Annotated in this window: 49 protein-coding genes, 1 tRNA gene and 2 pseudogenes (1 of these 52 running past the window's edge); 26 read left to right on the top strand and 26 right to left on the bottom strand. The window is 65.5% G+C overall.

Annotation, left to right across the window (positions count from 1 at the left end):
- Positions 1-195, top strand: partial view of a cation diffusion facilitator family transporter gene (locus BSIN_RS22500; protein WP_089342057.1) — the 3' end only. Its footprint begins 996 nt before the window's first position; 195 of the gene's 1,191 nt are visible here — the last part of the coding sequence; its start codon lies beyond the left edge, outside the window; the stop codon is at positions 193-195.
- Between the two features lie 61 nt (positions 196-256).
- Positions 257-538, top strand: coding sequence for a hypothetical protein (locus BSIN_RS22495; protein ID WP_089342056.1), 282 nt, complete (start codon positions 257-259; stop codon positions 536-538).
- 6 nt (positions 539-544) lie between these two features.
- Here the strand turns inward: BSIN_RS22495 and BSIN_RS22490 are convergent, their stop codons facing one another.
- From BSIN_RS22490 to BSIN_RS22480, 3 genes are all read right to left on the bottom strand, one after another.
- Positions 545-1,003 (bottom strand): Lrp/AsnC family transcriptional regulator, encoded by a 459-nt coding sequence (locus tag BSIN_RS22490; RefSeq protein ID WP_004195771.1) that lies wholly within the window; start codon positions 1,001-1,003, stop codon positions 545-547.
- Between the two features lie 91 nt (positions 1,004-1,094).
- Entirely contained in the window at positions 1,095-1,751 is a 657-nt protein-coding gene (locus BSIN_RS22485; RefSeq protein WP_089342055.1) for a 3'-5' exonuclease family protein, read from the bottom strand.
- On the bottom strand, positions 1,748-2,392 hold the full coding sequence (locus tag BSIN_RS22480; protein ID WP_089342054.1) for an MBL fold metallo-hydrolase: 645 nt from the start codon (positions 2,390-2,392) through the stop codon (positions 1,748-1,750). The genes BSIN_RS22485 and BSIN_RS22480 overlap by 4 nt, the downstream gene beginning before the upstream one ends.
- 624 nt (positions 2,393-3,016) lie before the next feature.
- Between BSIN_RS22480 and BSIN_RS22475 the strand changes: the two genes are divergently transcribed.
- Positions 3,017-3,658, top strand: coding sequence for a septal ring lytic transglycosylase RlpA family protein (locus BSIN_RS22475; RefSeq protein ID WP_059516220.1), 642 nt, complete (start codon positions 3,017-3,019; stop codon positions 3,656-3,658).
- A 103-nt stretch (positions 3,659-3,761) separates the two neighbouring features.
- Here BSIN_RS22475 and rsmI read toward each other — a convergent pair whose 3' ends face one another.
- Positions 3,762-4,649 carry a 16S rRNA (cytidine(1402)-2'-O)-methyltransferase gene (gene rsmI, locus BSIN_RS22470; protein ID WP_089342053.1) on the bottom strand — a complete coding sequence of 296 codons (888 nt, stop codon included), beginning with the start codon at positions 4,647-4,649 and terminating at the stop codon, positions 3,762-3,764.
- 46 nt (positions 4,650-4,695) lie between these two features.
- On the opposite strand from rsmI, the gene BSIN_RS22465 reads away from it, so the two are divergent.
- The 5 genes from BSIN_RS22465 to BSIN_RS22445 all read left to right on the top strand — a co-directional run bounded on the left by BSIN_RS22465 (position 4,696) and on the right by BSIN_RS22445 (position 7,274).
- Complete coding sequence (locus BSIN_RS22465) at positions 4,696-5,163, top strand: YraN family protein (RefSeq protein WP_369828242.1); 468 nt, start codon at positions 4,696-4,698, stop codon at positions 5,161-5,163.
- 187 nt (positions 5,164-5,350) lie between these two features.
- Entirely contained in the window at positions 5,351-5,929 is a 579-nt protein-coding gene (locus tag BSIN_RS22460; protein ID WP_059516224.1) for an SIS domain-containing protein, read from the top strand.
- A gap of 18 nt (positions 5,930-5,947) precedes the next feature.
- Positions 5,948-6,748 carry a BON domain-containing protein gene (locus BSIN_RS22455; protein WP_089342051.1) on the top strand — a complete coding sequence of 267 codons (801 nt, stop codon included), beginning with the start codon at positions 5,948-5,950 and terminating at the stop codon, positions 6,746-6,748.
- Positions 6,745-7,113: a c-type cytochrome gene (locus BSIN_RS22450; protein ID WP_369828238.1), complete on the top strand. Its 369-nt coding sequence runs from the start codon at positions 6,745-6,747 to the stop codon at positions 7,111-7,113. The genes BSIN_RS22455 and BSIN_RS22450 overlap by 4 nt, the downstream gene beginning before the upstream one ends.
- A gap of 85 nt (positions 7,114-7,198) precedes the next feature.
- A tRNA-Ala gene (locus BSIN_RS22445) sits at positions 7,199-7,274 on the top strand.
- An 877-nt stretch (positions 7,275-8,151) separates the two neighbouring features.
- Here the strand turns inward: BSIN_RS22445 and BSIN_RS22440 are convergent.
- From BSIN_RS22440 to BSIN_RS22425, 3 genes are all read right to left on the bottom strand, one after another.
- On the bottom strand, positions 8,152-8,940 hold the full coding sequence (locus tag BSIN_RS22440) for an ABC transporter ATP-binding protein (protein ID WP_089342050.1): 789 nt from the start codon (positions 8,938-8,940) through the stop codon (positions 8,152-8,154).
- Positions 8,933-9,991 carry a FecCD family ABC transporter permease gene (locus BSIN_RS22435; protein ID WP_089342049.1) on the bottom strand — a complete coding sequence of 353 codons (1,059 nt, stop codon included), beginning with the start codon at positions 9,989-9,991 and terminating at the stop codon, positions 8,933-8,935. Before BSIN_RS22435 ends, BSIN_RS22440 begins: the two co-directional genes overlap by 8 nt.
- Before the next feature lie 213 nt (positions 9,992-10,204).
- Positions 10,205-11,224, bottom strand: coding sequence for an ABC transporter substrate-binding protein (locus BSIN_RS22425; RefSeq protein WP_256583945.1), 1,020 nt, complete (start codon positions 11,222-11,224; stop codon positions 10,205-10,207).
- Between the two features lie 271 nt (positions 11,225-11,495).
- On the opposite strand from BSIN_RS22425, the gene BSIN_RS22420 reads away from it, so the two are divergent.
- The 10 genes from BSIN_RS22420 (at position 11,496) to BSIN_RS22375 (ending at position 26,377) form a co-directional block, all read left to right on the top strand.
- Positions 11,496-12,521, top strand: a complete 1,026-nt coding sequence (locus BSIN_RS22420) for a helix-turn-helix transcriptional regulator (RefSeq protein WP_089342046.1) — start codon at positions 11,496-11,498, stop codon at positions 12,519-12,521.
- 144 nt (positions 12,522-12,665) lie between these two features.
- A complete protein-coding gene (locus tag BSIN_RS22415) occupies positions 12,666-14,783 on the top strand; it encodes a TonB-dependent receptor domain-containing protein (RefSeq protein ID WP_089342045.1) in 2,118 nt (705 codons plus the stop codon).
- 60 nt (positions 14,784-14,843) lie between these two features.
- Entirely contained in the window at positions 14,844-16,031 is a 1,188-nt protein-coding gene (locus BSIN_RS22410) for an isochorismate synthase (RefSeq protein WP_218192443.1), read from the top strand.
- Positions 16,028-17,662: a (2,3-dihydroxybenzoyl)adenylate synthase gene (locus tag BSIN_RS22405; RefSeq protein WP_089342044.1), complete on the top strand. Its 1,635-nt coding sequence runs from the start codon at positions 16,028-16,030 to the stop codon at positions 17,660-17,662. Before BSIN_RS22410 ends, BSIN_RS22405 begins: the two co-directional genes overlap by 4 nt.
- 53 nt (positions 17,663-17,715) lie before the next feature.
- Entirely contained in the window at positions 17,716-18,618 is a 903-nt protein-coding gene (locus BSIN_RS22400; RefSeq protein ID WP_089342043.1) for an isochorismatase, read from the top strand.
- 14 nt (positions 18,619-18,632) lie between these two features.
- Positions 18,633-18,953, top strand: a complete 321-nt coding sequence (locus BSIN_RS22395; protein ID WP_089342073.1) for a DUF2218 domain-containing protein — start codon at positions 18,633-18,635, stop codon at positions 18,951-18,953.
- Between the two features lie 56 nt (positions 18,954-19,009).
- Positions 19,010-23,065, top strand: a complete 4,056-nt coding sequence (locus BSIN_RS22390; RefSeq protein WP_089342042.1) for an AMP-binding protein — start codon at positions 19,010-19,012, stop codon at positions 23,063-23,065.
- Positions 23,066-23,150: 85 nt separating this feature from the next.
- Positions 23,151-23,942: a 2,3-dihydro-2,3-dihydroxybenzoate dehydrogenase gene (locus tag BSIN_RS22385; protein ID WP_059516249.1), complete on the top strand. Its 792-nt coding sequence runs from the start codon at positions 23,151-23,153 to the stop codon at positions 23,940-23,942.
- Between the two features lie 64 nt (positions 23,943-24,006).
- The gene (locus tag BSIN_RS22380) at positions 24,007-25,167 is read left to right on the top strand and encodes a 3-deoxy-7-phosphoheptulonate synthase (RefSeq protein ID WP_089342041.1); all 1,161 of its coding nucleotides are present in this window, start codon (positions 24,007-24,009) and stop codon (positions 25,165-25,167) included.
- The gene (locus BSIN_RS22375) at positions 25,148-26,377 is read left to right on the top strand and encodes an MFS transporter (RefSeq protein ID WP_089342040.1); all 1,230 of its coding nucleotides are present in this window, start codon (positions 25,148-25,150) and stop codon (positions 26,375-26,377) included. The genes BSIN_RS22380 and BSIN_RS22375 overlap by 20 nt, the downstream gene beginning before the upstream one ends.
- A 260-nt stretch (positions 26,378-26,637) precedes the next feature.
- On the opposite strand, the gene BSIN_RS22370 is transcribed toward BSIN_RS22375, so the two are convergent.
- The gene (locus tag BSIN_RS22370; RefSeq protein ID WP_173678737.1) at positions 26,638-27,009 is read right to left on the bottom strand and encodes a hypothetical protein; all 372 of its coding nucleotides are present in this window, start codon (positions 27,007-27,009) and stop codon (positions 26,638-26,640) included.
- Positions 27,010-27,428: 419 nt separating this feature from the next.
- On the opposite strand from BSIN_RS22370, the gene BSIN_RS26065 reads away from it, so the two are divergent.
- Positions 27,429-27,659, top strand: coding sequence for a hypothetical protein (locus BSIN_RS26065; protein ID WP_173678736.1), 231 nt, complete (start codon positions 27,429-27,431; stop codon positions 27,657-27,659).
- Positions 27,660-27,844: 185 nt separating this feature from the next.
- Here BSIN_RS26065 and BSIN_RS22360 read toward each other — a convergent pair whose 3' ends face one another.
- Positions 27,845-28,600, bottom strand: a complete 756-nt coding sequence (locus tag BSIN_RS22360) for a Mut7-C RNAse domain-containing protein (RefSeq protein WP_089342038.1) — start codon at positions 28,598-28,600, stop codon at positions 27,845-27,847.
- 128 nt (positions 28,601-28,728) lie between these two features.
- Here BSIN_RS22360 and BSIN_RS22355 point away from each other — a divergent pair.
- The 3 genes and pseudogenes from BSIN_RS22355 to BSIN_RS26625 form a co-directional block, all read left to right on the top strand.
- Positions 28,729-29,601 (top strand): annotated as a pseudogene (locus tag BSIN_RS22355) (NAD(P)-dependent oxidoreductase); the annotation flags it as partial.
- Positions 29,602-29,730: 129 nt separating this feature from the next.
- The gene (locus BSIN_RS22350) at positions 29,731-30,378 is read left to right on the top strand and encodes a LysE family translocator (protein ID WP_089342036.1); all 648 of its coding nucleotides are present in this window, start codon (positions 29,731-29,733) and stop codon (positions 30,376-30,378) included.
- 363 nt (positions 30,379-30,741) lie between these two features.
- Positions 30,742-31,213 (top strand): annotated as a pseudogene (locus BSIN_RS26625) (LysR substrate-binding domain-containing protein); the annotation flags it as partial.
- Between the two features lie 164 nt (positions 31,214-31,377).
- Here the strand turns inward: BSIN_RS26625 and BSIN_RS22340 are convergent.
- The 7 genes from BSIN_RS22340 to BSIN_RS22310 form a co-directional block, all read right to left on the bottom strand.
- Positions 31,378-32,208, bottom strand: a complete 831-nt coding sequence (locus tag BSIN_RS22340; RefSeq protein WP_059516264.1) for an OmpW/AlkL family protein — start codon at positions 32,206-32,208, stop codon at positions 31,378-31,380.
- 16 nt (positions 32,209-32,224) lie between these two features.
- The gene (locus BSIN_RS22335; protein WP_059516266.1) at positions 32,225-33,472 is read right to left on the bottom strand and encodes a DUF2957 domain-containing protein; all 1,248 of its coding nucleotides are present in this window, start codon (positions 33,470-33,472) and stop codon (positions 32,225-32,227) included.
- 131 nt (positions 33,473-33,603) lie between these two features.
- Entirely contained in the window at positions 33,604-34,956 is a 1,353-nt protein-coding gene (locus BSIN_RS22330; RefSeq protein ID WP_369828241.1) for a DUF2957 domain-containing protein, read from the bottom strand.
- Positions 34,957-35,449: 493 nt separating this feature from the next.
- Entirely contained in the window at positions 35,450-36,394 is a 945-nt protein-coding gene (gene argC, locus BSIN_RS22325) for an N-acetyl-gamma-glutamyl-phosphate reductase (protein WP_089342034.1), read from the bottom strand.
- Between the two features lie 523 nt (positions 36,395-36,917).
- Positions 36,918-37,487: a flavodoxin family protein gene (locus BSIN_RS22320; RefSeq protein WP_089342033.1), complete on the bottom strand. Its 570-nt coding sequence runs from the start codon at positions 37,485-37,487 to the stop codon at positions 36,918-36,920.
- A 432-nt stretch (positions 37,488-37,919) separates the two neighbouring features.
- Complete coding sequence (locus BSIN_RS22315) at positions 37,920-38,516, bottom strand: YbhB/YbcL family Raf kinase inhibitor-like protein (protein WP_089342032.1); 597 nt, start codon at positions 38,514-38,516, stop codon at positions 37,920-37,922.
- Positions 38,517-38,787: 271 nt separating this feature from the next.
- Positions 38,788-39,474: an orotate phosphoribosyltransferase gene (locus BSIN_RS22310; RefSeq protein ID WP_069233648.1), complete on the bottom strand. Its 687-nt coding sequence runs from the start codon at positions 39,472-39,474 to the stop codon at positions 38,788-38,790.
- 521 nt (positions 39,475-39,995) lie between these two features.
- On the opposite strand from BSIN_RS22310, the gene BSIN_RS22305 reads away from it, so the two are divergent.
- A complete protein-coding gene (locus BSIN_RS22305; RefSeq protein WP_069233650.1) occupies positions 39,996-42,266 on the top strand; it encodes an NADP-dependent malic enzyme in 2,271 nt (756 codons plus the stop codon).
- Between the two features lie 376 nt (positions 42,267-42,642).
- Here the strand turns inward: BSIN_RS22305 and BSIN_RS22300 are convergent, their stop codons facing one another.
- Complete coding sequence (locus tag BSIN_RS22300; protein WP_089342031.1) at positions 42,643-46,233, bottom strand: indolepyruvate ferredoxin oxidoreductase family protein; 3,591 nt, start codon at positions 46,231-46,233, stop codon at positions 42,643-42,645.
- 322 nt (positions 46,234-46,555) lie between these two features.
- Between BSIN_RS22300 and BSIN_RS22295 the strand changes: the two genes are divergently transcribed.
- A complete protein-coding gene (locus BSIN_RS22295) occupies positions 46,556-46,750 on the top strand; it encodes a hypothetical protein (protein WP_089342072.1) in 195 nt (64 codons plus the stop codon).
- Between the two features lie 134 nt (positions 46,751-46,884).
- Here BSIN_RS22295 and hppD read toward each other — a convergent pair whose 3' ends face one another.
- On the bottom strand, positions 46,885-47,982 hold the full coding sequence (hppD, locus tag BSIN_RS22290; protein ID WP_089342030.1) for a 4-hydroxyphenylpyruvate dioxygenase: 1,098 nt from the start codon (positions 47,980-47,982) through the stop codon (positions 46,885-46,887).
- Between the two features lie 183 nt (positions 47,983-48,165).
- Between hppD and BSIN_RS22285 the strand changes: the two genes are divergently transcribed.
- Positions 48,166-48,681, top strand: a complete 516-nt coding sequence (locus BSIN_RS22285; RefSeq protein WP_059516285.1) for an Lrp/AsnC family transcriptional regulator — start codon at positions 48,166-48,168, stop codon at positions 48,679-48,681.
- 87 nt (positions 48,682-48,768) lie between these two features.
- On the opposite strand, the gene BSIN_RS22280 is transcribed toward BSIN_RS22285, so the two are convergent.
- From BSIN_RS22280 to paaA, 8 genes are all read right to left on the bottom strand, one after another.
- Complete coding sequence (locus tag BSIN_RS22280; RefSeq protein WP_059516287.1) at positions 48,769-49,416, bottom strand: GNAT family N-acetyltransferase; 648 nt, start codon at positions 49,414-49,416, stop codon at positions 48,769-48,771.
- A gap of 240 nt (positions 49,417-49,656) precedes the next feature.
- A complete protein-coding gene (locus BSIN_RS22275) occupies positions 49,657-50,268 on the bottom strand; it encodes a TetR/AcrR family transcriptional regulator (RefSeq protein WP_069233652.1) in 612 nt (203 codons plus the stop codon).
- A gap of 33 nt (positions 50,269-50,301) precedes the next feature.
- Positions 50,302-51,132 (bottom strand): DUF1835 domain-containing protein, encoded by an 831-nt coding sequence (locus tag BSIN_RS22270; protein WP_089342071.1) that lies wholly within the window; start codon positions 51,130-51,132, stop codon positions 50,302-50,304.
- A gap of 135 nt (positions 51,133-51,267) precedes the next feature.
- Complete coding sequence (gene paaE, locus BSIN_RS22265) at positions 51,268-52,356, bottom strand: 1,2-phenylacetyl-CoA epoxidase subunit PaaE (RefSeq protein WP_089342029.1); 1,089 nt, start codon at positions 52,354-52,356, stop codon at positions 51,268-51,270.
- Positions 52,357-52,358: 2 nt separating this feature from the next.
- On the bottom strand, positions 52,359-53,012 hold the full coding sequence (gene paaD / locus BSIN_RS22260) for a 1,2-phenylacetyl-CoA epoxidase subunit PaaD (RefSeq protein WP_173678740.1): 654 nt from the start codon (positions 53,010-53,012) through the stop codon (positions 52,359-52,361).
- 229 nt (positions 53,013-53,241) lie between these two features.
- Entirely contained in the window at positions 53,242-54,045 is an 804-nt protein-coding gene (gene paaC / locus BSIN_RS22255; RefSeq protein WP_089342028.1) for a 1,2-phenylacetyl-CoA epoxidase subunit PaaC, read from the bottom strand.
- 14 nt (positions 54,046-54,059) lie between these two features.
- Complete coding sequence (gene paaB, locus BSIN_RS22250) at positions 54,060-54,344, bottom strand: 1,2-phenylacetyl-CoA epoxidase subunit PaaB (protein ID WP_059516297.1); 285 nt, start codon at positions 54,342-54,344, stop codon at positions 54,060-54,062.
- Positions 54,345-54,447: 103 nt separating this feature from the next.
- The gene (gene paaA / locus BSIN_RS22245) at positions 54,448-55,446 is read right to left on the bottom strand and encodes a 1,2-phenylacetyl-CoA epoxidase subunit PaaA (RefSeq protein ID WP_089342027.1); all 999 of its coding nucleotides are present in this window, start codon (positions 55,444-55,446) and stop codon (positions 54,448-54,450) included.
- A gap of 171 nt (positions 55,447-55,617) precedes the next feature.
- On the opposite strand from paaA, the gene BSIN_RS22240 reads away from it, so the two are divergent.
- Complete coding sequence (locus BSIN_RS22240) at positions 55,618-56,904, top strand: SGNH/GDSL hydrolase family protein (protein WP_089342026.1); 1,287 nt, start codon at positions 55,618-55,620, stop codon at positions 56,902-56,904.
- Positions 56,905-57,020 lie beyond the last annotated feature (116 nt).

The raw sequence follows: 57,020 nt of genomic DNA, 5'->3' as shown, positions 1-57,020 counted from the left end.
CTGCATTACTTGAGCACCGGGCTCGAGATCGACATTACGCTGGCCGCCGATGCGTGCGCAGAGCCGCGCAGCGACAATGCGGCGGCGCTTCGTCTGGATATCGAAGCGTTGCGGCGGCGTTTCGGCGCGCGGCGCATCGGCGTATCGCGCGCGCTTGCGGCACGCGACCCCGCCGTTTCGGACCGGCCGGCTTGATTATCCGAACGGCATCGGCCAATCGGCAGCTCGGACAGATTGACGAACGGGCTAAGTCAAGATGGGCGCCGATACGGTTTTCCGCAACGAGATCGCAATCGTGCGCGCCGCTGCGCGCCGGTTGCTTCGATTTCGGGAGCGGGCTGCTTCTCGTGCAAATGGGTTCGGCGGATTTTCCGGCGAAGTATTGCAGTGCAGCCATATGGCGATAAAGCCTTCGAGCAAGCGCAAAATCTGGCACAAAGCGGACACAGAAACGCGTGAATCAACCCAACGCGCCAAGCCAGCCGAATCGCTGTTGCGGTATGCCAATGCCGCAATCCATCCCAAAGGCGCCCAATAATCGAAATTAGAGCGGCAATTGCGTATCGAACTTGATCTCGCGCAGCACCACGCTCGTGCGCACTTGGGATACCGCCGGAATCTTGAAGATTCGCTCGTGCAGGAAGATATCGTAGGCCTTGATATCGGGTGCGACGATCTTGAGGATGTAATCGGCCTCACCGGTAGTGCTGTAGCACTCGGTCACTTCGGGGCAGGTGGCGATTTCCCGCTCGAACTGTTCTACACCGCCTTCGTTGTGGCGGGTCAAATGCACGTGTGCAAGCGCGCAAATATGAAGCCCCAGTTTCTCGCGGTCGAGGAGCGCGGTGTAACGCTGGATCACGCCGGACTGCTCCATGTCCTTGATGCGGCGCCAGCACGGCGTGCTGGAAAGTCCAACTTGATCGGAAATTTCCTGCACGGAGCGGCGCGCGTCGAGCTGCAGCAGCCGAAGGATTTTTTGCGAGAAGGTATCGAGTGTCACCTGCGCCTCCAGGGCGGCTGCAACTATTTGTCAATGGTAGAGGCGGGTGAAAGGAAAGGCAATCCGAAGCGGTAAAATTGAGCGATATTTGCTAATTTTTTGGGATGACGACGGAATTTTCCACTAAATCCCCCGATTGAGCGCTCGCTGCGGCAGGCGCTCGCGCGGTGCGCTGCAACACGCGCAGATCGGCAAGCATGTTGCAGAACAGCGCGCCTTGCTCGATTGCGTCGTCGAGCGCGATATGGGTGTGCGGATGCGCATCGAACCAGTGCTTCGGAAAGCGCGGCTTGATCGCTTTCCGGTACGGCAGCCCCGTCAACGCAAACGCGAGTGTCTTGATATCCAGCGCCGACCACGAAAACGGACAGCGCCCCGCGAAACGCATCATGTACCAGAACATGAACGTGAAATCGAAACCTGCGGGCATCGCGACGAATACCGGCTTGCCCGGCAACGCTTCGACCCATTCGACATAGGCTGTGAGCGCCACCTCGGGCGATTGCAGATCTCGCCGGCATGCGGCCCAGGCATCCGGCTGCGTCTTCCACCACGCATCCTGCACCGGATGCGGCGCCGCGCCCGGCAGCAACTCGAGATTCGCGGAGAACGTCGCGATCAGCGTCTTGTCTTCGGTGTACGCGGCCGACGCGAAACTCAGCATCGAATGCGGGCCGGGAATCGGCCCGTCCGCTTCGACATCGGTGCTGACGTAGATTTCCGGGCTGGCGGCCGTGTCGGCGGTCATTGCGCGACTCCGTCGGCGACGAACGGATTCGTGCGGCGCTCGTCGCCGAACGTCGAGACAGGGCCGTGGCCGGGCACGAAGGTCACGTCGTCGCCGAGCGGCCAGAGCTTGTCCCGAATCGAGCGGACCAGGTCGGCATGATTGCCGCGCGGAAAATCGGTGCGGCCGATCGAGCCGGCGAACAGCACGTCGCCGACGATCGCGAGCCGGTGCGCGCGGCTGAAAAATACGACGTGGCCTGGCGTATGGCCAGGGCAGTGGTAGACCTCGAGCGTTTCGTCACCGAACGAGACGGTTGCGCCGTCGTCGAGCCAGCGGTCCGGCTCGAACGACTGGGCAGCTGGAAAGCCGAGACGCTCGCTTTGCATCGGCAGCATGTCGATCCAGAAGCGTTCGTCTTCGTGCGGCCCCTCGATCGGCACGCCGTAATGCGTGGCGATCTGCTTCGCGCCCGCGCAATGGTCGACATGGCCGTGCGTGAGCAAAATCTTCTCGACCTGAACATTTTGCCGCGCGACTTCCTGCTCGATGCGCCCAAGGTCGCCGCCGGGATCGACGATGGCCGCGCGCCCCGTGTTTTCGCAGACGAGCAGCGAGCAGTTCTGCTGGAACGGCGTGACTGGAACGAGCGTGACTTTCATGGGCGGGCGCCGGCTAAAAGTCCCGATTGTACCGGCCGGAAAGCGCGGGTGCAGACGCGCGCCGACTCAATGTCGATTGTTACAGCCATAGCGAGAATCAATGGTCGAAGCGCGCCATTTGTGAGGCCGCAATTTTCATTTATGTATAATGCCGTCCAATACGCGTGGGAAACCACGCCGCCAATAGGCATGCTGGAACTCTATTTGTGGTGTTTTTGCAACGGGTTCCGGAGTGCCGTCCATGCAATTGCCCGCCGATGACCGGCGGTGCATCCAGTACCGATTCGTCGGTGCTCACGTCTTATCCGGCCAGGCGCGGCGCGCCTGCTGCGGCCACGCTGCCGCGACGTCGGGTGAGGCCTATGCCGCCGTTCCTGCGCGTTTGAGTCAACGACGCGCACGAACATGGCCTTAGCCATGTTCGGTTGGCGGCATGTGGGGTCTGGTCAGGCTGCCGGGGACAGGTTGTGCCAGACGTGAAAGCTAATCAGGACGGTTGCGGCAGTACGTGAGCCGCATCCATGCAGATCGTCGCCCGCGTCTTGACGCGGCGAGGATCGGTGTACCCGTCCGGGCCGCGAATATGAACGTAGCAGGCGGCCCGTCAGAACAGGCGACACGTCGATGAAATTTCGATTACCGAAGCAGGTCGGGATGCTGGCCGCATTACTCGCGCTGACAGGTTGCGCGATGCCGCCGAACGCACCGACCGCGGAGCAGACGCAGCCGATGTCCGCAAAGGACGCGCTGCGCACGGCGAGCGCCTCAGGTTCAGCGAAGGACAATACGGATGTGAACGGCATGCCGCTGAGCTTCGATACCGCGCTCGCTTCCCTGCCGCCCGTCGGCTCGCGAGACGCCAAGCGCCAGTCGCTTGCGGACGCGAAGCCGCTCGATGCGGCGGACGCGTCGGGCTTCAGCCAGGTCGGCAAGGCATCGTGGTACGGCAAGGGCGACGGCTTTCACGGCCGGCGCACCGCGAACGGCGAACGCTTCAATATGAACGAACTGACGGCCGCGCATCGCACGCTGCCGCTCGCGTCTTACGTGCGCGTCACCAATCAGGCGAACGGCAAGTCCGTCGTCGTGAAGATCAATGACCGCGGGCCGTTCTCGCGCGGCCGGATACTGGATCTGTCGTATGCGGCGGCGAAGGTGATCGGGCTGGTTCACTCGGGTATCGCGCGCGTGAAGGTTCAAGGGCTGTCGCCGGAAGAGGCCCGCGTGGCACGCGCCGACATGCTGGCGGCGAATTCCGTCAAATAACGGCGAAACGCGCGATTCGCGCGTCGCATCGATTGCCGCCAAGGGCCGCTTCGCGCGGCCCTTGCTCTTTTCCTTCCGAATTCGGCCGACGACGCGCCGCCGTTTACTCGTCCGTCGCTTTTTTCAGCACGAGCGCCCGCGTATAGAGCGCATTGCGCGATGCGCCCGTGAGCGCTGCCGCAAGCTTCGCGGCGCTCTTGAGCGGCAATTCTTCCAGCAGCATGCTGAGCAGCGCGTCGTGCGCGCTTTGATCGTCGTCGCTGTTGCGCTGCGGCGCACCTTCGACGACGAGCGCGAATTCTCCGCGCTGCCGGTTCGCATCGGCGCGCAGCCAGGTTGGCCCTTCGGCCAGCGTGCCTTCGAACAGTTCCTCGTGTAGCTTGGTAAGCTCGCGCGCGATCAGCAGGCGGCGTTCGCCGCCCAGCGCCGCCGCGAGCGCCTCGACCGTCTCGACGATTCGATGCGGCGCTTCGTAGAACACGAGCGCGTAAGGATGGGTTTTCAGTTGCGCCAGCGCCGCGTCGCGCTGCCGGGCTTTCGACGGCAAGAAGCCGGCGAACGTGAACATGCCTGCCCAATCGCCCGCGACGCTCACGGCCGCGGCCGCCGCGCTCGCGCCCGGCAACGGAATCACGCCGAAGCCGGCCGCGCGCGCCGCGTTGACGAGTTTCGCGCCGGGATCGGAGATGCCGGGCGTGCCGGCGTCCGACACGTAGGCGATCCGCTCACCCGCGCGCAGATAGTCGACGAGCTTCAGTGCGGCCGCGCGCTCGTTGTGTTCGTGGATCGCGACGAGCGGCTTCGAGATGCCATAGCGTGCGAGAAGCTGCCCCGTGTTGCGGGTGTCCTCCGCGGCGATCCGGTCGGCAAGCGTCAGCACGTGAAGCGCGCGCAGCGTGATGTCGGCGGCGTTGCCGATCGGCGTCGCGACGATGTACAGCGCGCCCGCCGGGTAATGCTGCGCATGCGCGAGTTCAAGGAGGGAAGTCATGACACGAAAGGCGCCCACGGATGGCGCAAACGGAAGAAGCTCCGCATTGTGCCATGCGCGGGCGCGCCGCCGGCCGGCCGCCGGCGCGGCGGCGAACGCGGAGGCAAAAACGGAAGCAAAAGCAGCGCCGGTGCACGGCCGTGCCCGGATGGCGGCAGTGGGCGCCACGCGTGCGATCGGCGCCGCGTTCGAGACGCGTGCGCAACGCTATCTCGAGCACGCGGGCCTCGTGCTCGTTGCCCGCAACGTGATCGTGCGCGGCGGCGAGATCGATCTCGTGATGCGCGAGCAGGACGGCACGCTCGTATTTGTCGAAGTGCGCGCGCGAACGAGCGGCCGCTACGGCGGTGCGGCAGCCAGCATCGGCGCGCGCAAACGGCAGCGGATCGCGCTTGCGGCGCACGTGTTCTGGGCGAAATCGGGTGGTGCCTGCGCGTGCCGTTTCGATGTCGTTGGCTTCGACGGCGGCCGTCTCGTCTGGCTGCGCGACGCATTCCGGATCGACGACGCGTGACGGTCCACGCGCCACGCCGCCCACGCGGCGAACCGGTCGAATCACCGCCTCAGCCTGTGTCGAGATGTAAGGAGATGCGGCAACCTCCGGGAGAAGGCGCCGGAGTGCGGTAAACTCGCCGCACTCATGATGTTGCGCGAGCGGATCGGATTTCACGCTCGCGCGCGCAATATTCCGACAGGAATCGATGTCAGTCGAACGTATTCAGCAACATATCCGTGATAGCGCCTCGCTCGTCCATGACGCGCTCGACGCGCTGTCGCTACCGATCGCCGCGGCCGTCGACGCGATGTTCATGGCGCTTGCGAACGGCAACAAAATCGTCGCATGTGGCGACGGCCCCTCTGCCGCCGCGGCCGAACGGCTTGCCGCCGCGCTCGTCTACGGCTTCGAGCGCGAGCGGCCCGGTCTTGCCGGCGTTGCGCTTCATACCGATGCAAGCCGCTCGGGCGTTGCCGGCGATGCCGACCAGATCTTCGCGCAACAAGTGCGCGCGCTCGGCCAAACGGGCGACGTGCTGCTCGTGCTCGACCCGCTCGGCGAATCGCCGCGCGTGCTCGCCGCGATCGGCGACGCGCACGAGCGCGAGATGATCGTCGTCGCGTTGACGGGCGGAGGCGGGGGGCGCACCGGCAAGGCGCTCACTGACACCGACATCCAGATCTGCGTGCCGTCCGATCGGGCGATGCGTATCCATGAAGTCCATCTGCTGACCATTCATTGCCTGTGCGACGGCATCGACGCGATGCTGCTGGGCGAAGATTGATTCGAAGGAGAGCCGTAGATGAGTTACAGCCGCGTCAGACAGACGCTAGTCAAAACCACGCTCGCAATCGGTCTCGCGGCTTGCGTCGCGACGACGCTGCAGGGCTGCCTTCTGGCGGTCGGCGCGGCGGCGGGCGGCGGCGCGCTCGTGGCGACCGATCGCCGCACGCTCGGCGCACAGACCGAGGATCGCGAGATTCAAGTGAAGGCGCTGACGCAACTGAACAACGGGCTGCCGGACGGTTCGCATGTGAACGTGACGGTGTTCAACCGCCGCGCACTGTTGACAGGCGAGGTGCCCAACGATACGGCGAAGCAGCGCGCCGAGGAAATCGTGCGCGGGATCAACAACGTGAATGCGATCGTCAACGAACTCGCGGTGGGGCCGGCGAGTTCGCTGTCGGATCGCGCGAACGACTCGTATCTCGAAGGGCGCGTGAAAACCGCGATGATCGCCGAGAAGGGTATTTCCGCGAACGATTACAAGGTGGTGTGCGAGCGCGGCAACATTTATCTGATGGGGCTGGTGACGAGCGACGAGGGTGATCGCGGCGCGGATGTCGCAAGCCGGGTGCCGGGCGTCGAGAAGGTCGTCAAGGTGTTCCAGTACATCAAGCCGGCCGAGGCGCAGGCATTGAAGGCGGCCGCACCGGCGAGCGGCGCATCGGCCGCGTCGGCAGGGGCGGCGGCAACGGACGGCGCGACCGTAGGCGCCGCCGTGCCGGATTCGACGGTGACCGCGACGCCATTGCAAGCGCCCGCGCCGATTTCCAATTCGAGCAGTGTGCATCCCGGGAATCCGAAGGCGGCGAAGCCATGATGGGGATGGCCATGAAACGGCAGACGGCGCGTGCCGCAACAGCGCTCGGACTGCTGGCGCTCGCTTGCATGGTCGCAGGCACACCCGCGCACGCGGATGCAGGCGACGGCGTGAGAGTTGCTCGCAGCAATGCATGCATGGGATGCCACGCAGTGGATCGCAAGCTCGTCGGGCCTTCGTTTATGCAGATTGCTGAGCGCTATAAAAACGATCAGCAGGCGGTGCCGAAACTCGTGAAAAAGGTGAAGGACGGCGGCTCGGGCGTTTGGGGCGCGATTCCGATGCCTGCGCACCCGCGGATGAACGATGCGGATGCGAAGTCGGTTGTTCAGTGGGTATTGGCAGGAGCGCCTGCTCCGAAGTAGACAATACCGGAGTAATGGGGGTGGAGTCACAAATTTATTGCTGTGATCCACACTAAATGATGTACAATCGTGGGCTGTTAGTGTGGGGGCGGTAGCTCAGCTGGGAGAGCGTCGCGTTCGCAATGCGAAGGTCGGGAGTTCGATCCTCCTCCGCTCCACCAAGAATTCCAAAGGGTTGCAGGTATATCGCCTGCAACCCTTTTTGTTTGCCGGCATTAAACCAGCTCCAGCCACAGCCTTCGCCAAGCGGTGCAAACCAAATTGTGCCCGAGCAACGTCAGCGCACATCGAATACTTGCCGCTACCCGGACGGTTAACGAATCGACACGGGTACCCGGTATGGCGACTATATTTCTGCGCTCGGTATCTGGGCAATAGACACCAATTGAGCGCCCTCGTCATCCGCCTCTAAGCCATACCCATTCCCGTTGGAATTTGTATTGCGCGCTTGTTACGCGAGAGCGCAGTCGTCCTATTCCTGCCAGAACAGTCGCGAAATACGCGTGAGGCTTTTCCGGTTCGCGAAGGCTCGCCGGATGGTAATCAATGGATGCAATGAATACGCTATGCCGGGCAGGCACGGCGTAATGGCATTGGCGGCGCAAGCCGCCATGGGCCGTCGCACAGGCGAATCCACGCTTTCCGCTCGCGAGTTATTCACAAAACGCTTTGGAAATCCCCTGGATAAATCATTGGCTTATCTGTGGAGCCAATCTTGATAACGCGCGTCCGTGCGCCATGCTCGTCAAAGTTATCCTCAACCCACAGCGAATATTCACGCGCATTCGTTAGGGTTATCGAATCGATTATTCACTGATCGGATTGAAGAAATCACAGTTTTCCACAGGGGCGGCGCGTACTTGTTAACCCTACTATGTATACATATACATCAGGTAAACCCTTTAAGAAGCGCGGGGGCCGCGTCGCTTTCGCCGTGTGCGCACCACGTGCGCTAGCTCAAAATTCCAACGTGTGAACAGCACAGTCGCCGCTCAGCATGGCGAGCAACGGACAGAGCAATCAACGAACTCCGCAGCGTCAATCGTCAGCCCGCACCACCGCCCGCTCAACCACCACCAGACATTCTCCCCTCGCGGTTCGCTCAAGCCGTGCGTCAACCGAATACGCGCGCCTCAACTGATCCGGTTCGAGTGCGTCGGACGGTGGCCCATCCGCAAGCACGCCCTGCGGGCCCAGCAGCAACACCCGGTCACAGAAACGCGACGCGAGATTGAGATCATGCATCGCGATCACAACGATGGCCGACTTTCGCTTTGCGGCATTCCGCATCGCTTCGAGTGCGAGCAATTGCCAACGTAAATCGAGCGCGCTCGTCGGCTCGTCGAGCAGCAGCAGCGGCGTTTGCCGCACTAGCACCTGAGCCAGCCCGACCATCTGACGTTGGCCGCCCGACAAACGATCGAGTGGCTTCATCGCCAACCCATCCAGATGCAATTGCGCAAACACGGCCTGTACGCGCGCGTCGTGTTCGACATTCGACAGCCGGCCGCAAGTCGCGCGCAGCGCGCCGCTCACGGCCTCGTAGACGAGCAGCGTCGATGCCTGCGGCAAGGTCTGCGGCAAGTAACCGACGTGCTTGACGTGATCGCCGTGGGAGCCATGTAGCAAGTCGATCCGGCCGAGCGACACGTTGCCGCGTGCGCTTACGAGCCGCGCAATCGCGCGCAGCAGCGTCGATTTGCCGACCCCGTTTGGCCCGAGCACCGCCAGCATGCAGCCGGGCCGCACCGGCCGCAGCGTGAGCTTGTCGAAAATCCGGCGGCGGCCGAGCGTGACGCTCAAAGCGTCGATGAGCAGTTCAGTCATGACGTTTGCGCCGGCTGATCAACGTCATGAAAAGCGGCACGCCGACGAGTGCGGTGATGATGCCGATCGGCAGCACGATGCCGCTGACGAGCGTCTTGCTGAGGATCGACGCGCCCGCCATCATCAACGCGCCGGCGAGCATGCCGCCGGGCAGGTAATAGCGGTGATCGTCGCCGACGAGCAGGCGTGCGATGTGCGGGCCGACGAGACCGACGAAGCCGATCGTGCCGACGAACGACAGCGCAGTTGCCGACAGGAAGCTGATTCGCACGAGCGTCGTGAGGCGCAGCCGTTCGACTGCGATGCCCATGCTGCGCGCCTGTTCCTCGCCTGCGCGCAGTGCGGTCATCGACCAGACATGGCCGCTTGCCCAGAGCGCGCAGCCGGCGAGTACGACCGCCAGGATCGCGATCTTGCTCCAGCTCGTGTGCGCGAGGCTGCCCATGCTCCAGAACACGATCTGTTCGAGTGCGTTGCTGTCGGCGATGAACTGCAGCAGCCACAGCAGCGCCTCGAAGCTGAACATCAGGCCGATGCCGAACAGCACGACGGTTTCGGTCGTCGCGCCGTGCCGCCATGCGAGCCAGACGATGAGAAGCGTCGCGCCCGTTGCGGTGACGAATGCGCCGAGCGGGACCGCGAGGTTTTCGTTCCACACCGGCCAGTGCCAGTTCGCGAGCACGGCGACCGACGCACCAACGCTCGCGGCGGCGGACAAACCAAGGGTGAACGGGCTTGCGAGCGGGTTGTTCAGCATGGTCTGCATTTCCGCGCCGGCCAGGCCGAGCGCGGCACCGACCAGCACGGCCATCAACGCATAAGGTATCCGCACGCTCCATAGAATCACGCGCTGTTCGAGCGGCAAGCTATCGGGGTTCAGCAGGCCGGCGACGATGTCGGCGGGCGTGAGCGTCGATGGCCCGGTTGCGATGTCGACGATGACGAGCGCCGCGAGCAAGCCGGTCAGCAGCACGAGCGCGACGATGCGGCGCACGATGACGGCGCGGTAGCGCGTTCTGAGCGAAGGCGGGGAAGCAGGCAGCGCACTCATCGGTAAATTCCGGCAGCGAGGGTGGCGACGGCCGTGAAGGCGGCGTGGGCGCGGGCAAGTGCGCACGCCGTGCTGCATCGTGCCGCGGCAGGATAGCCGGGGCGGTCGACGTATTTCCACGGCGTCCGGAATGGGCGGCAATCCTGCGCGACGGCGGCGCGCCAGCCGTGCGGGCCGGCGGCCATATGCATATTGCATATCGATGCAGTCATTTCACGGCGCCTTGGTCGTCCAGTATTCGCCGTCGAGTGCGAGCGGCTGGTAGCGCGCGTACATTTGTTCGAGCGTGTGGCGCGGATCGAGATCGGCGAATAACTCGGGATGCAGCCACTTGGCCATCGCTTGCACCGCGACGACATTGAACGGAGAGTTGTAGAAGTGATGCCAGATCGCATGCGCGCGTCCCTCCTGGACGGCTCGCAGCGGGGCGATCTGAGGCCGCCTCAGCGAACGCTCGAGCGAGCGCCGCGCGGCGTCGGCCGGCACGCCCGCGCCGAGCGCGATGCGCTGGGGCGCACCCGCCAGAGTTTGCATCGAGCCGATCGCGGTGCCGATGTAGACCGTCGGCTGGCGGCTCAGCAGATATTCGGGATTGAGCATGCCGTGTTCGCCGGGCACGAGCCCCTTCGCGATATTGGCGCCGCCCGCGGCGTCGAGCAGGCGTCCCATCATGCCCGTCATCGTATCGCAGCAATCGGTCGCAAGGCCGACACGGCTTTCGAGGAACACGCTCGGTGCAGCGGGGCGGGCGGTGGCGAGGCGCTTCGTGACGAGATCGAGCTGCTGCCGCCATTCGGCGTTGAACGCGGCGGCGCGCTCGGGTGCACCGAATATGCGGCCGAGCACGTCAATGCTGCGTGTGGTGTTGCGCAGCGGATCGTGACGGAAATCGACGAATACGATCGCAACGCCTGCCACTTCAAGCCGCGCGAGCGTTTCCCGGTCGTGCTCGCCGGGGCCATGGCCGCCGCCGAGTGCGAAGATTGCCACTTGGGGCCGCAGCGCGAGCGCGCGCTCGTCGCTGAAGCTGCCTGCCTGCGAGCGGCCGATGCGCGGCACCTCCTGCAGATGCGGGAAGCGGCCGCGCCACTGCGCATAGCTGGCCGGATCGAGCTGCTCGAAGTCGCCCATCATGCCGACGAGCCGGCGGCTCGGATCGCCGTGCTCGACGATCGCGAGCGCGGGCAGCAGGCGTCCTTCGCCAAGCAGCACGCGCTCGACATGAGCAGGCACGCGGACGGTGCGGCCCGCCAAATCGGTGATAGTCTGCTGTGCATGCGCTGGTCGGCTCCACGCGCTGAACGATACGGCCAGGCACGCGGCCAAGCCGACGCAAAGCTGTCGCCAAAATCTGCTTGTGTTTCTCACGCTGTTCCCGATACGATATTAATGATAATTATTCTCATTTAATTCTAACCGGAATGACGCCTTTGCAACCGTGCCCGATGTTTGGCCGGGCAACGGAATGGTTTGCGCGAAAGGCGCCCAGCGCTGCCGAGTCGCAATGCCGACGGAGTGCGATCACCGGACGGGGGTGAAGAAAGTGAATGCACACATACAAGAGCTGCCGGGACATGGCTACCCTGGGCATGCGGCGCACGTGGCGAAGGTTCGCGAAGTGCGGCCGGGCCTGCGTATCCACGCCGACGATGCGATCGACGAATTCGACGCGATCATGTCCGGGCAGTGCGCACCGGGGTTGTATCTGGTGCTGCTGCTCGAAGGAGCGCTCGACGTGTCGTATGGCGACCGGCGCATCGTGCTGACAACCGCCCGCCGGCGCGACCTGCGGCCGCCGGCGGGCCGTGTGCCCGGCTGCGAGATGCAGGCGTTTCTCGTCAATGCGCTGGAGCCGGAGACGTTCCGGCGGCGCGTCTGCAAGGGCGCCTATGCCCGCCGCTTGAGCCTTGGCGTATCCGGCGAATGGTTGCGGCATGTGCAGGCCGCGAGCCTGGCGGCCATGCCGCAGCGGCTCGACTCGCTGCTGTCCGCGCATCTGTCGGTGCGCTTCTGGCAGCCGACGCCGCGCGCGATCGCGCTCGCCGAGCAGATCGTGCGCCCGCCCGCGTATCAGCCGTTGCTGGAGGCGATCTATCTGGAAAGCCGGGTGCTCGATTTGCTTGCCGAGGCGCTCGCGCCGCTGCAGGCCGATCCGGATGAGCCGGGGGGCGGTGCGGCGCCGGAGGCTGCGCTGCTCGATTCGAGAGGCTATCGCCGGATGGCTGACCTGCGCGCATTTCTCGGCAGCGGCCACGCGCACCATCTGTCGCTCGACGATATCGCGCGTCATGCCGGGATGAACGCGAACGCGATGCAGCGCCAGTTCCGGGCGGTCTACGGCACGACGATCTTCGACTTCCTGCGCGAAAGCCGTTTGCAGCGGGCGCGCGTCGCGCTCGAGCGTGATGCGGTCAGCGTCAAGCAGGCGGCGGCGCTTGCCGGCTATACGAGCGCGGCGAATTTCGCGACTGCGTACAAGCGCCGCTTCGGCGTAACGCCGAAGCTCGCACGGCGCAGTTGCCAGCACTGACGCGGCGTTCCGGGCCGGCATGGTGCGTGGCGCGTGCGGCGCGCACGGCGCAAACAACTTCGTATCTTTCACAAATCTATCGGCAGCTTTCATTCTCGATAATGGAAATGAGAATCAATTCTATTTATCGATCGAGTAGCTGTCATGTCGAGTCATTTTTCAGACTTTGTGCTGAAGCCGGCCGTGGTCGCCGGTCTGTCTATGGTGGGGGCGTCGGCCGGATGGGCGCAGCAGGCGCCGGCGAGTGCGCCGGTTGAAAGCGGCGTCGCGCTCAAGACGATCGTCGTCACCGCCAGCCAGCGCGAGCAGGCCATCAAGGACGCGCCCGCGAGCATCTCGGTGATCACGCGCGAGGACATCGCGGCGAAGCCCTATACGTCGGTGGCCGAGATCGTCAGCAAGGTCGAGGGGGTGAGCGTCGTCGGCTCGTCGCCGGACGACATGGATATTTCCATTCGAGGCATGCCCGGCGAGTACACGTTGATCCTCGTCGACGGCCGGCGCCAGAGCACGCGCGAGACGATGAATCGCGGCACCGGCGGCGTGCAAGGCAATCTGCTGCCGCCGCTGTCCGCGATCGAGCGCATCGAGGTGGTGCGCGGGCCGATGTCGTCGCTGTACGGCGCGGATGCGATGGGCGGGGTGATCAACGTCATCACGCGCAAGGTGCCCAAGCGTTGGGGCGGCACGGTCACCGCGGGCAGCGTGTTCCAGTTGGAATCGAACCAGGGGGACACGCAGAGCGCGGATTTCTGGATCGGCGGCCCGCTGAAAAACGATGTGCTCGGCTTGCAGGTATCGGGCCGCGCGCTGCATCGCGGCGAGGATCGGATCTATTTCCCGCTAAGCCGCGCGGATGGCGCAAGCGGGCAACGCATCGCGAACTTCGACGTGAAGCTGAACGCGAAACCCGCGAGCAACCAGGATATCTCGCTGAACGTCGGGCGCGAGCAACTGAGCTACCTCAGCACGCCGGGCAAGAGCACCGCGCCGGTGTCTGCCGGCGATGTGGCGTCGACGGTCGTCGAGACGCGCCACGTGCGCGACTACTGGGGGATCACGCACAACGGGCGCTGGGGATTCGGCAATTCGACGCTGTCGTTGTACGGCGAGCGCGGTACGCAGTCGCAATGGACGGCGCTGGCGCCGTCGGCCGTGAAGCCGACGCTTACCGATACCGTGCTCGAAGGCAAGGTCGAGGTGCCATGGTGGGGTGAGCGCAACATCCTGACGGCGGGCGCGCAGCATATTTGGTCGCGGCTGTCCGGCGCGGGGCGTCAGGACGCGGTGCCGAAAGGCTATGGCGTCAATTCGGATAGCGTGAGCCGCAATGCATGGGCGATTTTCGCCGAAAACGATTACTTCTTCAATTCCCGCTTCACGCTGACGACGGGCGTGCGGCTCGACCACGACGAGCGTTACGGCAGCCACGTGAGCCCGCGCGCATACGGCGTCTACAAGCTGAGCCCGGCGCTCACGTTGCGCGGCGGCGTGTCCGCCGGCTTCAAGCCGCCCACGCTGCGCCAGAGCACGGCCGGCTATTGCATGACATCGGGCGGCGCGGCCGGGGCGGTGCCGGGCACGCTTTGCGGCAATCCGGGCCTGAAGCCGGAAACGAGTCTGACCGAAGAACTCGGCATTCGTTACGACCGCGGCGAAAGCCACGCGAGCATCACGCTGTTCAACAATCTGTTCAAGAACAAGGTCGCGAGCTACGACACGGGCGTGGCCGATCCGCGTTCGCCGGGCCGCAACATCTATACGTACGACAACGTCGAGCGCGTGAAGCTGTACGGCGTCGAACTGGGCGCGGGCGCGAGAGTGGCGAAGCAGTTGAAGATTTCCGGCGCATATACGTTTACGCAATCGCGCCGTGAAGGCAGCGGCGAAAAGGCGTTCGACGGCAGCTCGCTCAACGGCTTTCCGCTCGACAAGACGCCGAAGCACATGTTCAACGTGCAGGTCGACTGGACGCCCGCGCCGCGTCTCGATCTGTACGCGAACGTCAATTACACCGGTTCGCAATATTGGGCCGCGTTCCGTAACGGTGCGCGCGGCGTGCGCGAACGGCCGTCGACGACGACCTTCGACATCGGCGGCCGTTACCGGATCGACAAGCATTTTTCGGTCAATTTCGCGCTGTTGAACCTGACCAACAAAATGGTGCCGGTTGACGATCGCGCGCGGGCAAACGGTTTGTCCGGCAATTGGCTGTTCGACCAGGGCCGCCGGGTAGCGGTGAGCCTGACGGCCGAAATGTAACGCAAGCGCGCCGTCGCGCACGGTGCGTCGATTCAGACGGATCGAATCTGGAGGTCACACTTGAGCACGCTTTCCAATCCGGAATTTTATTCAGATATCCAAAATATAGCGGACGCATACCGCACAGCTACACCGTTTCTCTTCGCCACGCCACGCTACACGCTGATCGCGCAGGATATCGTCGAAGCCGTGCCGCATTCGGGCGAGCCGCTCGGCGCGCGGGTGCGGCGCGCGCTGTCGCACGCCCGCGAGCAGGGGCGCGGCGGCGCGGCTGTGGTGGGCGCGGTGCCGTTCGATGTCGAACGCCCTGCCGCGCTGCGCGTGGTCGGTTCGATGTCGCGCGGCAATCCGTTGACGGGCGTGCGCGCGTCACTGCCCGCTCACGATCGTTACGTGACGCGCGCGGTGCCGCCGGGGGCCGAGTATGCATCGGCGGTGGCGCAGGCGGTGGCGGACATCCGCGCCGGCCGGCTCGACAAGGTCGTGCTCGCCCGCACGCTGGAGCTGACGGGCGAGCATCCGGTGGATGTGGGCGCGCTCGTCGAGCGGCTCGCCGCGTGCAACCCGCACGGCTATACGTTTTCGGTGGACCTGGGCGATGCGCGAACGCTGGTTGGTGCGAGCCCCGAGTTGCTCGTCAGCCGCTTCGGCGGCGTGTTGCGGGCGAATCCGCTTGCCGGATCGGCGCCGCGCAGCAACGATCCCGTGGAAGACCGTCGGCGTGCGGACGCGTTGCTCGAATCGACGAAGGATCTCGACGAACATCGCGTCGTGGTCGACGCGGTGAAGGAGAGTCTCGCGCCGTTTTGCAAGCAGCTTGCCGTGCCTGCGCGTCCGTCGCTCGTTCATACGCGCACGATGTGGCATTTGTCGACCGAAGTGGTCGGTGAAACCGATGCCGATGCGCTGACGCTCGCGCTCGCGCTTCATCCGACGCCGGCCGTTTGCGGCTATCCGCGCAGTGGCGCGCGCGAAGCGATTTTGCGCGCCGAGCCATTCGATCGCAGCTTCTATACGGGGATGCTCGGCTGGGTCGATACGCGCGGCGACGGCGAGTGGGTCGTCACGCTGCGATGCGCGGAGACGCATGGCGAAACGCTGCGGCTCTTTGCCGGTGCGGGCATCGTCGGCGATTCGAGTCCTGACGCCGAGCTGGCGGAAACGGCGGCGAAATTCCGCACGATGCTCGATGCGATCGGCGTCGATCGCGCGGTGGCGATCGATTCGACCATGGAGGTTCCAGCATGACGCTCGCGCATTGGACGCCGTGGCCGGATGAGGTCGCTGCCGAATACCGGCGCAAGGGGTATTGGCAGGGGCAATCGTTCGCGCAACTGCTCGATGAGCTGGCGAGCCGTCACAGCGGGCGCATCGCGCTCGTCGACGCAACGGCGCGCTGGTCGTATCGGCGGCTAGCCGACGAAGCCACGCGCGTCGCACGCGGTTTCACCGCGCTGGGTATTCGTCCGCATGATCGCGTGGTCGTTCAATTGCCGAACCGCGTGGAGTTTTTCGCGGTCGTGTTTGCATTGTTCCGGCTCGGTGCGCTGCCCGTGTTTGCACTGCCCGCGCATCGCAAGCAGGAGATCGGCCATTTCTGCCGGCACGCGAAAGCGGTCGCGTACATCGCGGCGGATCAGCACGGCGGCTTCGACTACCGCGCGCTCGCGAGTGAAGTGCGAGCGGATTCGCCGACGCTCGAGCACGTGCTGATCGTCGGCGATGCGGGCGAACATCTGTCGCTCGCCGGGCTGCCCGACGGCGACGCGATCACGCTGCCCGTCGCGCCCGCCGCGCACGAACCGGCGTTCCTGCAATTGTCGGGCGGCAGCACCGGCACGCCGAAGCTGATTCCGCGCACCCATGACGATTATCTATACAGCATTCGCGAGAGCGCGCGCATTTGCGGGCTCGATGAATCCAGCGTCTACCTGTGCGTGTTGCCGGCCGCGCACAACTACGCGCTCAGTTCGCCCGGCACGCTCGGCGTGCTGTATGCGGGCGGCACGGTCGTATTGTGCGACAGCGGCAGCCCCGATCAGGCGTTTGCGCTGATCGAGCGCGAGCGCGTGACGATCGCCGCGCTCGTGCCGTCGCTTGTGCCGGTGTGGCTGAGCGCCGCGCCGAAGCGGCGCGCGGCGCTCGCCAGTCTGCGCGTCGTGCAGGTCGGCGGCGCGCGTTTCGACGTGACGCTGGCGCGGCGCATCGAGCCGGAACTCGGCGCGAAACTGCAGCAAGTGTTCGGGATGGCTGAAGGACTCGTCAACTACACGCGCCTCGACGATGCGGACGAAGTCGTCTTGCATACGCAGGGGCGGCCGATTTCGCCGGACGACGAAATCCGCATCGTCGACGACGACGACCGCCCCGTCGCGCCAGGCGAAGTCGGGCATCTATTGACGCGTGGGCCCTACACGATACGCGGCTATTACGACGCGGATGCGCATAACGCGCGCGCATTCACGGCGGACGGCTTCTATCGGACGGGCGATCGCGTGCGCATGACAGCCACGGGTTATCTCGTCGTCGAGGGACGCGCGAAGGATCAGATCAATCGCGGCGGCGAGAAAATCGCGGCCGAGGAAATCGAGCATTGGCTGATTGCGCATCCCGGTGTCGTGGATGCCGCGCTCGTCGCGATGCCCGATCCGTATCTCGGCGAGAAGAGCTGTGCATATGTGATTCGCGCCGATCAGACGCTGCGCGCGGCGGATTTGTTGCGTTTCCTGCGCGAGCAGGGAGTCGCCGGGTACAAGGTTCCCGATCGCGTCCAATTCGTCGACGCGTTTCCGAAAACGCCCGTCGGCAAGACCGACAAGAAGGCGTTGCGTGCCGATATCGCGAATCGCGTGGCTCCTGCCGTCGCGATGGACGGCTGAGCGGCACGCGTTTTTCACGACTTCACGACTCCAATAATTTTTCGATAATCGATATGGCCATTCCGAAAATTTCTTCCTATCCGCTGCCCGAGGAGATTCCCGACAGTCGCGTGACGTGGCGTTTCGACGCGTCGCGAGCGGCGCTGCTCGTGCACGACATGCAGGATTACTTCGTCGATTTCTACGATCGCGATGCCGCGCCGATTCCGGATCTGATCGCGAACGCGCGGCGATTGATCGATCTCGCGCACGCCAGCGGCATGCCGGTGTACTACACCGCGCAATCGCCGCGGCAAACGGCCGCCGAACGCGGGCTGTTGACCGACATGTGGGGGCCGGGGCTGACCGCGCGGCCCGAGCACGCGTCGATTTGCGACGCGCTCGCACCGCTGCCGGGCGATATCGTGCTCGACAAGTGGCGATACAGCGCGTTTCAACGTTCGGATTTCGAAACGATGCTGCGCAATGCGCAACGCGATCAACTCGTGATTTGCGGTGTCTATGCGCATATCGGCTGCTTGATGACGGCCAGCGAGGCGTTCATGAAAGACATTCAGCCGTTTTTCGTGGCCGATGCGCTTGCCGATTTCTCCGCGCATGAGCACAAGATGGCGCTCGATTACGTCGCACAACGCTGCGGACGGGTCGTGCGCACGCACGAGCTTGCCGGTGCGGTACGGGCCAGGCCGCAAGCGCCGGCATCGATGGCGGAGGGCGCGCCGATATCGCTGGCGGCCGTCGCCGAGCAAGTCTCGCGCATATTGCAGCTCGATGCGCCGGATTTGCAGCCGCACGACAACCTGCTGGATCACGGGCTCGATTCCGTGCGGATCATGATGCTTGCCGACGCGTGGCGGCAGGCTGGGCATGACGTGTCGTTCGTGCAGCTCGCGCAAGCGCCGACGCTCGCCGCCTGGACCGCGCTGCTGGAACGCACGGCCGGGGTGCTCGCATGATGGACAAAACCGCCATGCAGACACCGAATTCCTTGCCCGCGTCGGACACGCCGCTCGTCAGCACGGCCGAGGTCGCGCTACCGCAGGCCGAACGCGTGCTGTTCAAGATGTGCAAGCACTACGCGATCAAGGTGCCGGTGTCATTCGACGAGCATCGCGCCACGATCGATTTTCCCGTCGGCAAGTGTTACGTGATCCGCACCGACGACGTTCTGAGCATCCGCTGTGAAGCCGATTCGGCCGACAAGCTCGAGCGGGTTCAATACGTGATGGACGAGCACCTAGCGCTGATGGCGCGCAACACGCAATTGACCGTCGACTGGCGGCGCGCTTGACGCACTGCGCGCCCGGCTTTTCCTTGGCATCGCCAATTATTTCGCCAACACGCCACATGCAGCAAACGAGTGAACGGATTCATGCGACGGCCGCGCAATACGGCATTTGGATCGCGCAACAAGTCGACCCGGAAGGCGCGAACTATCTGACGGGCGAGGCGATCGAGTTAAACGGCGCGCTTGACGTCGGCGCGCTGCAAGCCAGCGTGACCGACGTGCTCGACCATGCGGATACGCTGCACATGCGCTTCGAATGGGACGGCGGCGCGCCTAGCACGCAACGCACCTTATGGCAGCGCCGTGTTGCCGCGGATGCGTCGCTGCCGACCGTCGATTTCAGCGCGCACGGCAATCCCGAACAGGCTGCGCGTGCGTGGATGCATGCATCGCTGTCGGCCCGCTGCGACGTGACGTCCGATGCGCTGTATCGGACCGCGCTGCTGCGGTTGTCGCCACTGCGCCACTGGTGGTATTTGCAGGTTCATCACATCGCGCTCGACGGATTCGGTTACGGTCTGCTACAGCAGGCTGTCGCCGCGCGCTACAACGCGCGTGTCGGCGGCGCGCCGCTGCCTGCGCTGCCGACATGGCGCATCGAGCCGGCGGTCGACGCGGACGCCACATACCGCGAGACAGGCAGATTCGAGCGGGATCGCGCGTTTTGGCGAGAGCATTTGCGCGGCTTACCCGCACCTGCGCAGATCGCGCCGCAACAGCGCTCGGGCGATATGCCGCGGCGGCGCACGCTGACATTCGAGCCGGCGCGTGCCGATGCGCTGACGGCCGCGGCCGCACGCGCCGGCTCGGACTGGAGCGCATGGATGCTCACCGCGATCGGTCTGTGGCTGGCCAAGCAAGCGGGCCGGCGCGACCTAACGTTCGGCATGCCGGTGATGAACCGGCTGGGCACCCCCGTTCTCGATGTGCCGTGCATGGCGATGAACCTCGTGCCGTTCGCGGTACACGTTCGCACCGATGCGTCACCGCATACCCTCGTGGCCGAGACTGCCGGTCAATTGCGCGCGATCCGGCCGCATTTGCATTATCGCTATAGCTGGATTTGCGGCGATCTCGGTTTGCTCGAACACGACAAGCCCGTGTTTAACCAGGTGGTAAATCTGAGGCCGTTCGATCGGCGCATCACGTTCACCGGCTTGACGAGCGATGTGCATCCCGTCAGCGCCGGGCCGGTGAAAGATCTGAACGTGACGTTCGTCGTGCGTGATCGCGCATGGCGCGTGACGCTCGAAGCGAATCCCAATGCGTATGACGATGCGCGTTTATCGGCACTCTCGCACAATTTGTCCGGCTGGCTGGCCGCATTCGCCGCGCATGAGCCGGATAGGCCGCTCGAGCCGCTATTGGACGATCTGCCGCCGCTGTCGGTCTGCCGAGGCGAGCCGCTGCGCGAGCCCGTGATCGACGTGCTCGCGCTTGTGCGGCAGGCGGCGGCGCGCGTACCGGACAGCATCGCGATCGAAGCCGGCGACGTGCGGCTCGATTATCGCGCGTTGATCGCGCGCGTCGATGCGCTCGCGCAAACGCTGACCCAACGCGGCGCGGCCGCGCACAGCCGGATTGCGATTATGGTGGGGCGCTCGGCGGATGCGATCGTGTCGATGCTGGCCGCATTGCAAGTCGGCGCGGCATTCGTGCCGCTGGATCCCGGCGGCCCCGCGCAGCGGACAGCGGACATGCTTGCGGATGCTGCGCCCGATCTCGTGCTAACGCGCACGCAGTGGCGAGGCGTGACGGGCGCGCTGCCGGTCGTCGATCTCGACGCGATCGATTTGGCTGGCGCGGCGCTCGGCACCGTGGCGGACAAGGTGTCGAGCCGCGTCGATTCGATGGCCGCGCCGCGCGTCGGCGCGACTCCAAGCACGGCCGCGAATGCCGCAACGAGCGTCGCCTCGATCAGCGAAGCGGACGTCGAGCTGGACGCTGCGTCGCGTATCGTTACGGATAGCGAAACGAATGCCGAGCCGTGCGCCCGACAACCCGCGTATCTGCTCTACACGTCGGGCTCGACCGGCAAGCCGAACGGCGTGCTGGTCGGCCGTCGCGCGCTCGCGCAGTTCGTTGCGAGTACGCGCGCGTTGTACGGCATCGGGCCGTCCGACCGCGTGCTGCAGTTCGCGCCGCTGCATTTCGACGCGAGCATCGAGGAAATCTTCTCCGCGCTATGCAATGGCGCGACACTTGTCTTGCGCAACGATGCGATGCTCGATTCGGTCGCGACCTTCGCCATCGCGATCGAGCGTCTGCGCATTACGGTGCTCGATCTGCCGACCGCATACTGGCACGTGCTCGCCCATGCGCTCGACGCCGATGCCGCGCGGCGGCTTGGCGGCGTGCGGCTCGTGATCATCGGCGGCGAGGCGGCGCTGCCCGAGCGGATCGCGCGTTGGCGCGCGCTGCTGCCGCAGCACGTGCTGCTCAACACTTACGGGCCAACCGAAGCGACGGTCATCGCGACCACGGCGCGCGTCGGCGGCCCGCACGCCGTTTGGCGTGACGGCGATGCGGTGCCGATCGGCCTGCCGCGCCCGGGTGTGGACGCGCGGCTCGTCGACGAGCGGCTTTATCCGGTTGCAGTGGGCCAAACCGGCGAGCTTGTGCTCGTCGGCGACGCACTCGCGCTCGAGTATCTGCACGATCCCGAACTGAGCGCCGCGCGCTTCGTCATGCTGCCCGACACTGGCGAGCGCGCATATCGGACCGGGGATCTCGCCCGGCTGCACGACGGGCAATTGCGGTTTCTCGGGCGCATCGATCACCAAGTGAAGATCAGCGGCTTGCGCATCGAGCCACTCGAAATCGAAAACCTGCTGCTGAGGATGCCGAACGTGCGCGAGGCGGCGATCGTGCCGGTATCGCGCGGCGACGGAATTTGCACGTTGAGCGCGTTTGTCGCGGGCGAGCCTGCCGTGGCTGCGCTGCGCGCGTTCCTTGCGCGCTCGCTGCCCGCACCGGCGATTCCCGATGCGTGGCACGTGCTCGACGCACTGCCGCGCAACCCGAACGGCAAAACCGACCGCAAGGCGCTGCTGGCGCATGCAACCGCGCAACGCACGGACAGCACCGACGCCGACGCGGATGCGAGCGGGCTGGAGCGCCAAGTCAAGCGCGCGTTTTTGCACGTGCTGGGCGATGTTCCGCTCACGGGCGCATCGAATTTCTTCGATCTGGGCGGCAAATCGCTGCAAGCGATCCAGGCGGCCGCGCACCTTGCGGCCGAATTGCGGCGCGACGTGCCGGTTTCGATGCTGTTTCGCCATGCGAGCGTGCGCGCGCTCGCGCAGGCGCTGAGCGTGCCGCTTGCGTACCACCGCCCGCATGCCACACCGGATGCGTTCGCGCCGACGCTGACGATCCAGACCGGCGACGCGGGCCGGCCGGCGCTGATTTGTTTCCATCCGGCCGACGGCATTGCGTGGGGCTATCTACGCATTGCGCGGCATGTGCCGCAGACCACCGTGTATGGCTTGCAGATGTCGGTCGGCGAAACGCGCAGTGCTTCCGATTTCGACGCGCTGGCCGAGTGCTACGCGGCGCGCGTGCGCGCGTTGCAGCCGCAGGGGCCGTATTACCTGCTCGGCTGGTCGCTCGGCGGCGCACTTGCGCATGGTGTCGCGGCGAAGCTGGCGCGCGACCGGCACTCGATCGGCCTGCTTGCGCTGATGGACAGCTATCCCGCGTCGGCGTGGCGCGCCTACCCGATGCCGGCATTGCGCGACGTATTGCAGATCTTGCTGAGCGCCGACGGCGATTTCGATACCGGCGGCGCGGCCGCCGATGCGCTGCGCGAGCGGTTGCTGCGCGCGAACGGCGCATTTGCCTCGCTCGGCCCGGCGGGCTTGGACGCGTTCGCCGCACAGGCGCTGCGGCAGATGCAGATGTTCCGCTCAAGCGATACGCCGCGCTACGACGGCGACGTGCTGTTGTTTCGCGCCGCCCGCCATCCCGCGCATGCGCCCCGTGCCGACGCGTGGTCCGCGCATCTGCGCCCGGGCGCGCTGCAATGCCGCGTGCTCGCATGCTCGCACGAAGGCATGTCCGATCCCGCGCCGATGGCCGAGATCGGCGCGGTGCTCGCCGAGCGTCTCGGATAGCGCTGGCGCGCGAAACCGGCGCCTGCGCGTCTTCGACGCTTTTCCACGATTCTCCGGCATTCACGATATTCAGGAGCTTGATCCGATGAGTGGCACCTTCCCCGAATTTCCCGGCACGGTCGCGGTGGTGAGCGGTGCCGCGCAGGGTATCGGCGCGGCCGTTGCGCGCGCGCTTGCCGCGCGCGGCGTGAGCGTCGCGGCGCTCGACGTGCGCGCTGATGCGCTCGCGCAGTTGGCCGCCGACGCCGGATCGGCCGGCGCGCGCATCCATCCGTTTGCCGTCGACGTCGCGAACGCCGACGCCGTGCGCGCCGCCGTCGAGCGCATCGATGCGACGCTCGGCCCGATCGGCATGTTGGCCAATGTCGCGGGCATCTTGCGCGTGGCCGACGCGAGCACGCTGAGCGATGACGATTGGGCGCACAGCTTCGCCGTCAACACGAGCGGCGTCTTTTATCTGTCGCGCGCGGTCGCGCAGCGGATGATCCCGTTGCGCGCGGGCAGCATCGTCACGGTCGGCTCGAATGCGGCGCTCGTGCCGCGAATGCGGATGGCGGCATATGCGGCGTCGAAGGCGGCCGCGCATCAATTCACGAAATGCCTAGGCCTCGAGCTTGCCGAATACGGGATTCGCTGCAACATCGTCGCGCCCGGCTCGACCGACACGCAGATGCAGCGCCAGCTTTGGACCGATGCGCGCAGCGCCGACGCCGTGATCGACGGCTCGCTGCCGGCGTTTCGCACCGGCATTCCGTTACGCCGGATCGCCGATCCGGACGATGTCGCGGCCGCCGTGCTGTTCCTGCTGTCGAACGCATCGCGGCATGTGGCGCTGCATAGCTTCACGGTCGACGGCGGCGCGACGCTCGGCGCATGACACGGCTGGCGCGCGCCGCAGCGTCGGCGCGCCGGCCTCTTCGTTTTCTTCTCGATATCCGGTTATGAAAAACATCATCCTGTACTCGAACGGCGGGGCGGCCGGGGAGCCCGCGCGCGGCGCGCGGCAGCGCGTTCGCATGCCGTTGCCCGCGCCTGCCGCGTTGCGCCGGCGCTATCCGCTCACGGCGGCGATGCGCTCGAGCGTCGACGCTGGCCGGCGGCAATTGCAGGCGATTCTCGAGCGACGCGATCCGCGCTGGATCGCGATCGTCGGGCCGTGTTCGATTCACGATCCGCAGGCCGCGCTCGATTACGCGCTGCGCCTGGCCCGCCTGGCGCCGGCGGTGCGCGATGTGTTCTGCATCGTGATGCGCGTGTATTTCGAGAAGCCGCGCACGACGCTCGGCTGGAAAGGGCTCATCAACGATCCGCGCCTGGACGGCAGCCATCGGATCGACGAAGGGATTGCGACCGCGCGCCGGCTGCTCACCGAAGTCAGCGCGCTCGGGCTGCCGGCCGCGGTCGAGGCACTCGATCTCGTCACGCCGCATTATCTGAGCGATCTGGTGAGCTGGACCGCGATCGGCGCGCGCACGGCCGAATCCCAGGTGCATCGCGAAATGGCCTCGGGGTTGCCGATGCCGGTCGGCTTCAAGAACGGCACGGACGGCGGCGTCGACGTCGCGGTTCACGCAATGCTCAGCAGCATGCAGGCGCACACGTTCATCGGCCTGCACGACGAAGGCTATCCGGCCGTGTTGGATACCGACGGCAATCCACATGCGCACCTGGTTTTGCGCGGCGGCCGCGACGGCCCGAACTACGGTGCGGCGAGCGTCGCGGCGGCTGAGCGCGCGCTGTGCGCGAATGCGTTGCCGCAGAACATCATCGTCGACTGTTCTCACGCGAATTGCGGCAAGCATGCCGCTCGGCAGGTCACGGTGCTCGACGATGTCGTCGAACAGATTTGCGCCGGCAATCGCTCGATTCGTGGCGTGATGCTCGAGAGTTTCATCGAAGAAGGGCGGCAGTCGCTCGATGACGGGCCGGCCGCGTTGCGCTACGGCTGCTCGATCACCGATCCGTGCCTCGGCTGGCAGGCGACCGAGGCGGCGCTGATGAGCGCGCATGCGCGTCTGGCCGCTCATGTCACGCACCGTCGCCAATCCGCGCCTTCGCCGCTTTATATCGATCAGGAACGACATGTCCACGACTTCCGCTGACACCGCGTCGACAGCCGCAACCGGCCCGGCGCTCACGCCGCTGCTCATCGCGAATTTCGCGATGATGGCGGGCAGCTATGCGTTCTTCGCCGTTGCGGCCCCGCTCGCGCGCTTGCTGAATCTGCAGGCATCGCATATGGGCGCGATCATTGCCGTGGTCGGGCTGGTCTGGGTCGCGACCGCGCGCCGTTGGGGACGCTTGGCGGATTTGCGCGGCCGCGTGCCGGTGATGCGCATCGCGATGGCCGGTTTTACCGCGTCTTATCTGCTGCTCGCGCTGTATGTCGGGTGGGCGCTGCGCGCTCGCGCGCCTGCGCTCGCGCTGAGCGTGGCGGTGCTGTTGGCGACGCGCGCGGCGATGGGCGGATATTTCGCCGCGTTGCCGGTCGCGGCGGTTGCATGGATTGCCGATCGCACCGCGCCGCACGCGCGCGCGGCGGCAATGGCGCGCTTCGGCGCGGCGGGGGCGCTCGGCATGGTGATCGCGCCGCCCGTCGCCGGCTGGATCGCCGGCCACGATATGGCGGCGATGCTTGCCGTGTTCGCGCTGTTGCCGCTCGCGGGCTGGCCGGGGCTCGGCCGTCTGCGCGATACCGGGCCGCGGGAGCGGCGCGATGCGCCGGCGCGGCTGAAGATCGCCGATGCGCGGATACGCAAGCCTTGGCTCTGCGCCTTGGTGCTGTACAGCGTCATCGGGATCGCGAACAGCGCGTTCGGGTTTTACGTGATCGACCGGCTGCACGTTCCGGCGCGGCAAGCGGCTGTCGTCGCGGGCTACGCGCTCGGCAGCGCGGGATTGGGCATGATCGCGATGCAGTCGGTGGTCGGCCGGCTGCCGAGCGTCGCACCGCTGCAGTGGCTGCGCTGGGGAGCACTCGCGGGTGCGGCGGGGTTCGCGTCGGTGCTGCTCGTCGGGCCGGCGCAGCCGATGGCCGTCTGCGTGAGCTATCTCGTCGCCGCGTGCGGGATGGGCGCGTCGTTTCCCGCGGTGGCCGCGCTCGCGAGCGCGGCGGTCGATGCGCGAGAGCAGGGCGCATGCGCCGGGGCGATGTCCACCGCGCAAGGGCTCAGCATGGTTGCCGCGCCGCTCATCGGTGCGGCGTTGTATGACTGGCGCGCACAAGCGCCGTTTGTGGTTATCGGCGGGATGTTGTTGATGGTGTGCGGCGCGACGTGGCTGCGCACACGGCGGATGCATGCGCAGCCGTGACGCGGGTTGCCCGGCGCGCAACGGCGGGCACGGCGGCATGCGCCGGGCGGCGGAGTCGAGCGGTGGGGGCGTGAGTTGCGCCGGCCGGACGGCGGGCGCGAATACGCGGCGCCGGCGGGCTGAAATATCGGCGCACCGGCATATCGGCACGCGGGCGCGTCGATCGACTATGCTGGACGCGCTAAGCGGCTAAGCGGCTAAGCGGCTAAGCGGCTAAGCGGCTAAGCGCGTCGAATCGACGCTGCCCAGCGCGCCGCGCGTCATACCGAGCAGCGAGCGATATGAAAGCGCAGCTCCGATTCTTCCGGATCACCGTCGCCGCTTCTCGGGCGATAGACGCCGAGCGTCGTGCCGCTCGAGCCGGATGGCGCGAGCGTGACGGTCCAATCCGCATCGGTCGAGTACGGTCCGATCAGCACGGTCGTCGGGTTTTGCTGCGCGACGCGCGCCTGCGGCAGGCGGCTCGTCAGGCAGCGTTCGATGTCGCGCGGCTCGCGCGCCGACGACACATAAATGATTCGGCCGTTTGCCGAGCTGCCCTGCGGGCCGTTCGCCGGTGAGCCGGCGCAGGCAGCGAGCGTCGCTGCGGCGCTGACGAGCGCGCAGCGCACGAGAATCTTGATCGATTTCATAGGCGATTCCAAAGTGATTCGTTGCAAAGTCATGCGTTGACGGCACATCCGGATTCCACCCGGCGCATGCCGCTTTGCGCCGATGAGGCGGATGATGTGAGCGAAATGTCGTGCGAAACACGATGCTCGTGCATCCGGACGTGCCCCCGAGCCTAACAAGACACGCGCGCCGAGGGTGTTAAAAAGTGTTTTCATTTCGCTGACGGCGCGCGACGCGCAAGCTTGAAAAAGGCTGTGCACGATGTGTCAACGCCGCGCGCACGCGCTGCGTTATAGAAGCGGCGCACGAGCATCCGGTGCGACGAATGCCCGGCGAACAGCCGGGCGCACGGCCGGATCTCGGATAATACCGGCGCCAGATGCGCTCCAACGCATCGTTCTTAATCGGATCTTTCCGTTTTGGATAGTCAAGGAAAAACATGAAGAAGATCATTGCTTCGATCGCCACCGCTGCTGTCGCACTCGCTTCGGCTTCCGTGTTCGCACAGGCGTCCGCGCCGGCCGCGTCCGCGCCGGTTGCCGCATCGGCCGCCAAGCACGACAAGAGCAAGCCGAAGCACGAGCTGAAGAAGCACGGTTCGGAAAAGGCCAAGATGAAGGCGGAAGCCGCGTCGGCAGCCGGTACGAACGACAAGGGCGCGCAGCAGTAAGCATTGGCCCGCGGCGGTGCGACGCGCCGCCGCCGCTTCTCGGACAAACCCCGTCCTCCTTGCGCAGGGCGGGGTTTGTTTTTTGTCACGCCTATTCAAACCACTGCCGAGCGGGCGGAATTTCAAGCACCGGCACAAACCCAAGCGCGATTTTTTTACGCTTGGGCCATGCGCCCGCGCGCCGGTCATACGCCGGGCGGTACCGGCCGCGACACGCTGTCGATCAGCGTGCGCATGTGCCGCCAGTGCGAGCCTTCCCAAAACACACGCCGACAGATATCGCAGGTGACGAAGCGCGTATGCCGCTCGAGCACGCTGGGCGGCACGCGTGCGGCGGCCTGCGACGGTTCGATGCGCCGCAGCGGCGCATTGCACGACAGGCACAGCCGGAACGGTTGCGCGCGGCCGGCAAGATCGAGCCGGTCGAACAGTTCGCGCAGCTGGGCGGGCGGCTTGAGCGCGCGCACATAGCAGCCATGCACGATGGTGCGGCGCTTGAGCAATTCGCGGTCGCGGGTGAGCACGATGCGCGCGTCGCGCGCGGCGATCGCTTCGATCCGCGCGTCCGGATAGTGATTGTCGTAGAGCGTATCGAAGCCCGCCAGACGCAGCAGCTGCGCGAGGCCGCCGAGATGCGCGTCGGCGATGAAGCGCGTGACGCGCAACGGCGCGGCGCGCACGCGCAACAGTGGGCCGATGCCCGGCGATTCGACGCGCGCGTGGACGGCGACGCGGTCGCCGTCGTCGAGCGTGCGCTCGAACGTCGACGATTCGCCGTTGACCAGAATCAGCTCGACCTCCGTGTGCGGAACGCCGAGCGCTTCGATCGCATGTTTGACGCTCGTGCCGCGCGCGTGCGTGCGTTCGAATTCGCGGTTGCGCAGCGGCCGCGCAAGGAAATCGTTCAGCTCTGCATGGAAGCGGAAGGTCACGGTGATCATGGCCCAGTATCGCACCGCTGCGCGCTGGCCGCATCGCGCGCGGATGGATGACGGCCGCGAGCAAATATCACGTGCCTGTGCTTTACTCGTGCTGGTGACGTGACACGGCGAATGAAAGGAACACGACAGATATGGACATCGGATTTATCGGTACGGGCGAAATGGGCGTGGCGATCGCGACGAATCTGCTGAAAGCGGGGCATCGCGTTCGCGTATGGAACCGTTCGCCCGAGCGCGTCGCGCCGCTGGTCGCGCTGGGCGCGCAGCAGGCCGCGACGGTTGCCGACGCGTTCGCGGGCGATGCGGTGTTTTCGATGCTCGCCGACGATGCGGCCGCGCGCGGCGTGTTCGATGCAGCACTGCTCGAACATGCGCCGCGCGGCCTCATTCATGTGAATATGGCGACGATCTCGATTTCTCTGGCCGGCACGCTCGCCCAAATGCACGCGGAGCGCGGCATCCATTACGTTGCGGCGCCGGTGATGGGACGGCCGGACGTTGCGGCCGCGGCGCGGCTGACGATCATCGCGGCCGGGCCTGCCGAGGCAATCGACCGGATGCAGCCGGTGTTCGACGCGATCGGCCAGAAAACCTGGCGGATCGGCTCGTTGCCGCAGCATGCGAACGCGGTGAAGATCGCGGCGAATTTCACGCTCGCGTCGGCGATCGAGACGATGGGCGAAGCCGCCGCGCTGCTTGCCGCGCACGGCGTCGCGATGCGCGACTATCTGGACGTGATCACCAACAGCGTGTTTCCCGGCCCCGTCTACCAGGGTTACGGCGAGATGATCGCGCAAGGGCGCTATGAGCCCGCGTTGTTCAAGGCGCGGCTTGGGCTCAAGGACGTTCGGCTCGCGCTCGAGGCGGGCGACGCGGGATCGGTGCCGCTGCCCATCGCGAGCGTCGTGCGGGACAGCTTGATCGAAGCGCTCGCGCATGGCCACGGCGAGCAGGATTTCGCGGTGCTCGGGCAGGTAGCGGCGCGGCGGGCGGCACGATGACGGGGCGTGACGCGGCGGCCATTTGTCTTGGATGCACGGCGGCCGTTGCGCTTGTCCGCCGCTCGCCCTGCCCCGGTCAGCGGTTGCCGGCATAATCGGCGTTGCCTTTCTTTTTTCGAAAAGGACGTTATGAATCTGCATACGTGGTGGCTGTTTGTCGCGACGGTTTTTGTCGTATCGGCGATTCCAGGGCCGAACATGCTGCTCGTGATGACGCACGGCGCGCGCCACGGCTTGCCGCGTTCGACCGCGACGATGGCGGGCTGCCTGAGCGCGCTTGTCGCGATGTTGTCGGTATCCGCGGCGGGGCTCGGCGTGTTTCTCGAGACGTGGCCGGCGATGTTCGACGCGCTGCGCTATGCGGGCGCCGCATATCTCGTCTATCTGGGCGTGAAGGCGTGGCGGGCGGGCGTCGACGAGAAAGGCGGCGCGCCGGGCGCCGAGCCGCGTGCGGGCGGCGTGTGCGCGGCCGAGGTGTCGCGCTGGGCGCTGTTTCGCAACGGCTTTCTCGTCGCGGGCAGCAACCCGAAGGCGATCCTGTTCGCCGCGGCGCTCCTGCCGCAGTTCATCGACGCGTCCGCTTCCACGCTGCCGCAGTTCGGTATTCTCGTTTCGACGTTCGCGGTCATCGAGGTGAGCTGGTACATCGTCTATGCGTCGTTCGGCACGCGGATCGGCGCGACGCTTCGGAGCGCAAGCGTCGCCAGGGCGTTCAACCGGCTGACGGGCGGGATCTTCGTCGGCTTCGGCGCGATGATGGCGCTGGTGCGGCACTAACGGGGCGTCGAACCGGTTTGCGATAGGCAGGCGGTGTGGGTCGCGCGGCCTTTGATGCGGCGCGGCCGTTTTGCAGCGTTCCGACTGATGCGATTCATACGCAAGATTTCGCGCGCGAGATTCGCACGCGCCGTGCGGTTGCCGGCCGTCTTGCGCAAACAACCGGCTTGCCTGCCGGTCCGGCGTCAACAGTGGTCTGCCGCGCGTCGCGTCGGCGCAAGCGTCACTGGAGTCCGCCAACCGGCGCGACCCCTACCGGCCACTGGAGCCCGCCAACCGGTGCGGCCCCTACCGGCCGGCGGACCCGTCGCTCACCGCGCCTCGCGCCGCCAGTCCAGCACGAGCGCCGCCCACGCGAATCCAAGCCGGAGCCTCGGCACGCAGCCGACCGTGCTCGTCGCGGCGCGCTAATTTGCGCTGCCGCCAGGGCCGCTGTCGCTCGACACGCTCGCGCGCTATCCGCGGGCGCTAAGTCAGGACGGCTGCGGGATGCGCTCGGCGCTCGGCGCTCAGCCGCGCGTTTAGCGCGGCGGGGTTGTCGTTCGACGTCGTGGTTGAGGCGCTCAGCTTGGATTTGCCGCTCTCGCTCGTTGCGCGCGGGGCTGGGCTGGGCGTCGCGGCGGTGTCGGCGCTGGCGCGCAACCCGCACCGGGCGGCGTTGAAGGTGATCGAAGCGCCGGGAATCGCGCCCGGAATCCACGTATGGCTCGTACACGGCGTGCTGCCGGGGCGGCAGATGTGCCCGGTCGAGCTGCTGCGCGACCAGTGGAGCGCGGTGCTGGAAGCGGAAAACGGCGCGCCAACCGCATCGGTGGCGCGGCTGCCGGCGCATTAGAGCAGTTGCTCGAGGGAAAATCCGTATTTTCACGACAGAAATGTTGCAACGCGTCAAAGGATATCGTATAGTACGAACTGTCTCCTCCATGTCTCCTCTGATATGGATTCAGCCCGCCTTTTCAGGCGGGCTTTTTTTTTGCCCGTCGATCGGGGGAGCCGCGCTCAGAACTTGTACGACATCCCCAGGTAGCTGATGAGGGGATCGGCTTTCAAGTCCGATTTCGATTCCGCGAGCGTTGTGCCGTCGGCTGCCTTGATCGTCACGGTCGACGTCGTCTTCAGCGGAATGTACGTGACCGACGCGACGAGCCCCCAGTGATCGGTGATGTTGTACGTCAGGCCCGCATTGAACACCGGCTGCCACGACGACGACGCCTTTGCCGACACCTGCGTGAGCCCCGGCTTGCCCGCGCCTGCGGCGAGAATCGCTCCGAGATTGTCCTGCGTCTGCTTGATGAAGTTCGTGTTGAGTTGCAGATCGCTGAACCAGTTGTACGACACGCCGATGCCGACGAACGGCCGGAACTTGGTCGTTGGTTGACCGAAATAATACTGAAACACGACGGCCGGACTCCACTGCCGCACGCTTTTCACGTTCGGATTGACCTGCGCGAGCCCGATGTTTTGCGTACCGAGCGCGCCCGCCGGGCCGGGCGGGACGATCGTGCCGTGCCCTTTGACCGAGAACACCGGCGGCACGCCCGCCACGGACGTCACCGCGATGTGGTCGGTCACGAAATGGCTGATCGTCATGCCGAGCGTGTCCGAGCCGCTCGTGCGCAGCCCCGTGCCGTCCGACGTGAACGACGGCGGCAGCCGCAGCGGCGTGTTGATCGGCGTAGGCGCGACGTTGGTCGTGAGCGGCGTGCTGCTTTGCTGCGGCATCACGTGAAACCATCCGAGCGTGATGACGTTGCTGCCCGCGCTTTGCGCATGCGCGGCGAACGGGGCCAGCGCGGCGGCGCCGAGCGCCGCGCGGAGTGCTTTTTTCATACGGCCTCCCGGTCGCTTATTGCACGAACGCGCCGATCGTGAAATACGGCGACGACGAATTGGACGTGTCGAGCAAGCCGAACACCCCTCCCGTGAAAATGAACTTGCCGGTGGGCGCGGAGCTGCCCGCTCCGACGTGCGTCGATGTGATCGTGCCTGGTACCGTCTGTGTGTAGTCGAGGTTCAGCGCGGTCGCGAGCGACGCCTGCGACGCATTGAACGGGTCGAGCAGCGTCGCCTGCGTGTTGGTCAGCGCGGTCGTCCGATAGTCGAACTGGCTGTCCACGCCGATGTACTCGCCGTTTTGCGAGCCGGTCGTGAGCGCCGTTTGCGGCGACAGGATCGAGATGCTCGCCTCGTCGTCGGCGGTGAGGCCCGGCACGCCGTTCGCGTCGGGTGTCGGGCCGGGGTTCGCGACGCCCGTGCGGATCATGATCGGCACCAGCTGGTTGCGCAGCTTGCCGACGATCACGAAGCCCTTGGCCTGCGGCACCGTCGCGAGCGTCGGCTTTGCCTGGCTCTGGAAATGATCGGTCTCGAACGCGCCCGTGCCGTTGGGCGATTGCACGAGGTTGGTGCCGGGCTGGCGGCAGGCGCCGGCGTAGATGCCCGTCGAATCGCAGCGGGTCCATGTGCCGTTCGCATTGATCGTGACCTTCGCGTCGATCGTGACGGGCGCGAAATTCTGCGAGCCGACCTGGCCGTAACCGAGCTGGCTGTACGTGCCGGCAAGATTCGCGACATTAGTCTCCAGCGACGAGAACGCGATGAACGGGTAGTACGGGAATTTCGTGTCGGGAATCGCGCCTTGTCCGAGCAGGCCGCCGTACTGGATCTCCTTGCCGGGGACCGTGCCGCCGACGACGCCCATTCCGAGGAAGATCCGCGCCGGGCGGTTCGGGTCGAGACTCGCGCCGTTCAAGCGGAACGCGCAGTTATTGAGTTTTTGCGTCGGCAGCAGCGTCTCATGCGTGAGCGTGCCGCTCTGGACGGTGCCTGCGCGTGTCGGCGCGGCGGTGCCCGTGGTTTGCGGAACCGGCGACGCGACGAACGTGATCTGCCAAGTCATCTTCGTCGTGTCGATTTGCAACTTGACGAGTTCACCGCTGCCGCTGCCGCCCGTATAGACCGTGCCGTAATCGACTGTCGACGGACAGAGCGGCGTCTCGACGACAGGCTGCGCTTCGCTGCTGTTGTCCGCGCCGCCACATGCCGAAATGAGGGGGGTAGCGCAGGCCAGCGCCAGAATGACGTTCCGCTTCATGATGCTCCTCCAAACTCCACAAAATTGTCGTTATGCGGCGGCCGGCTCCCTGTCGGCCGCTCGTCGTCGGGCTGGCTGCGGGCTGACGGCGGCGCGGCATTCGCGCGCGCCGCCGCGCTCCCAAGCGCCCGCTACTTGCTGACTTGCGCGCCCACGCCGAAGTAAGGCGCGGACGGCGTTTGCCCGGCGATCGCCGAGCTTTGCGTGATACCGCCGTTGACGGTGCCCTGGATCAGTGCCGCATAGAGGCCGCCGTTCGCGATCACGTAGCCGCTCGACGCGGGCGAGCCCGACGTCGAGGCGCTGAGCAGACCGGGCGTCGACTGGCCGTAGTCGAGGCTGAAGCCCGTTTCCGCTTGCTGCGTGCTCGGGTTGACGAACGTGCCCGCCGCCGCCTTGATTACCGTTGCCGTGTATTTGAAGTTCGAGTCGGCGCCGGCATAGCCGCCGTCGATGCTGCCCGACGCGATCGCCTTCGCGAGTCCGAGCACCGCGATGCCGGATTCGTCGTCGACCTTCGCGTCCAGATGCAGCGGCGGCGTGCCGAGGTTGACGTCGCCCGTGCGCACGATGACCGGCACGGTCGCGCCGTTCAACTGGCCGAGCACCATGTGCGCACTCGCCGATTGGCCCGTCGCGCCGACGATCGGCAATTTCGTTTGCGGCAGGATCTGCGCAGCCTGGGCGCTGTTGAAGTAGCCGTTGCCGCTTGCGGTCCACGGCTTGCCCGTCGTCATGCAGCCCGACGCGCTCGTGGAAGTGCAAGCGCCGTTCGCATCGAACGTCTCGCTCGAATTGATCCCCTGCGTCGCATAGCTGGCCGACGGCACCGAGTGATAGATCAGCGCGTTGTACGTGCCGGGCAGTTTCGAGAGATCCGTCGTCGTGTTCGCGAAGCCGAGGAACGGATAGAAGTCGAAGTGACGTTGCGGCACTTGGCCGACGTTCTGCAACAGGCCCGGAATGATCGTCAGGCCGCTGAATTGAATCGTCGCGCCGGGAATGCCGCCGCCCGCAACGCCGAAGCCGATCAGGATCATCGGCGGGTTTGCCTGGTTGAAATCGGCGGCGCTCGAGTAGGTCGCGCCGGACGGCGACGTGCCGCTGCCGGGCAGCAGCACGAACGCGCAGCGCGTTTGTTCGGCCGTCGGCAGCGTGCCGGCGGGCGGATGCGTGACTTGGCCCGTGATCGTCGTGCCGGCGCGCGACGGCGTGACGGTGCCGGTCGTGAGCGGAACCGGCGATTCGAGCCACTTGAGCGTGTACGTCATGGCGGTCGCGTTGATGTTCAGGCTGACGATCTCGCCGCCGCCCGCGCCGCCCAGATACGTGCTGCTGCCGATATCCGCATTCGCCGGGCAGAGCGCCGTGTTGGCGGGCGTCGAGCTTGGCGGACCTTGCACGCCGCAGCTCGCGCCGGAGCATTGCGGAACATCGATGGCGGCTGGGGAGCCGCCGCCGCCGCCACTGCACGCGACGAGCATCGGGGTAAGGGCCATGGCCATTGCCACCCCTTTCGAAAAGGCTTCCGACATGCCTCTGTCTCCAATGTGCTTATTTGTTTCAATAATTTGGGCATGTCGTTTTTTCCTGTCAATCGATGGAATCGTCTAAATGGGCGGACTTAAACGATTCGAAGTGGTTGGCAGCCCGAAATGATGGGCCGTGACGAAGGAAATTAAAACGGAAGGGCTGTTTGATGTTTTCGCGGCAGCCGCCGGGAAGTGTTGTTTTTTCGAGGTTTTATCGGGGTTTTTGCGGATCGCTGCAAGCGTTTGAAGCGTGGATCAGGTGAATCCCTATCCGGGATAATCATTAAATCGATAATTCTTTGCGCTTTGCTTTTGGTTAATTCGAAAGCTTGTGAATATATGTAAACCGCCCGGTATTCTTTTAATTGCTTTCGGATTTAATGTGGCATGAAAAAGCCGGCCTCGCGGGCCGGCTCGTTATCGCACGCTGCAATCCGGGGGCGGTTTAGCGCTTGAGCCCCGTGTCCTCGGCCACGCCGATGTTGAGGTTCATGCATTGAATCGCCGCGCCCGACGCGCCTTTGCCCAGGTTGTCGAGGCGTGCGACGGTTACGAAGCGCTCCGCCGTGCCGAACACGAACAGGTCGACGCGGTTCGTGTCGTTGCTCGCCTGTACGTCGAAGAAGCCTTCGTCGAGATTCTGCGCCGCGTCGAACGGCGCGACCCGCACGAAGGCCTCGCCCGCGTAGTGCTCGGCGAGCGTGTGCTGGATGTCCTGCGGCGTCGCACGTTTCGCGAGCTGCGCCGGCGTGAAGTACGTGGTGACGGCGAGACCCTTGTAGAACGGCCCGACGATCGGCGTGAAGAGCGGCGCGTTCGCGAGGCCGGTATGCGCCGCCATTTCGGGCAGGTGCTTGTGCGTGAGGCCAAGCGCATACGGACGCGGGCTCGCGAGCTTGACGCCGCCCGCCTCGTAGTCCGCGATCATCTTCTTGCCGCCGCCGCTGTAACCCGTGATCGAATAGCAGTGCGCGGAGAATTCGGGCGCGACGATACCCGCATCGACGAGCGGGCGCATGGCGAGTACGAACGCCGATGCGTGGCAGCCGGGCACCGCGATGCGCTTGGCGGTGCGGATGCGCTCGCGTTGCGCGCGGTTCAGCTCGGGCAGGCCATACGCCCAATCGGCGCTCGTGCGGAACGCGGTGCTCGCATCGATCAGCGTCGTGTGCGGATTGTCGACGAGCGCCGCCGATTCGCGCGATGCGGCGTCGGGCAGACACAGGAACGTGACGTCCGACGCGTTGATGAGGCGGCGGCGCTCGTCGACGTCTTTGCGCTTCGCTTCGTCGATGCGCAGGATTTCGATGTCGCCGCGCGCGGACAAATATTCGAAGATCTTGAGGCCTGTCGTGCCTTCCTGGCCGTCGACAAAAACTTTCGTGCTCATCTCGCTCTCGCTGGATTGCGCTGGATCGGAGCGGCCGGCGTGACGCCGCCGCGAGAAAACCGCTATTTTAAGATGCAACGCGCGGCATCGTAACCGGATTGGCGGGAAAAATACCGCTGGGTTATCCCGCTCGCCATCGCTAGTGCTGAATCCGCGCCATTCGCCGATCCGTCCCTGTTCTGTTTGCGTCTCCGGTTGGCGCGGCTGCCGATGACGCCGTGCCGGTCCGGCTGCGCGGGCGGGTTGCGCCCGCTGTCCCGGCCCTGATTTTTGGGTCGATCGGTGCCGCCTATCGAGCGTCGGCGGCACGGCTGCCGACGCGCGCCGATCACTTGCCTGCGCCGCGGCCGACGACGGTGGCGCGCCGATCAGGATATCGGCGCTCGCTGTGCTCGCAGGCCGGTTTCAGTCTTGAGCGATCGGCATTGCCGGCCGGCCAAGGCTGGGCAGCCGACGCGCACCGGCTGCACCGAGCGCGCGCGGTTGCCCGCGAGCCCGGCGCGCGCTCGCCGGGCTGGCTCGGTTACCGGCCGGCGAGCCAGCGCGCGGTGGCTGCCGCGACGCGCGCGCCGAACACCTGCGCCGTTTCGAGATCGCCCGGCAGCGGCGCCTCGTCCGGCGACGCATCTGACGGCGATTGCGCGAGCAGGCCGGTGAAGCCGCCGACGTAATTGACGTCGTTGCGGGTTGCCGCCTTCGTGTTCGCCGGCATCAGGCCGGTGCCGACCCACACCATCCCATGTTGCATTGCGAGCGTGACGAAGTATTGAATCGTCGAGAATTTGTCGCCGTTCATCGTTGCCGAGTTCGTGAAGCCGGCCGCCAGCTTGTCTTTCCACTTCTGCGTGAACCATGCCTTCGACGTCTCGTCGGCGAACTTCTTGAAGTCGGCGGACGGCCCGCCCATGTAGGTCGGCGCGCCGAAGACGATGGCGTCGGCGGCGTCGAGCGCGGCCCAGCCGGCGTCGTCGAGGTCTCCGACCGCGATGAGCTGCGCGCTCGCGCCTGCCTGTTGCGTGCCGGCCAACACGGCTTCGGCCAGCTTTTTCGTGTGGCCGTAGCCGCTGTGATAAACGATGACGATGTTCGACATGCCTGTTTCTCCACAATGAAACGACGAAATCGCGCGCGAACCGGCCGCGCGCAACGATGCGCCCCAGCAAGCGGCGCGGGACGACCGGCTAGAGTCTAGCTGTGCGATATGGCGCGAGCGAGGCCTTCGACGCATAACTGAATTGCGCAGGTGAAACGAATGTCGGGCGCGATGCGCGCGGGGGTTTGCCGTCGCGTTGGCGAGCGCCGGGCATGGGTGGGAGGAGCGGTTGAGCGCGCAGCGGGGCGTGCATCGGAAGGTAGGCAGCCGGGTGGCGCATCGTGCTGGCGGCGGCTCCGATGGCGGTTGCGACTGCCTCGGTTGCCGCCGTCAGTCGCAGCCGGGCGGCTTCGCAAGCGGCAAAGCCTTCTGGCAGCCGTGGTAGAGGAGCGCCCAATGGCCGCTGTCGCCGCGTCTGCCCGCTTGCGCGCGTTAGCGCCCGTAAATGACCACGAGTTGCGCGGAGCCAAGCGTCTCCGTGCCGATCTCATGGTCGAACATCTGCGCGGGGCGACCTGTGGCGACGCGCAGGTCGGTCGCCCTCAGCGCGTATACCGTGATCACATAGCGATGCGGTTTGCCGGGCGGCGGGCAGGGGCCGCCATAGCCGTCGGCGCCGAAGTCGTTGCGCGCTTCGATTGCGCCGATTCGCCGCAGATAGCCGGACGCGCTCGCATTGGCGGGCAGGCTCGATACGCTTGCCGGGATGCCCGCGACGGCCCAATGCCACCAGCCGCGGCCGGGCGCGTCGGGATCGAACATCGTGACGGCGAAGCCTTTCGTGCCGGGCGGCGGGTCGCGCCACGTGAGCTGCGGCGAAAGGTTGCCGCCCTTGCAATCGCCTTGGTTGAACAGATGGATGGCCCCGACGCGCCCGCCGGGATGCAGATCGTTGCTTGTCAGCGTGAACGGGTTTTGCGCGAGCGCGTGCGGACCATGGAAGAGGCCGAGGAGCGAAGCGCTGGCGACGGCGAGCGAGAAGAAGCGCCGGCGCGAACCCGGCGGAACCACTCGGCGACCCACACGCATATGGCCCTTCTCCTGTCATGTATGCCGGCGCGTCCCGGCGCTGATCGACAGCGATTCGATGTCTGAATCCGATTATGGGAGCAAGTCTAGCATTAGGGGACGCATGGCGGCGTGAGTCGCGCAAACCAGTCGGTGTGCGTGGCGGGAGCGTATGTGGACAAGGCTGACGAGTTGCCGGTGCGTTGGGCGCGCCAAAAGAAAACGCCTGCCGATACCGGCAGGCGTTGCGAGGTCAAGCAACGGCGCGAAGGCGGCACGCACTTACCGAAGCTTACTCCTGCAAGCCCGTCGCGCCACCATGCGCGGCCGACCATTCGGCCGGCGCGTGCAGGAATTTCTCGACTTCGTCGAGCGTCTTCGTCTCGAAGTAGCCGGATGCCTTGGCCATGCGCAGCACATCCCACCATGTCGCGAGCGCGTGCAGATCCACGCCGATATCCTTCAGCACCGACACGCTTTCCTTGAAGATGTCGTAGTGGAACAGCACGAAGCAATGGTTCACCTGCGCGCCGGCATTGCGCAGCGCGTTGATGAAATTGACCTTGCTGCGGCTGTCGGTCGTCAGATCCTCGACGAGCAGCACGCGCGAGCCTTCTTCCAGAAAGCCTTCGATTTGCGCGTTGCGGCCGAAACCCTTCGGCTTTTTGCGCACGTATTGCATCGGCAGCATCATCCGGTCGGCGATCCATGCGGCAAACGGGATGCCGGCCGTTTCGCCGCCCGCCACCGCGTCGATCTGCTCGAAACCGACGTCGCGCAGGATCGTCGATTCGGCCATTTCCATCAGGCCGCGGCGCACGCGCGGAAACGAGATCAGCTTGCGGCAGTCGATATAGACGGGGCTCGCCCAGCCGGACGTGAAAATAAACGGCTTGTCGGCATTGAAGTGCACCGCCTGCACTTCGAGCAGGATTTTGGCGGTCGTGTCGGAGATCGTCTGGCGATCGAAGCCTGTCATGGGGCGTTCCTTGGATGATGAGCGAGGGCAGGCGCGGGCCCGGTGGCGCAGCTTACGGGAATCCGGTTGCAAGAGCCGGGCGCGGATGGCGCGGGCGCGCGCGTTGTGACTGCCGCCCGCCGCGTCGAGCCGCTTCGCTGCGCGCGCAGCCGACTATTTTACCCGATGTGCGATCCGTCCGGCGGACCTCGGCGCGCTTGCCGCGATCGGGCCGTTTTGCTGGCGGCGCAACGGGCGCGGGCAAGCCGCGCAAACCGCCGAAAGCCAGTATCCCGAAGCAATTGCCGCTGCCGCGCCGCAGCATCGTGCGGGCCGCCGGCAGGTGTACACTAGGCGACCCTAAGTATTCGCTCGGTGCTTTGTACTTCCCGCTTGCCATCCGCCAAGGTTCAATGCCGCGCCGATCCGGCGCGCGACGGCCGTCGCAGTCGACCATCCCTTCGATCTCCGCATTCGTGGCCTCTGGTGCTCGGTACTGAGTCTCCAATTCCTCTATAACGCATGTCTCTCGCAAGCTCATCATGGACGAACAACTGAAACAGAGCGCGCTCGCTTATCACCAGAATCCGAAGCCCGGCAAGATCTCCGTCACGCCGACGAAGCCGCTGTCGAACCAGCTCGACCTGTCGCTCGCGTACTCGCCGGGCGTGGCCGCCGCGTGCGAGGCGATTCACGCGGATCCGCTCGACGCGCAGAAATACACGTCGCGCGGCAATTTGGTCGGCGTGGTGACGAACGGGACGGCGGTGCTGGGCCTCGGTAACATCGGCCCGCTCGCGGCCAAGCCGGTGATGGAGGGCAAGGGATGCCTGTTCAAGAAATTCGCGGGCATCGACGTGTTCGACATCGAGCTGTCGGAATCCGATCCGGACAAGCTCGTCGACGCGATCGCGATGCTCGAGCCGACGCTCGGCGGCATCAACCTCGAAGACATCAAGGCGCCCGAGTGCTTCTACATCGAGCAGAAGCTGCGCGAGCGGATGAAGATCCCCGTGTTCCATGACGATCAGCACGGCACCGCGATCATCGCGTCGGCGGCGATCCTGAACGGCCTGACGGTGGTCGGCAAGAAGCTCGCGGACGTGAAGCTCGTCTGCTCGGGCGCGGGCGCGGCGGCGATCGCGTGCCTCGATCTGCTCGTGAAGCTGGGCCTGTCGAAATCGAACGTGCTCGTTGCCGATTCGAAGGGCGTGATCTACGAAGGGCGCGGCAATCTCGATCCGTCGAAGCAGCGCTATGCGGCCACCACCGACGCGCGCACGCTCGCCGACGCGATTCGTCAAGCGGACGTGTTCCTCGGCTGTTCGAGCGCGGGCGTGCTCAAGCAAGACATGGTCAAGACCATGGCGGACAAGCCGCTGATTCTTGCGCTCGCGAATCCCGAGCCGGAGATCCGCCCGGAAGACGCGAAAGCGGTGCGCCCCGACGCGATCGTCGCGACCGGCCGCTCCGACTATCCGAACCAGGTCAACAACGTCCTGTGCTTCCCGTTCATCTTCCGCGGCGCGCTCGACGTCGGCGCGACGACGATCACCGAGGAAATGAAGCTCGCGTGCGTGCGCGCGATCGCCGAGTTGGCCCAGGAAACCGATCAGAGCGAGGAAGTGGCGAAAGCGTATGAAGGCCATTCGCTCGAATTCGGCCCGGAATACCTGATTCCGAAGCCGTTCGATCCGCGCCTCATCATCAAGATCGCGCCCGCCGTCGCGCAGGCGGCAATGGATTCGGGCGTCGCCACGCGCCCGATCGCCGATATGGACGCGTACCGCGAGCAGCTCGGCGCGACCGTCTACCGCACCGGCATGGTGATGCGGCCCGTGTTCGCGACCGCGAAGTCGAATCGCGCGCGCATCGTGTTCGCCGAGGGCGAGGACGAACGCGTGTTGCGCGCCGCACAGTTCGTGTTGCAGGAGAAGATCGCGAAGCCGATCATCGTCGGCCGTCCGGCGGTCGTCGAGATGCGGCTCAAGAAGATCGGCTCGAAGCTGACGGTCGGCGTCGATTTCGAGATCGTCGATCCGGAAGACGATCCGCGTTACCAGCGCTGCTGGCAGGCATACCACGAGATCGGCGCGCGCGACGGCGTGACGCCCGAGGTCGCGAAGGCGGCGCTGCGCAAGTTCAACACGCTGATCGGCGCGATGCTCGTGCATCTTGGCGACGCAGACGGGATGATCTGCGGAATGATCGACACGTATCACAGCCATCTGAGGTTCATCGAGCAGGTGATCGGCCGCGCGCCGGCCGCCGGGCATTTCGCGGCGATGAATCTGCTGATGCTGCCGGGCCGTAACCTGTTCATGTGCGACACCTACGTGAACGAGCTGCCGAGCGCCGAGCAACTTGCCGACATGACGATTCAGGCCGCCGCCGAGATCGAACGCTTCGGGATCGTGCCGAAGGCGGCGCTGTTGTCGAATTCGAATTTCGGCAGCGCGCCGTCGGCGTCGTCGCGCCGGATGGCGGAAGCGCGCCGGCTGATCGCCGAGCGTGCGCCGGATCTCGAAGTCGACGGCGAGATGCACGGCGACGCGGCGCTGTCCGAGGCGGTCCGCAAGGCGGCGTTCCCCGGCACGACGCTCACGGGCGAGGCGAATCTGCTGATCATGCCGAACGTCGAGGCGGCGAACATCGCGTACAACCTGCTGAAGATGGTCGGCGGCGAAGGCGTGACCGTCGGCCCGTTCCTGCTGGGCGCGGCGAAGCCGGTCCATATCCTGACGCCGGCTGCGACCGTGCGCCGGATCATCAATATGACGGCGGTGGCCGCAGCGAACGTGCAGGTAAAGTAACGCGAACGCGCGGGCGCGTGGGCCGTTCCTGGCCGGTTCGGTTGCCCGCGCGAACCGCATGCTGGTGCGTAAAAGGAAAGGCGGTCGCCCGAGTGGGGCGGCCGCCTTTTTTCATCGCTGCAAGTTTTGTGGCTGCCAGCGGCCGTGAAAGGCCGCAGTCTACGGGGCGGCAGCCGCCGGTGTCCGCGCTGCAGATGCGGCACGCCGGCAGTGCCGCACGCGATCCGCCGGGCGGTGGCGGCTATGCGGCTTACCCGCGTTCGCCATCCCGCCTGTGAAGCCGCGGCGGCCAGCGGGCGCGGCACCGCGGATCGCGGGCAGCCTTCGTCGGCGCGCCGAAAACGCTCGCCATACCCGCCCGTCACGGCGACGCGTGTCAAGCGACGTGCCGCGACGTCTGCCCGCCCTGCGGTGAACGCCAGCGCGCGAGCAGCTCGTCCCACTTCACCCGCACCGCGCGCAAGTTGTTCTCCTTGACGTGCCCGTAGCCGCGAATGCCATCGGGCAGGCTCGCAAGCTCCACCGCGAGCGGTAGCGTGTCGCGCGTGAGCCGTTCGCCGATCAGTTCGCTGACGAGCGCCTCGTATTCGCCGATCAGCGCGCGCTCGGTGCGGCGCTCGTCGCTGCGGCCGAACACGTCCAACGCGGTGCCGCGCAGGAACTTCAGTTTCGCGAGCAGGCGGAACGCCGGCATCATCCATGAACCGTACTGCTTCTTCACGAGATGGCCGTGCTTGTCCTTCTTCGCGAAAATCGGCGGCGCAAGGTGGAATTTGAGCTTCCAGTCGCCCTCGAACTGCGCGGCGAGCTTCGCGACGAACGCCGGATCGGATTGCAGCCGCGCAACTTCGTACTCGTCCTTGTACGCCATCAGCTTGTACAAGTTACGGGCGACCGCTTCGGTCAGCGGCTCCTGCGCGGCGTCGCCGTCGAGCGCCCGCTCGGCGGCGCGCACCTTGGCGACGATGGCCGAGAAGCGCGCCGCATACGCGGTATTCTGATACGCGCTCAGGTGCTCGACGCGCGTCGCGATCAGCGTATCCACCGCCTTTTTCGTATGCAGCGAAATCACGGTTGCGCCCGCGCCCGCCTGTGCGCCGCTGGCCGCCATCGCGCGCACGCTCGCGAGATCGAACGCGGCGCGGCGTCCCCATTCGAACGCGGCGCGGTTTTGTTCGATCTGCACGCCGTTGAGCTCGATCGCGCGCACGAGCGACGCATGCGATAGCGGCAGCCAGCCGCGCTGCCATGCATAACCTAGCACGAACGGGTTCGTGTAGATCGCGTCGCCCAGCAGCGCGACCGCGAAATGGTTCGCATCGACGAGGTCGACCGAATCGCCTGCCGCTGTGCGGATGTCGAGTTCGGCGCTCGCGCCCGGGAAAGACCACTTCGGATTCTTGATGAATTCGGCGGTCGGCGTTTTCGCGCTGTTGACGACGACGCGCGTCACGCCATGCCGCATCCGCGACGTGCATTCGTCGCCCGCCGTCACGATCGCGTCGCAGCCGATCACGAGATCGGCTTCGCCCATCGCGATGCGCGTCGCATGGATGTCGGCGGGGGCATGCGAGATCTGCACATGGCTCATCACCGCGCCGCCCTTTTGCGCGAGGCCGGTCACGTCGAGCACCGTCACGCCTTTGTTCTCGAGGTGCGCGGCCATCCCGAGCAGCGCGCCGATCGTCACGACGCCCGTGCCGCCGACGCCCGTCACCAGCACGCCGTAAGCGCGGTCGATGGCCGGCAGCGCGGGTTCGGGAATCGGCGGCAGCGCGCTCGCGTCGGCCGCCACGGCTTTCGGCTTTCTCAATTGCCCGCCTTCGACCGTCACGAAGCTTGGGCAGAAGCCTTTCACGCACGAGAAGTCCTTGTTGCACGTCGACTGATTGATCTGCCGTTTCGTGCCGAACTCGGTGTCGAGCGGCTCGACCGACAGGCAGTTCGATTGCACCGAGCAATCGCCGCAGCCTTCGCAAACCGCTTCGTTGATCACCACGCGCTTGGCCGGGTCCGGATACGCGCCGCGCTTGCGGCGGCGGCGCTTCTCGGTCGCACAGGTCTGGTCATAGACGAGAATCGTCGTGCCCTCGATGTCGCGCAGCTCGCGCTGCACGTCGTCGAGTTCGTCGCGGTGGCGCACCGTCACGCCGGGCGCAAGCAGCGCCATGTTGCCTTGATACTTGTCCGGCTCGTCGGTGACGATCACGATCTTCTTTGCACCTTCGGCGGCGAGCTGATGCGTGATTTGCGGCACCGTCAGCACGCCGTCGACCGGCTGGCCGCCCGTCATCGCGACCGCGTCGTTATAAAGAATCTTGTACGTGATGTTCGCCTTCGACGCGATGGCCGCGCGCACCGCGAGCAGCCCCGAGTGGAAATAGGTGCCGTCGCCGAGGTTCGCGAACACGTGCTTTTCGTCGGTAAACGGCGCCTGGCCGATCCACGGCACGCCTTCGCCGCCCATCTGGCTGAACGTGTTCGTGTTGCGGTCCATCCAGACCGTCATGTAGTGGCAGCCGATGCCCGCGATCGCGCGCGAGCCCTCGGGCACGTTGGTCGACGTGTTGTGCGGGCAGCCCGAGCAGAACCACGGCTTGCGCTCGGTGGTCACGTGCGGCTTCGCGAGCGCCATTTCCTTCGCGTCGATGACCGCGATGCGCGCGGCGATCCGTGCACGCACGTCGGAGGGCAGCTCGAACTTGTCGAGCCGCTTTGCGATCGCCTTCGCGATGATCGCGGGCGACAGTTCATAGTGCGCGGGCAACAGCCAGTTGCCCATCGGCACCGACCATTCGCCGCCCGCGCCGTCCTTTTCGTCGAACTTACCGAATACGCGCGGACGCTGGCCGTCCGGCCAGTTGTACAACTCCTCCTTGATCGCGTATTCGAGAATCTGGCGTTTTTCCTCGACCACCAGAATCTCGTCGAGCCCGCGCGCGAACGCCTGCGCGCCCTGCGCCTCGAGCGGCCACACGCAGCCGACCTTGTAGAGCCGGATGCCGATGCGCGCGCAGGTTTCGTCGTCGAGGCCGAGGTCGACGAGCGCCTGGCGCACGTCGAGATAAGCCTTGCCGCCCGTGATGATTCCGAAGCGCGCGTGCGGCGAATCGATCTCGATCCGGTCGAGCTTGTTCGCGCGCACATAGGCGAGCGCCGCATACCATTTGTAGTCGAGCAGGCGCGCTTCCTGCACGAGCGGCGGATCGGGCCAGCGGATGTTCAGCCCGCCTTCGGGCATGATGAAATCGGATGGCAGCACGATTTCGGTGCGATGCGGATCGATATCGACGGAAGCGGACGATTCAACGACGTCGGTCACGCATTTGAGCGCGACCCACAGGCCCGAATAGCGGCTCATCGCCCAGCCGTGCAGCCCGAAATCGAGATATTCCTGGACGTTCGACGGGAATAGCACGGGCAGCCCGCACGCCTTGAAGATATGTTCGGACTGATGCGCGAGCGTCGACGATTTCGCCGCGTGATCGTCGCCGGCGAGCACGAGCACGCCGCCGTGCGCCGAGGTGCCTGCCGAGTTCGCATGCTTGAACACGTCGCCCGTGCGATCGACGCCCGGGCCCTTGCCGTACCACATGCCGAACACGCCGTCATATTTCGCGCCCGGATACAGATTGACTTGTTGCGAGCCCCAGACGGCCGTTGCGGCGAGATCTTCGTTCAGGCCGGGTTGAAATACGATCTGGTGCGCGGCGAGATGCTTTTTCGCCTTCCACAGCGATAGATCCAGACCGCCGAGCGGCGAGCCGCGGTAACCGGAAATAAAGCCGGCCGTATTCAGACCGGCGGCGCGATCGCGCTCTTGCTGGAGCATCGGCAGGCGCACGAGAGCCTGGATGCCGCTCATATAAGCGCGGCCGCGCTCGAGCGTGTATTTGTCATCTAGCGTGACGGATTTCAGCGCGGCTTCCAGCGTCGCGCGCTGGCCGGCGTCTAGCGGGGCATTCATTCGGTGTGTCTCCTCCACCCGGGTTGGGATCGCCAAAATGTCGATGCGTCGGCGTCTTGTGGACGCGTCGGTCAATATCGAATGCTGGCGGACTCAGTTCGATAGTAGCACTGGGATAAACCCGCCGCAGGGCCGTCAAAAATCGGCGCCGCCCGGCCGAAAACATGCCGGATCAATGCGTTACAGGCTGTAAGCGCATGTAAAACGACGCGCGCCGCCCGGCGATTGCCGTTAGTCTTGGCGGCCCGGTCCGGTTGCGCGGTCGGCGCCGGCGCGAGCCGGCAATCGGCACGCGCGCCGGGCGGCTGCAATGGAGGTGCAAATGAACAGTCGGTATATCCAGAACTTCTTGATGGTGTCGGCCGCGTTTTTCGCGATCAGCGGCCCGGTGCGCGCGGACGATGCGCGCGCGTGCGCGGCGGCCGATGGCCGGGTGCTGCAACTCGCGCCGGCGGGCGGCATCGATGCGCTCGCGAACCCGTCGGCCTGCGTGCGCGGCATGCGGCGCGGCCACTAAGCGTCGCGCGCTCGCGACGGCTGCCGCCGGGCGATCTGCGCGCGATTCGAGAACCGGATAATCAAAAGGGCGGGAACTTCGCAGTTCCCGCCCTTTGTCTTGAGGCCGACGCGCTATGCGCCACGCACCGTGCGTTACGCGGTGTCTTTCACGACCCCGCGCCGGATCTGATCCAGCTCGATCGATTCGAACAGCGCCTTGAAGTTGCCTTCGCCGAAGCCTTGGTTGCCCTTGCGCTGGATGATCTCGAAAAAGATCGGCCCGATCTGGTTTTCGGTGAAGATCTGCAGCAGCAGATCGTCGCGCGCGCCGTCGATCAGGATCTTGCGCTTTCTCAGTTCGTCGAGCGGCTCGCCGTGGTTCGGCACGCGGCGATCGACGAGTTCGTAATACGTATCGATGGTGTCGAGCAGTTTCACGTCCGCGCCGCGCAGGCCGTCCACGGCGCGGTAGATGTCGCTCGCGCCGAGCGCGATGTGCTGGATGCCCTCGCCGCGATACGCGTCGAGATATTCCTGAATCTGCCCTGCGTTGTCGGAGCCTTCCTCGTTGATCGGAATCCGGATCTTGCCGCACGGCGAAGTCATCGCCTTCGATTTCACGCCCGTCACCTTGCCCTCGATGTCGAAGTAGCGGACTTCTCGGAAGTTGAACAGACGCTCGTAGAACTCCGCCCATTCGGCCATCCGGCCGCGATGGACGTTGTGCGTCAGGTGATCGACGTAGGTCAGGCCGTGGCCGACCGGATTCGGATCGGCGCCCGCGATCGGCTCGAAATCGACGTCATAAATACTAATGTCGCCGATGCTGCCGGGCGCCGCGCCGTTCTTGCCGCGCCAGCGGTCGACGAAATAGATCAGCGAGTCGCCGATGCCTTTGATCGCCGGGATATTGAGTTCCATCGGGCCGGTCTTGTTGTCGAAGCCCCATGCGCCGAGTTCGAGCGCGTGCCGGTACGCTTTCGCCGCATCCTGCACGCGAAACGCGATCGCGCAGATCGATGGGCCGTGCAGCCGCGCGAAGCGCTGCGCGAACGAATCGGTTTCCCCGTTGACGATGAAATTGATGTCGCCCTGGCGGTAGAGCGTCACGTCCTTGTGGCGATGGCGCGCGATCGCGGTGAAGCCCATCCGCTCGAACAGCGCGCCCAGCGCTTTCGGATCGGGCGCGGTGTATTCGATGAATTCGAAGCCGTCGGTGCCGACAGGGTTGTCCCAAGTGGGGATTTGCATGGTGTCTCCTGTGTCGATAGCGGAGCGGGCGCTTCGGCGCTTGCTCCGAGCGCGCTGCGCGTGCTCAATGAATGACTGCGGCAAAGTGTAGCGGGGGCGGCTGGGCGAAAACTTGCGAACTTAATCGTACAACGTTACGCTCGAGCAATTTTCCATCTTAAATTGAGTTGATGGAGGTAGAAAATGGCGCACGTGGAATTGGACGCAATTGACCGGCGCATTCTTGCGATCCTCCAGGAGAATGGGCGTCTGTCCAACCAGGACATCGCCGACCGCGTGAGCCTGTCGCCGAGTCCGTGTCTGCGCCGGATACGTCGGCTCGAGGAAATGGGCGTGATCACCGGCTACGTCGCGTTGCTCGATCCGCAAAAGCTCGGGCTCGATTTGCTCGCGTATGTGAGCGTGCGGCTGGAGAAGCGGGGGGGCGTCGCATTCGCGCGCGGCGAGGAGCCGTCCGCGCGCGCGGGCGCGACGCATGCGGATCTGTTCCGCGCAGCGGTGCAGGCGTGGCCCGAGGTGGTCGCGTGCCATGCGATGACGGGCGATATGGATTACCTGCTGCGTGTGCAGGTCGAGGACATGGCGCATTTCTCGCGCTTCATGCAGGAGCAGTTGCTGCACCATCCGTCGGTGATCGACGTGAAGACGAGCTTCTCGCTCGAACGCTTCAAGGAGACCACCGCGCTGCCGATCCGCTGAATCCGGCGCGGCGATGAAATGCGGTAACGAAAACGGGCGGCCCGATGGGCCGCCCGTTTCGATGAGTGGAGTGCCAGCGCCGCGCGCTCACGCGGTGAGACTGGCGGGCAGCAGAGATTCGAAGATCTGCGTCGCGCGGTGCGCCTGGCGTTTGAGCGCGTAGTCGAACACCGCGGCTTGCTCCTGCATCATCTCGGCGATGATCGTCGAGTGATCGGCGGGCGGCAGCGACAAATACGCATCGGCTTCGCCATACGCGTACTCGATGCGCATTCCCGACTTTTTGGCGATGTGCATCATCGTCGCGTTCCGCGACAGGCAATGCATGTACAGCGTCGTCACATGCGTGTTGCGGCTGCGGATCGCTGCGCGCTCGAACAGCTTCGAGCCGACACCCTGGCCGCGCGCCGATTCGAGCACCGACACGCCGAACTCGGCGGTGCGCTTGCCGTCTTCGTCGGGCAGATACGCGAGATGGCCGACGCCGATCAATTCGAGCGCGTGGTTGAACACGCCGAACACGGTGTCGCGTCCGAAATCGATCGTCCGGACATAGTTTTCGATCACATGGTCGGGCACAGCCTGCCCGAAGCGCAGCAGACGGTCTTCGCCGTCGAGCGCGAGAAAGTGGGCAAGCAGTTGCGGGCGGTCGCCGGAAGCCAGTTCCCGGACGAGAACTGGCGCGGGACCGGCGATGCCGACCGCGTCGGCAGAGCGAGACTCGGGCTTGTTCATCGTGGGTTCCTCAAATAGACCGTACAGCAATATGACGCGTTTGTGCGTCGCAGCGTAATTTTAATCGAACGGTTAGTTTGAGATTAGGGGAAACCCGTACATTCGATGGAGGTCCGGCTCTAAATTTGTCAAATAAAACTTTAAGCCTTTGTTTTTGTTGATTATTTATTGGCGGTTGATGATCGCGGCAATAAGGCGCCGCATTGTTACGTATGCGCAACAAATGCTGCTGCGCAAAAATCAGGTTGCGCGGCCGTCCCCCAGGCCATGCTCGATCATATCGATCACCATTTCGGCGAAGTCACGGTAACCAAGGCGGCCGCCCGGCTTCAGCCACGTGAAGGTCCAGTTGATCATCCCGAACACCATCATCGTTGCCGCCGTCTGGTTGGCTTTCAGGATCCGCTGCGGATAGGCGCGCGCGAGCTGCCGCGAGAACGCGGCGACGATGTCGCGCTGACGGTCGAGGATGATCTGGCGCTGCGTGTCCTCAAGGTATTTGACGTCGTTTAGCAGCGCCACATGGCGGCTGTGCGACGTCTCGTACTCGGCGAGGAATGCGCGGATGAGTTCGGCGAACGTCTCGCGCTCGGTGAGCCCGCGCCGCTGGCTTGCGCCCTCGACCTCGGCGATGATCAGCATCAACTGCTTGGTGTAGCGGTCGAGCAGATCGAACAGGATCGCTTCCTTGCTCTCGTAGTAGTGGTATAGACGCGCTTTCGATGTGCCGCTCGCATTCGCGAGGTCGGTCATCGACGTGCTTGGGTAGCTTGTCTGCGCGAATTTGGCGGCGGCGAGATCCAGGATCTGCTCGCGTTGGGATTCGTGATCGGGCGCTCGGGTGCGGGCCATCGGATTCGGGACGTGAAGCGTCGTTAAGAGAGGTTAGCGATGGGCGGCGGCGGGCGCGACGCGCAACGTTGCCGTTCGCCAATGCTCGATCGAGCGGGCGTCGCCGCGCAATTCGAGGCGGCCGGCTGCCGCGAGTTCGCGGCAGCGCCAGAAAGCGACGGTGTCGCTGACGAACAGCTGGCCGCGATCCGCGAGTGCCATCACCGCACCGGCCACGCGCGCGGCCGGCCGCCATTCGCTGCCGGCATGCTCGAGAACGAGCGCGTCGAGATCGGTATACAGGCCGCTCTTGAACGTATTGCCGACGAAATAGCGTAGCTCGGCATTCGCTTGCCTGGCCTCCAGCCATTCGAGCGCGAGCCGGCTGATGCGCAGCACCGAGATCGGCGCGGCTTCGGCAAGCTTCGCGCGCAGCCGCTCGGGCGGAAAAATGCCGGCTGCGGTGGCTTGATCGGCTCGCACGCTTGCCCACGCGCGCGGATCGTCCATATCGGCGATCGACAGCCGCACCTCGTTGAGCCGTTGCGGCGCACTGCGCAGATGATAGGCAACGCGCCGAAGCATCAGTTGGTCCGCGGCGCTTTGACCATGCCAGATCACGATCTGTTCGGAACCGGCGGCGAGCGCATCGAATTTAGCCCGTTCGGCGGCGAGCCTGGCGATCCAGACCGGTAACGTATCGCCGATCACGCGTTCCCAGAACGCGGCGCGCGCGTCCGGCGCGTCGTCCACGCCGCGCAGCGGGCCGACAGTGAGATCGTCGAGCAGCTCGATGACGGTATCGTGGTCGCGGCCGGCGGCCGAGAGCGCGATGCGCAGCGAGGCGGCGGCGCTGCCGCCTTGGGTCACGTGAAGGGTCCTCATCCGGCCTGTCGTCAGCAAAGAAAAACCGCTTGCCGCGCGGCGCAGATTTTCGTCGAGGCCGTCCGGCAAGCGGCCCCTAGTGTAAGCGAGATGCGGGGCGGGAAGGAACCGCTTGCCGCGCGATCGGTGCGGTATCTAGCGTTCGTCGAAACTGACGATCACCTTGCTGCTGACCGGATGGCATTGACAGGTGAGCACGAAACCATCGGCGATTTCCTGCGGCTCGAGCGTGTAGTTCTTGTCCATCCGCACTTCGCCTTCGAGCACCTTCGCGCGGCACGTGCAGCACACGCCGCCCTTGCAGGCGTAAGGCAGCGCAATGCCCGCGTGCAGGCCGACGTCGAGCAGGCTTGCGCCTTCATACGGCAGGCGCAGCTTGCGTGTCTTGCCGTCGATCACGATTTCGAGATCGGCGGCGGGCGTCGCTTCGGTGATCTCGACCGCGGGCGCGCCTGCCTGCGGCAATGGCGTGCCGAAGCGTTCGACGTGCACCCGTTCGCGCGGCACGCCGGCCGCCGCGAGCGCGGCCTCGGCCGCGTCCATCATCGGCGCGGGGCCGCAGATGAACGCTTCGTCGATCGTCGCGGCGGGCACGAGCGTCTGGAGAAACGTCGCGCATTTCGGCTGGTCGAGCACGCCGTTGAAGAGTTCGACGTCCTGGATCTCGTCCGACAGCACGTGATACAGCGCGAAGCGTTGCATGAAGCGGTTCTTCAGGTCCTCGAGCGTCTCGGCGAACATGATCGAATCGGCGCTGCGATTGCCGTAGATCAGCGTGAACGTGCTGCGCGGCTCCAGTTCGAGCATCGTTTTGACGATCGCGAGCACGGGCGTGATGCCCGAGCCGCCGGCGAAGGCGACATAGTGCTTGCCGTGCCCCGCATTCAGATGCGTGAAAAAGCGGCCATCGGGCGTCATCACGTCGATCGTCTGGCCGGGCTTGAGCGTATCGAACGCGAAGTTCGAAAAGCGGCCGCCGCGCACGCGCTTGATGCCGATGCGCAGCTCGCCGTCGCGATCGTAATCCGTCGTGCCGATGCAGATCGAATACGAACGGCGCGTCTCCTCGCCGCCGATGTGCGCCTTCAGCGTGACGAATTGGCCTTGCGTGAAGCGGTACGCGTCGCGCAGCTCGGGCGGCACGTCGAACGATACCGTGACGGCGTCGGCGGTTTCGGGCCGCACGTCGCGGATGCGCAGCGGATGGAATTGCGGAGTCGACATGGTCAATAGGGTTTGAAGTAGTCGAAGGGTTCGCGGCAATCGATGCAGCGATAGAGCGCCTTGCAAGCGGTCGAGCCGAATTGCGCAAGCCGCTCGGTATGCGCGGAGCCGCAGCGCGGGCAAGCGGGGGCGGCGGCCGAGTTGGCTACGACCGGCTTAGGCGCGGCCGGCTTGGGCACGAAGCGGATCGTGCGCTCGGCAGCGGGGGCGGCCGCCAAAGCGGACCCCGGCATATGGCCGTCGCATCGTTCGGCGGGCGGTGCGATTCCATACGCACGAAGCTTTTCACGCGCATCGGCGGTGATCCAGTCGGTCGTCCACGCCGGCGCGAGCACGGTCACGATCCGGTGCGGCGCGAGCCCGGCGCCCCGCAGCGCGGCGCCGATATCGTCGGCGATCTGCTGCATCGCCGGGCAGCCGGAGTAAGTCGGCGTGATGACGATTTCGAGCGTGCCGTCCGGGGCGCGTCGGACATCGCGCAGGATGCCCAGCTCGCGGATCGAGACGACCGGGATTTCCGGATCGGGCACGGATTCGAGCGCTTGCCTCGCGCGCGCGACAAGCGTTTCGTCGTCGTGCGCAGTGTTGCTGCCGTTGGCGCCGGCGGCGAGCCATTGCGGCCGGGTAGCTGAGCGATCCGTGCCGGCAGCCGGCAGACCGCCGGCACAAGACGATTGAGCGCTCGGCGCTGTTGGCCCAGGCCGATCGGGATCGCGAACCGGCTGGCCGGTTTCACCGATCGATCGATGGGACGGGCGAGTCGCCAGCCCCGACGCTTGCTTCTGCCGGCCGGGCGTGACGGGCGCGAGCGCCGGCGGGCCGGATACGGCGGAGGGCGGCAACGTGGACGAGGTCGTTTCGAATTTCATCATTCGCTGCACGGACTTACCAGGACGCGCCTGGATGCTGACGTGCGGTGCTCTGCATTTGCGCGAGCAGATAGCCGAAGTGCTCGGAGTGCTCGCCGCGCTTGCCGGCCGGTACATGCAGGCTAGATTTGGGCGGCGCGAGCGTCGCTTCGTCGAGCGCCGCGTCGACGTCTGCGCGCCACGCGGCGTCGAGCGATGCGATTGCCGGGCCGATGCCCGCCGTCGCGGCCGCGGCGTCGATTTCGTCCGCGACGAAAAACTCGCACGTGTACGGCATCAGATAATCGAGCGCGGCTTGAGTGCGGGCGTGCGATTCGTCGGTGCCGTCGCCGAGGCGGATCAGCCATTCGCGTGCGTGATGGGCGTGATAGCGCGTCTCCTTCAGCGATTTTGACGCGATAGCCGCGAGTTGCGCGTCGCTTGATGTCTCGAGCGCCTGAAAGACGTGCAGCATCAGCGTCGAATAAAGGAAATTGCGCACGATCGTCACCGCATAGTCGAGCGGCGCATGCGCGGTGCCGCAGAGCGGGCCGTAATGCGGCAGTTCGACGAACGTGTAGTTCGTGAATTCGCGCTCGCCTCGGAAATAGGCGTAATCGTCCTCGGTCTTTTCGATGTCGGTCAGTTGGCGTTCGAGATCGGCCGCGTGCGTATACAACAGACGCGCCTGCCCGATCAAATCGAGGCTCATATTGGCGAGCGCGATGTCTTCCTCGAGGATGGGGCCGTGGCCGCACCATTCGGCATTGCGCTGGCCGAGGATCAGCGCGTTGTCCGCGAGGCGCAGCACGTAAGCGAGATGCTGGGGCGTGATCGTCATGACAGGCGGCTCGCTCACATGTGGTTGACTTCGTCGGGCAGCGTGTAGAACGTCGGATGGCGGTAGATCTTGTCTCCCGCCGGCTCGAACAGCTCCGCTTTCTCATTCGGATCGGATGCCGTGATCGCCGCCGACGGCACGACCCAGATACTCACGCCCTCCTGGCGGCGCGTGTAGACATCGCGCGCCATGCGCAGCGCCATCGATGCATCGGCCGCGTGCAGGCTGCCGCAGTGCTTATGGTCGAGCCCCTGTTTGCTGCGCACGAAAACTTCCCAGATCGGCCATTCGTTGCTCATCGCTTGCTCCTGATTTGCTGAATTCCACAGACGCGGATGGCGGCGGCGCTCGCCGCGGCGTTTCACGATACTTCCACGGTGTTTGGCGCGACGGCCGCCCGTGTCATGCCGCTTGCGGCTGTTCGCGGCGGCGCCGCTTTTCCGTGTGCGCGAGCGCCGCCTCGCGAACCCATGCGCCGTTTTCGTGCGCATGCACGCGGGTCGCGAGCCGTTCGCGGTTGCAGGGCCCGTCACCGTTGACGACCCGCCAGAATTCGTCCCAGTCGATCGCGCCGTAGTCGAAGTGTCCGCGCGCATCGTTCCATTTGAGATCGGGATCGGGCAGCGTGACGCCCAGCACCTTGGCCTGCTCGACCGTCGCGTCGACGAATTTCTGGCGCAGATCGTCATTCGAGATCCGCTTGATCCCCCATTTGGCCGACTGGTTGCTGTGAACCGAATCGGCGTCGGGCGGCCCGAACATCATCAGCACCGGCCACCACCAGCGATTCACCGCGTCCTGCACCATCTCGCGCTGAGCGTCGGTGCCCTTCATCATGGCGAGCAGCGCATCGAAACCCTGGCGCTGATGGAACGACTCCTCCTTGCAGACGCGGATCATCGCGCGTGCATACGGACCATACGTGCAGCGGCAGAGCGGAATCTGATTCATGATCGCCGCACCGTCGACGAGCCAGCCGATTACGCCGACGTCGGCCCAGGTGAGCGTCGGATAATTGAAGATGCTCGAATATTTCGCGCGGCCGGCGTGCAGCGCGTCGATCAGCGCGTCGCGCGAGACGCCGAGCGTTTCCGCCGCGCTATACAGATAAAGGCCGTGGCCCGCTTCGTCCTGGACTTTCGCGAGCAGGATCGCCTTGCGCTTGAGGCTCGGTGCGCGCGTGATCCAGTTGCCTTCCGGCAGCATTCCGATGATTTCCGAGTGCGCGTGCTGCGAGATTTGCCGCACCAGCGTTTTGCGGTAGGCGTCGGGCATCCAGTCTTGCGGTTCGATCTTGCCGTCGGCGGCGATGACGGCGTCGAATCCGGCCTGCTCGGGCGAATCGGCGGCGATGTCGGATGGTACGGCTTGGCCGGGAAGGTCGAGCGATTGCGTATACATGGAGATGGGTTCATCCAAGTGAGGCTGGTACGCAGTATAAATCAACCGACCGGTCGGTCAATATATGATTTCAATCCTTTTCCGTCGATGATTCGATGCCGCCGATCGACAGGCGTCGGTGGATCGTTTTTGCCTCATGCATAATCGTCAGCTTTTTTAAGAGAGGATCGAATGATGTTCCGACGTTGGCTTATTGCTTTTTCCGGTGGCATCGCGCTTGCCGCGCCGATGGCGGCAGGCGCCGCCGCGACCGATGCGCCGGCGCAGCAATCGCAATGGGTGGCGTCGTGGGCAACGGCCTTGCAACCGATCCCTGATCTTGCTGCGCCGCCGCCGCTTTATCGGGCGCCGGATGTCGCGGGCCGCACCGTTCGTCAGATCGTCTACCCGACAATTGCGGGGCGTGCGATCCGTGTGCGCGTGAGCAATGCATACGGCAAGACGCCGCTTGTGATTGACGAGCTTCGAATCGGCCGTTCGGCGGGTGGCGCGGCGGTTGTCGCCGACAGTTCGGTGGCGCTGACATTCGGTGGAAAATCCGGCGTCGAAGTCGCGCCAGGGCAGGAGCGGGAGAGCGATCCGATCGCGTTCGACGTGGCGCGCGGCAAGCCTTACGCGCTCAGCCTGTATATGGGCCCGCGTCAGACGATGACGGTCTGGCATCGGGTTGCCAATCAGATCAATTATGTGTCGTCGCTCGGCAACCATGCTGTCGATGCGGCCCCTGATGCCTATCGGACGCGCTTTACGCAGTCCGCCTGGGTGGCGGAGCTGGCGGTCGACGCGCAACCGGCGAAGGCGGCGGCAATAGCGGCCATCGGCGATTCGATCACCGATGGCATGCGCTCGAGCTTGAACCGCAATCGACGTTGGCCGGACGTGCTGGCCGCGCGTATCGAGGGGGTGGACGGGGCGGCATTCGGCGTGCTCAATTTGGGCATCAGCGGCAATCGGCTGCTGAGCGATTCCCGCTGCTACGGCGTCGCGTTGGAGCGGCGCTTCGAGCGGGACGTGCTGGCGCGCTCGGGCGTGAAGGTTGCGGTTGTGATGATCGGCATCAACGACATCAATTTCGCGGCGATGCCGGCGCGCGCCGGATTCGATTGCGATGCGCCGCATACGCGCGTCGACGCGCAGTCGTTGATCGACGGTTACCGTCGGCTGATTGCTGCCGCACATGCTCGCGGCGTGGCGATGTTCGGTGCGACGCTGACGCCGGCGTCGTTGCCCCAGTCGCGTGAGTCGATCCGTCGGCAGGTTAACGAATGGATTCGGACGTCTGGCGCCTTCGATGGCGTGATGGATTTCGACGCTGCTTTGCGCGATCCGGCAAAGCCCTCCGAATTGCAGCGTCGCTATAACAGCGGCGACGATATTCACCCCAACGATGCAGGCTATCAGGCGATGGCCGACGCGGTGCCGCTGGAGTCGCTCATGGCTGCTGCCGGGCGGTATTGAAAAAAGCCTTGCATAGTTTGGATCGACTGACTAGAATCACGCCTCTTTCGCTGAAACGGAAACGGACAGCGGGGGAGAGAGAAGGAAGCGCGGCCGACTGCTAGAGAGGGAGTTGA

Origin of the sequence: Burkholderia singularis, from assembly GCF_900176645.1 — a bacterium.
Taxonomy (GTDB): Bacteria; Pseudomonadota; Gammaproteobacteria; order Burkholderiales; family Burkholderiaceae; genus Burkholderia; species Burkholderia singularis.
Note: the sequence above shows the minus strand (reverse complement) of the source record. Positions and strands in the feature narration are given on the sequence as shown.

Bases quoted from the DNA above. Each gene is read 5' to 3' on its own strand.
- BSIN_RS22495 (WP_089342056.1), top strand. From the start codon at position 257: ATGGGCGCCGATACGGTTTTCCGCAACGAGATCGCAATCGTGCGCGCC.
- BSIN_RS22485 (WP_089342055.1), bottom strand. From the start codon at position 1,751: ATGACCGCCGACACGGCCGCCAGCCCGGAAATCTACGTCAGCACCGAT.
- BSIN_RS22480 (WP_089342054.1), bottom strand. From the start codon at position 2,392: ATGAAAGTCACGCTCGTTCCAGTCACGCCGTTCCAGCAGAACTGCTCG.
- BSIN_RS22475 (WP_059516220.1), top strand. From the start codon at position 3,017: ATGAAATTTCGATTACCGAAGCAGGTCGGGATGCTGGCCGCATTACTC.
- rsmI (WP_089342053.1), bottom strand. From the start codon at position 4,649: ATGACTTCCCTCCTTGAACTCGCGCATGCGCAGCATTACCCGGCGGGC.
- BSIN_RS22460 (WP_059516224.1), top strand. From the start codon at position 5,351: ATGTCAGTCGAACGTATTCAGCAACATATCCGTGATAGCGCCTCGCTC.
- BSIN_RS22455 (WP_089342051.1), top strand. From the start codon at position 5,948: ATGAGTTACAGCCGCGTCAGACAGACGCTAGTCAAAACCACGCTCGCA.
- BSIN_RS22450 (WP_369828238.1), top strand. From the start codon at position 6,745: ATGATGGGGATGGCCATGAAACGGCAGACGGCGCGTGCCGCAACAGCG.
- BSIN_RS22440 (WP_089342050.1), bottom strand. From the start codon at position 8,940: ATGACTGAACTGCTCATCGACGCTTTGAGCGTCACGCTCGGCCGCCGC.
- BSIN_RS22435 (WP_089342049.1), bottom strand. From the start codon at position 9,991: ATGAGTGCGCTGCCTGCTTCCCCGCCTTCGCTCAGAACGCGCTACCGC.
- BSIN_RS22420 (WP_089342046.1), top strand. From the start codon at position 11,496: ATGCCGACGGAGTGCGATCACCGGACGGGGGTGAAGAAAGTGAATGCA.
- BSIN_RS22415 (WP_089342045.1), top strand. From the start codon at position 12,666: ATGTCGAGTCATTTTTCAGACTTTGTGCTGAAGCCGGCCGTGGTCGCC.
- BSIN_RS22405 (WP_089342044.1), top strand. From the start codon at position 16,028: ATGACGCTCGCGCATTGGACGCCGTGGCCGGATGAGGTCGCTGCCGAA.
- BSIN_RS22400 (WP_089342043.1), top strand. From the start codon at position 17,716: ATGGCCATTCCGAAAATTTCTTCCTATCCGCTGCCCGAGGAGATTCCC.
- BSIN_RS22395 (WP_089342073.1), top strand. From the start codon at position 18,633: ATGCAGACACCGAATTCCTTGCCCGCGTCGGACACGCCGCTCGTCAGC.
- BSIN_RS22390 (WP_089342042.1), top strand. From the start codon at position 19,010: ATGCAGCAAACGAGTGAACGGATTCATGCGACGGCCGCGCAATACGGC.
- BSIN_RS22385 (WP_059516249.1), top strand. From the start codon at position 23,151: ATGAGTGGCACCTTCCCCGAATTTCCCGGCACGGTCGCGGTGGTGAGC.
- BSIN_RS22380 (WP_089342041.1), top strand. From the start codon at position 24,007: ATGAAAAACATCATCCTGTACTCGAACGGCGGGGCGGCCGGGGAGCCC.
- BSIN_RS22375 (WP_089342040.1), top strand. From the start codon at position 25,148: ATGTCCACGACTTCCGCTGACACCGCGTCGACAGCCGCAACCGGCCCG.
- BSIN_RS22370 (WP_173678737.1), bottom strand. From the start codon at position 27,009: ATGAAATCGATCAAGATTCTCGTGCGCTGCGCGCTCGTCAGCGCCGCA.
- BSIN_RS26065 (WP_173678736.1), top strand. From the start codon at position 27,429: ATGAAGAAGATCATTGCTTCGATCGCCACCGCTGCTGTCGCACTCGCT.
- BSIN_RS22360 (WP_089342038.1), bottom strand. From the start codon at position 28,600: ATGATCACCGTGACCTTCCGCTTCCATGCAGAGCTGAACGATTTCCTT.
- BSIN_RS22350 (WP_089342036.1), top strand. From the start codon at position 29,731: ATGAATCTGCATACGTGGTGGCTGTTTGTCGCGACGGTTTTTGTCGTA.
- BSIN_RS22340 (WP_059516264.1), bottom strand. From the start codon at position 32,208: ATGAAAAAAGCACTCCGCGCGGCGCTCGGCGCCGCCGCGCTGGCCCCG.
- BSIN_RS22335 (WP_059516266.1), bottom strand. From the start codon at position 33,472: ATGAAGCGGAACGTCATTCTGGCGCTGGCCTGCGCTACCCCCCTCATT.
- BSIN_RS22330 (WP_369828241.1), bottom strand. From the start codon at position 34,956: ATGCTCGTCGCGTGCAGTGGCGGCGGCGGCGGCTCCCCAGCCGCCATC.
- argC (WP_089342034.1), bottom strand. From the start codon at position 36,394: ATGAGCACGAAAGTTTTTGTCGACGGCCAGGAAGGCACGACAGGCCTC.
- BSIN_RS22320 (WP_089342033.1), bottom strand. From the start codon at position 37,487: ATGTCGAACATCGTCATCGTTTATCACAGCGGCTACGGCCACACGAAA.
- BSIN_RS22315 (WP_089342032.1), bottom strand. From the start codon at position 38,516: ATGCGTGTGGGTCGCCGAGTGGTTCCGCCGGGTTCGCGCCGGCGCTTC.
- BSIN_RS22310 (WP_069233648.1), bottom strand. From the start codon at position 39,474: ATGACAGGCTTCGATCGCCAGACGATCTCCGACACGACCGCCAAAATC.
- BSIN_RS22305 (WP_069233650.1), top strand. From the start codon at position 39,996: ATGGACGAACAACTGAAACAGAGCGCGCTCGCTTATCACCAGAATCCG.
- BSIN_RS22300 (WP_089342031.1), bottom strand. From the start codon at position 46,233: ATGAATGCCCCGCTAGACGCCGGCCAGCGCGCGACGCTGGAAGCCGCG.
- BSIN_RS22295 (WP_089342072.1), top strand. From the start codon at position 46,556: ATGAACAGTCGGTATATCCAGAACTTCTTGATGGTGTCGGCCGCGTTT.
- hppD (WP_089342030.1), bottom strand. From the start codon at position 47,982: ATGCAAATCCCCACTTGGGACAACCCTGTCGGCACCGACGGCTTCGAA.
- BSIN_RS22285 (WP_059516285.1), top strand. From the start codon at position 48,166: ATGGCGCACGTGGAATTGGACGCAATTGACCGGCGCATTCTTGCGATC.
- BSIN_RS22280 (WP_059516287.1), bottom strand. From the start codon at position 49,416: ATGAACAAGCCCGAGTCTCGCTCTGCCGACGCGGTCGGCATCGCCGGT.
- BSIN_RS22275 (WP_069233652.1), bottom strand. From the start codon at position 50,268: ATGGCCCGCACCCGAGCGCCCGATCACGAATCCCAACGCGAGCAGATC.
- BSIN_RS22270 (WP_089342071.1), bottom strand. From the start codon at position 51,132: ATGAGGACCCTTCACGTGACCCAAGGCGGCAGCGCCGCCGCCTCGCTG.
- paaE (WP_089342029.1), bottom strand. From the start codon at position 52,356: ATGTCGACTCCGCAATTCCATCCGCTGCGCATCCGCGACGTGCGGCCC.
- paaC (WP_089342028.1), bottom strand. From the start codon at position 54,045: ATGACGATCACGCCCCAGCATCTCGCTTACGTGCTGCGCCTCGCGGAC.
- paaB (WP_059516297.1), bottom strand. From the start codon at position 54,344: ATGAGCAACGAATGGCCGATCTGGGAAGTTTTCGTGCGCAGCAAACAG.
- paaA (WP_089342027.1), bottom strand. From the start codon at position 55,446: ATGTATACGCAATCGCTCGACCTTCCCGGCCAAGCCGTACCATCCGAC.
- BSIN_RS22240 (WP_089342026.1), top strand. From the start codon at position 55,618: ATGATGTTCCGACGTTGGCTTATTGCTTTTTCCGGTGGCATCGCGCTT.